The sequence below is a fragment of the Klebsiella ornithinolytica genome, assembly GCF_030505655.1.
GTDB lineage: Bacteria > Pseudomonadota > Gammaproteobacteria > Enterobacterales > Enterobacteriaceae > Klebsiella > Klebsiella ornithinolytica.
On record NZ_CP130153.1, the window covers coordinates 457883 to 512568 of the forward strand.

67 protein-coding genes, 1 tRNA gene and 4 rRNA genes (2 of these 72 running past the window's edge) are annotated in these 54686 nt (G+C 53.3%); 52 read left to right on the forward strand and 20 right to left on the reverse strand.

Translation table 11 applies throughout. The features are described 5' to 3' along the window. Positions 1–220, forward strand: the final stretch of a protein-coding gene (bfr, locus tag Q1L34_RS02075) for a bacterioferritin (protein WP_015585627.1). It extends 257 nt beyond the left edge of the window; 220 of the gene's 477 nt are visible here — the last part of the coding sequence; its start codon lies off the left edge, out of view; it ends in the stop codon at positions 218–220. On the opposite strand, the gene Q1L34_RS02080 is transcribed toward bfr, so the two are convergent. After that, on the reverse strand, positions 204–671 hold the full coding sequence (locus tag Q1L34_RS02080; protein ID WP_327204345.1) for a prepilin peptidase: 468 nt from the start codon (positions 669–671) through the stop codon (positions 204–206). The two genes, bfr and Q1L34_RS02080, sit on opposite strands and share 17 nt — an antisense overlap. A 379-nt stretch (positions 672–1050) precedes the next feature. On the opposite strand from Q1L34_RS02080, the gene rpsJ reads away from it, so the two are divergent. From rpsJ to Q1L34_RS02235, 31 genes are all read left to right on the forward strand, one after another. Further along, on the forward strand, positions 1051–1362 hold the full coding sequence (gene rpsJ / locus Q1L34_RS02085; RefSeq protein ID WP_001181005.1) for a 30S ribosomal protein S10: 312 nt from the start codon (positions 1051–1053) through the stop codon (positions 1360–1362). Between the two features lie 32 nt (positions 1363–1394). Continuing rightward, entirely contained in the window at positions 1395–2024 is a 630-nt protein-coding gene (rplC, locus tag Q1L34_RS02090) for a 50S ribosomal protein L3 (protein ID WP_004868374.1), read from the forward strand. Positions 2025–2034: 10 nt separating this feature from the next. After that, positions 2035–2640, forward strand: coding sequence for a 50S ribosomal protein L4 (gene rplD, locus Q1L34_RS02095; protein WP_000424395.1), 606 nt, complete (start codon positions 2035–2037; stop codon positions 2638–2640). Beyond that, positions 2637–2939 (forward strand): 50S ribosomal protein L23, encoded by a 303-nt coding sequence (gene rplW, locus Q1L34_RS02100; protein WP_004868363.1) that lies wholly within the window; start codon positions 2637–2639, stop codon positions 2937–2939. The genes rplD and rplW overlap by 4 nt, the downstream gene beginning before the upstream one ends. A gap of 17 nt (positions 2940–2956) precedes the next feature. Next, complete coding sequence (gene rplB, locus Q1L34_RS02105) at positions 2957–3778, forward strand: 50S ribosomal protein L2 (RefSeq protein ID WP_002919786.1); 822 nt, start codon at positions 2957–2959, stop codon at positions 3776–3778. Positions 3779–3794: 16 nt separating this feature from the next. Further along, positions 3795–4073 carry a 30S ribosomal protein S19 gene (rpsS, locus tag Q1L34_RS02110; protein ID WP_001138115.1) on the forward strand — a complete coding sequence of 93 codons (279 nt, stop codon included), beginning with the start codon at positions 3795–3797 and terminating at the stop codon, positions 4071–4073. 14 nt (positions 4074–4087) lie between these two features. Further along, positions 4088–4420 (forward strand): 50S ribosomal protein L22, encoded by a 333-nt coding sequence (rplV, locus tag Q1L34_RS02115; protein ID WP_002919773.1) that lies wholly within the window; start codon positions 4088–4090, stop codon positions 4418–4420. Positions 4421–4437: 17 nt separating this feature from the next. Then, positions 4438–5136 (forward strand): 30S ribosomal protein S3, encoded by a 699-nt coding sequence (gene rpsC / locus Q1L34_RS02120; protein WP_002919766.1) that lies wholly within the window; start codon positions 4438–4440, stop codon positions 5134–5136. 12 nt (positions 5137–5148) lie between these two features. Further along, on the forward strand, positions 5149–5559 hold the full coding sequence (gene rplP, locus Q1L34_RS02125) for a 50S ribosomal protein L16 (protein WP_002919759.1): 411 nt from the start codon (positions 5149–5151) through the stop codon (positions 5557–5559). Further along, positions 5559–5750: a 50S ribosomal protein L29 gene (gene rpmC, locus Q1L34_RS02130; protein ID WP_004868359.1), complete on the forward strand. Its 192-nt coding sequence runs from the start codon at positions 5559–5561 to the stop codon at positions 5748–5750. The genes rplP and rpmC overlap by 1 nt, the downstream gene beginning before the upstream one ends. Then, complete coding sequence (gene rpsQ, locus Q1L34_RS02135) at positions 5750–6004, forward strand: 30S ribosomal protein S17 (protein ID WP_004868357.1); 255 nt, start codon at positions 5750–5752, stop codon at positions 6002–6004. Before rpmC ends, rpsQ begins: the two co-directional genes overlap by 1 nt. Before the next feature lie 161 nt (positions 6005–6165). Next, positions 6166–6537 (forward strand): 50S ribosomal protein L14, encoded by a 372-nt coding sequence (gene rplN, locus Q1L34_RS02140; RefSeq protein WP_002919748.1) that lies wholly within the window; start codon positions 6166–6168, stop codon positions 6535–6537. Positions 6538–6547: 10 nt separating this feature from the next. Next, a complete protein-coding gene (gene rplX / locus Q1L34_RS02145) occupies positions 6548–6862 on the forward strand; it encodes a 50S ribosomal protein L24 (protein WP_004106345.1) in 315 nt (104 codons plus the stop codon). A gap of 14 nt (positions 6863–6876) precedes the next feature. Further along, a complete protein-coding gene (gene rplE, locus Q1L34_RS02150; RefSeq protein ID WP_001096206.1) occupies positions 6877–7416 on the forward strand; it encodes a 50S ribosomal protein L5 in 540 nt (179 codons plus the stop codon). A 14-nt stretch (positions 7417–7430) separates the two neighbouring features. Then, on the forward strand, positions 7431–7736 hold the full coding sequence (gene rpsN / locus Q1L34_RS02155) for a 30S ribosomal protein S14 (RefSeq protein WP_002919667.1): 306 nt from the start codon (positions 7431–7433) through the stop codon (positions 7734–7736). A 33-nt stretch (positions 7737–7769) separates the two neighbouring features. Further along, positions 7770–8162, forward strand: a complete 393-nt coding sequence (gene rpsH / locus Q1L34_RS02160) for a 30S ribosomal protein S8 (protein ID WP_004106343.1) — start codon at positions 7770–7772, stop codon at positions 8160–8162. A gap of 12 nt (positions 8163–8174) precedes the next feature. Continuing rightward, positions 8175–8708 (forward strand): 50S ribosomal protein L6, encoded by a 534-nt coding sequence (gene rplF / locus Q1L34_RS02165; protein ID WP_004868354.1) that lies wholly within the window; start codon positions 8175–8177, stop codon positions 8706–8708. Positions 8709–8717: 9 nt separating this feature from the next. Then, positions 8718–9071, forward strand: coding sequence for a 50S ribosomal protein L18 (gene rplR / locus Q1L34_RS02170; RefSeq protein WP_000358960.1), 354 nt, complete (start codon positions 8718–8720; stop codon positions 9069–9071). Between the two features lie 14 nt (positions 9072–9085). Beyond that, the gene (gene rpsE / locus Q1L34_RS02175) at positions 9086–9589 is read left to right on the forward strand and encodes a 30S ribosomal protein S5 (protein WP_004106339.1); all 504 of its coding nucleotides are present in this window, start codon (positions 9086–9088) and stop codon (positions 9587–9589) included. A 3-nt stretch (positions 9590–9592) separates the two neighbouring features. Next, positions 9593–9772 carry a 50S ribosomal protein L30 gene (gene rpmD / locus Q1L34_RS02180; RefSeq protein WP_001140434.1) on the forward strand — a complete coding sequence of 60 codons (180 nt, stop codon included), beginning with the start codon at positions 9593–9595 and terminating at the stop codon, positions 9770–9772. Positions 9773–9775: 3 nt separating this feature from the next. Further along, complete coding sequence (rplO, locus tag Q1L34_RS02185) at positions 9776–10210, forward strand: 50S ribosomal protein L15 (protein ID WP_004868352.1); 435 nt, start codon at positions 9776–9778, stop codon at positions 10208–10210. 7 nt (positions 10211–10217) lie between these two features. Next, complete coding sequence (secY, locus tag Q1L34_RS02190; RefSeq protein ID WP_004868351.1) at positions 10218–11549, forward strand: preprotein translocase subunit SecY; 1332 nt, start codon at positions 10218–10220, stop codon at positions 11547–11549. Positions 11550–11580: 31 nt separating this feature from the next. Then, positions 11581–11697 carry a 50S ribosomal protein L36 gene (gene rpmJ, locus Q1L34_RS02195; RefSeq protein WP_000868187.1) on the forward strand — a complete coding sequence of 39 codons (117 nt, stop codon included), beginning with the start codon at positions 11581–11583 and terminating at the stop codon, positions 11695–11697. 146 nt (positions 11698–11843) lie between these two features. After that, a complete protein-coding gene (gene rpsM, locus Q1L34_RS02200; protein ID WP_004868349.1) occupies positions 11844–12200 on the forward strand; it encodes a 30S ribosomal protein S13 in 357 nt (118 codons plus the stop codon). Between the two features lie 16 nt (positions 12201–12216). Then, the gene (gene rpsK, locus Q1L34_RS02205) at positions 12217–12606 is read left to right on the forward strand and encodes a 30S ribosomal protein S11 (protein WP_004138423.1); all 390 of its coding nucleotides are present in this window, start codon (positions 12217–12219) and stop codon (positions 12604–12606) included. 33 nt (positions 12607–12639) lie between these two features. Next, positions 12640–13260 carry a 30S ribosomal protein S4 gene (gene rpsD, locus Q1L34_RS02210; RefSeq protein ID WP_004868345.1) on the forward strand — a complete coding sequence of 207 codons (621 nt, stop codon included), beginning with the start codon at positions 12640–12642 and terminating at the stop codon, positions 13258–13260. Between the two features lie 25 nt (positions 13261–13285). Then, positions 13286–14275, forward strand: coding sequence for a DNA-directed RNA polymerase subunit alpha (locus tag Q1L34_RS02215; RefSeq protein ID WP_002919219.1), 990 nt, complete (start codon positions 13286–13288; stop codon positions 14273–14275). Between the two features lie 40 nt (positions 14276–14315). Continuing rightward, the gene (rplQ, locus tag Q1L34_RS02220; protein ID WP_004868344.1) at positions 14316–14702 is read left to right on the forward strand and encodes a 50S ribosomal protein L17; all 387 of its coding nucleotides are present in this window, start codon (positions 14316–14318) and stop codon (positions 14700–14702) included. Between the two features lie 107 nt (positions 14703–14809). After that, entirely contained in the window at positions 14810–15178 is a 369-nt protein-coding gene (locus tag Q1L34_RS02225; RefSeq protein WP_004868343.1) for a DnaJ family domain-containing protein, read from the forward strand. A 2-nt stretch (positions 15179–15180) separates the two neighbouring features. After that, positions 15181–15606: a Zn(2+)-responsive transcriptional regulator gene (gene zntR, locus Q1L34_RS02230; protein ID WP_015585629.1), complete on the forward strand. Its 426-nt coding sequence runs from the start codon at positions 15181–15183 to the stop codon at positions 15604–15606. A 57-nt stretch (positions 15607–15663) separates the two neighbouring features. Further along, a complete protein-coding gene (locus Q1L34_RS02235; protein WP_004868338.1) occupies positions 15664–15879 on the forward strand; it encodes an alternative ribosome-rescue factor A in 216 nt (71 codons plus the stop codon). Here the strand turns inward: Q1L34_RS02235 and mscL are convergent, their stop codons facing one another. From mscL to def, 5 genes are all read right to left on the reverse strand, one after another. Further along, entirely contained in the window at positions 15880–16293 is a 414-nt protein-coding gene (gene mscL / locus Q1L34_RS02240; RefSeq protein WP_004868336.1) for a large-conductance mechanosensitive channel protein MscL, read from the reverse strand. It abuts the gene before it with no gap. Between the two features lie 143 nt (positions 16294–16436). Then, positions 16437–17813 (reverse strand): Trk system potassium transporter TrkA, encoded by a 1377-nt coding sequence (gene trkA, locus Q1L34_RS02245; protein WP_004868333.1) that lies wholly within the window; start codon positions 17811–17813, stop codon positions 16437–16439. Between the two features lie 13 nt (positions 17814–17826). After that, entirely contained in the window at positions 17827–19122 is a 1296-nt protein-coding gene (gene rsmB / locus Q1L34_RS02250; protein ID WP_071359804.1) for a 16S rRNA (cytosine(967)-C(5))-methyltransferase RsmB, read from the reverse strand. Positions 19123–19173: 51 nt separating this feature from the next. Next, positions 19174–20121, reverse strand: a complete 948-nt coding sequence (gene fmt, locus Q1L34_RS02255; RefSeq protein ID WP_015585632.1) for a methionyl-tRNA formyltransferase — start codon at positions 20119–20121, stop codon at positions 19174–19176. 14 nt (positions 20122–20135) lie between these two features. After that, positions 20136–20645 carry a peptide deformylase gene (gene def / locus Q1L34_RS02260; RefSeq protein ID WP_004868326.1) on the reverse strand — a complete coding sequence of 170 codons (510 nt, stop codon included), beginning with the start codon at positions 20643–20645 and terminating at the stop codon, positions 20136–20138. 128 nt (positions 20646–20773) lie between these two features. On the opposite strand from def, the gene dprA reads away from it, so the two are divergent. The 6 genes from dprA to Q1L34_RS02290 are packed head-to-tail and all read left to right on the forward strand — an operon-like array spanning position 20774 to position 24565. Beyond that, positions 20774–21898: a DNA-protecting protein DprA gene (gene dprA / locus Q1L34_RS02265; RefSeq protein WP_100663428.1), complete on the forward strand. Its 1125-nt coding sequence runs from the start codon at positions 20774–20776 to the stop codon at positions 21896–21898. Continuing rightward, positions 21870–22343, forward strand: coding sequence for a DUF494 family protein Smg (gene smg / locus Q1L34_RS02270; protein WP_004868322.1), 474 nt, complete (start codon positions 21870–21872; stop codon positions 22341–22343). The genes dprA and smg overlap by 29 nt, the downstream gene beginning before the upstream one ends. 26 nt (positions 22344–22369) lie before the next feature. Further along, entirely contained in the window at positions 22370–22924 is a 555-nt protein-coding gene (locus Q1L34_RS02275; protein WP_004868321.1) for a DNA topoisomerase family protein, read from the forward strand. Next, the gene (gene tsaC, locus Q1L34_RS02280) at positions 22917–23489 is read left to right on the forward strand and encodes an L-threonylcarbamoyladenylate synthase type 1 TsaC (RefSeq protein ID WP_004868318.1); all 573 of its coding nucleotides are present in this window, start codon (positions 22917–22919) and stop codon (positions 23487–23489) included. The genes Q1L34_RS02275 and tsaC overlap by 8 nt, the downstream gene beginning before the upstream one ends. 3 nt (positions 23490–23492) lie before the next feature. Next, a complete protein-coding gene (aroE, locus tag Q1L34_RS02285; protein WP_004868316.1) occupies positions 23493–24311 on the forward strand; it encodes a shikimate dehydrogenase in 819 nt (272 codons plus the stop codon). Then, positions 24308–24565, forward strand: a complete 258-nt coding sequence (locus Q1L34_RS02290) for a DUF1488 family protein (protein ID WP_004868313.1) — start codon at positions 24308–24310, stop codon at positions 24563–24565. The genes aroE and Q1L34_RS02290 overlap by 4 nt, the downstream gene beginning before the upstream one ends. Here the strand turns inward: Q1L34_RS02290 and Q1L34_RS02295 are convergent. Further along, entirely contained in the window at positions 24541–25095 is a 555-nt protein-coding gene (locus Q1L34_RS02295; RefSeq protein ID WP_004868312.1) for a gamma carbonic anhydrase family protein, read from the reverse strand. The two genes, Q1L34_RS02290 and Q1L34_RS02295, sit on opposite strands and share 25 nt — an antisense overlap. Positions 25096–25562: 467 nt before the next feature. Between Q1L34_RS02295 and Q1L34_RS02300 the strand changes: the two genes are divergently transcribed. From Q1L34_RS02300 to rrf (Q1L34_RS02320), 5 genes are all read left to right on the forward strand, one after another. After that, positions 25563–27102, forward strand: a 16S ribosomal RNA gene (locus tag Q1L34_RS02300). A gap of 233 nt (positions 27103–27335) precedes the next feature. Then, a 23S ribosomal RNA gene (locus Q1L34_RS02305) occupies positions 27336–30241 on the forward strand. 91 nt (positions 30242–30332) lie between these two features. Next, positions 30333–30448 (forward strand): 5S ribosomal RNA (gene rrf, locus Q1L34_RS02310). 14 nt (positions 30449–30462) lie between these two features. Then, positions 30463–30538, forward strand: a tRNA-Thr gene (locus tag Q1L34_RS02315). 37 nt (positions 30539–30575) lie between these two features. Beyond that, positions 30576–30691, forward strand: a 5S ribosomal RNA gene (gene rrf, locus Q1L34_RS02320). Together the 16S, 23S and 5S rRNA genes with 1 tRNA gene alongside form the textbook arrangement of a ribosomal RNA operon. Positions 30692–30921: 230 nt before the next feature. Here the strand turns inward: rrf (Q1L34_RS02320) and Q1L34_RS02325 are convergent. Then, positions 30922–31143 (reverse strand): lipoprotein, encoded by a 222-nt coding sequence (locus tag Q1L34_RS02325; RefSeq protein ID WP_004868310.1) that lies wholly within the window; start codon positions 31141–31143, stop codon positions 30922–30924. Between the two features lie 834 nt (positions 31144–31977). On the opposite strand from Q1L34_RS02325, the gene Q1L34_RS02330 reads away from it, so the two are divergent. Beyond that, a complete protein-coding gene (locus Q1L34_RS02330; protein ID WP_195874119.1) occupies positions 31978–32163 on the forward strand; it encodes a hypothetical protein in 186 nt (61 codons plus the stop codon). A gap of 21 nt (positions 32164–32184) precedes the next feature. Here the strand turns inward: Q1L34_RS02330 and fis are convergent, their stop codons facing one another. The 11 genes from fis to acuI all read right to left on the reverse strand — a co-directional run bounded on the left by fis (position 32185) and on the right by acuI (position 41705). After that, positions 32185–32481, reverse strand: coding sequence for a DNA-binding transcriptional regulator Fis (gene fis / locus Q1L34_RS02335; RefSeq protein WP_000462905.1), 297 nt, complete (start codon positions 32479–32481; stop codon positions 32185–32187). A 25-nt stretch (positions 32482–32506) separates the two neighbouring features. Next, positions 32507–33472, reverse strand: coding sequence for a tRNA dihydrouridine synthase DusB (gene dusB / locus Q1L34_RS02340; RefSeq protein ID WP_004868308.1), 966 nt, complete (start codon positions 33470–33472; stop codon positions 32507–32509). A 359-nt stretch (positions 33473–33831) separates the two neighbouring features. Continuing rightward, the gene (gene prmA / locus Q1L34_RS02345; protein WP_004868307.1) at positions 33832–34713 is read right to left on the reverse strand and encodes a 50S ribosomal protein L11 methyltransferase; all 882 of its coding nucleotides are present in this window, start codon (positions 34711–34713) and stop codon (positions 33832–33834) included. 11 nt (positions 34714–34724) lie between these two features. Beyond that, entirely contained in the window at positions 34725–36176 is a 1452-nt protein-coding gene (panF, locus tag Q1L34_RS02350) for a sodium/pantothenate symporter (RefSeq protein ID WP_327204566.1), read from the reverse strand. Beyond that, positions 36166–36408: a YhdT family protein gene (locus Q1L34_RS02355; protein ID WP_004868304.1), complete on the reverse strand. Its 243-nt coding sequence runs from the start codon at positions 36406–36408 to the stop codon at positions 36166–36168. Before Q1L34_RS02355 ends, panF begins: the two co-directional genes overlap by 11 nt. 108 nt (positions 36409–36516) lie before the next feature. Then, a complete protein-coding gene (accC, locus tag Q1L34_RS02360; RefSeq protein ID WP_004868303.1) occupies positions 36517–37866 on the reverse strand; it encodes an acetyl-CoA carboxylase biotin carboxylase subunit in 1350 nt (449 codons plus the stop codon). A gap of 10 nt (positions 37867–37876) precedes the next feature. After that, positions 37877–38344, reverse strand: coding sequence for an acetyl-CoA carboxylase biotin carboxyl carrier protein (accB, locus tag Q1L34_RS02365; protein ID WP_004868302.1), 468 nt, complete (start codon positions 38342–38344; stop codon positions 37877–37879). Positions 38345–38366: 22 nt separating this feature from the next. After that, positions 38367–38819 (reverse strand): type II 3-dehydroquinate dehydratase, encoded by a 453-nt coding sequence (gene aroQ / locus Q1L34_RS02370; RefSeq protein ID WP_004868300.1) that lies wholly within the window; start codon positions 38817–38819, stop codon positions 38367–38369. A gap of 233 nt (positions 38820–39052) precedes the next feature. Further along, positions 39053–39652 (reverse strand): protein-methionine-sulfoxide reductase heme-binding subunit MsrQ, encoded by a 600-nt coding sequence (gene msrQ, locus Q1L34_RS02375; protein WP_099144003.1) that lies wholly within the window; start codon positions 39650–39652, stop codon positions 39053–39055. Then, complete coding sequence (gene msrP / locus Q1L34_RS02380; RefSeq protein ID WP_004868291.1) at positions 39652–40653, reverse strand: protein-methionine-sulfoxide reductase catalytic subunit MsrP; 1002 nt, start codon at positions 40651–40653, stop codon at positions 39652–39654. The genes msrQ and msrP overlap by 1 nt, the downstream gene beginning before the upstream one ends. A gap of 77 nt (positions 40654–40730) precedes the next feature. Next, a complete protein-coding gene (gene acuI, locus Q1L34_RS02385) occupies positions 40731–41705 on the reverse strand; it encodes an acrylyl-CoA reductase (NADPH) (RefSeq protein WP_004868287.1) in 975 nt (324 codons plus the stop codon). Positions 41706–41924: 219 nt separating this feature from the next. On the opposite strand from acuI, the gene csrD reads away from it, so the two are divergent. The 8 genes from csrD to tldD all read left to right on the forward strand — a co-directional run bounded on the left by csrD (position 41925) and on the right by tldD (position 54287). Next, positions 41925–43865, forward strand: coding sequence for an RNase E specificity factor CsrD (gene csrD, locus Q1L34_RS02390; RefSeq protein ID WP_015585638.1), 1941 nt, complete (start codon positions 41925–41927; stop codon positions 43863–43865). A gap of 304 nt (positions 43866–44169) precedes the next feature. Further along, on the forward strand, positions 44170–45213 hold the full coding sequence (mreB, locus tag Q1L34_RS02395) for a rod shape-determining protein MreB (RefSeq protein ID WP_002918653.1): 1044 nt from the start codon (positions 44170–44172) through the stop codon (positions 45211–45213). A gap of 70 nt (positions 45214–45283) precedes the next feature. Next, complete coding sequence (mreC, locus tag Q1L34_RS02400) at positions 45284–46276, forward strand: rod shape-determining protein MreC (RefSeq protein WP_004868280.1); 993 nt, start codon at positions 45284–45286, stop codon at positions 46274–46276. Beyond that, positions 46276–46764 (forward strand): rod shape-determining protein MreD, encoded by a 489-nt coding sequence (gene mreD, locus Q1L34_RS02405; protein WP_004868276.1) that lies wholly within the window; start codon positions 46276–46278, stop codon positions 46762–46764. Before mreC ends, mreD begins: the two co-directional genes overlap by 1 nt. Before the next feature lie 7 nt (positions 46765–46771). Continuing rightward, the gene (locus Q1L34_RS02410; RefSeq protein ID WP_004868273.1) at positions 46772–47353 is read left to right on the forward strand and encodes a Maf family protein; all 582 of its coding nucleotides are present in this window, start codon (positions 46772–46774) and stop codon (positions 47351–47353) included. A gap of 2 nt (positions 47354–47355) precedes the next feature. After that, complete coding sequence (gene rng, locus Q1L34_RS02415; RefSeq protein ID WP_004868271.1) at positions 47356–48825, forward strand: ribonuclease G; 1470 nt, start codon at positions 47356–47358, stop codon at positions 48823–48825. A gap of 127 nt (positions 48826–48952) precedes the next feature. After that, positions 48953–52753: an AsmA2 domain-containing protein YhdP gene (yhdP, locus tag Q1L34_RS02420; RefSeq protein WP_004868270.1), complete on the forward strand. Its 3801-nt coding sequence runs from the start codon at positions 48953–48955 to the stop codon at positions 52751–52753. An 88-nt stretch (positions 52754–52841) separates the two neighbouring features. Continuing rightward, entirely contained in the window at positions 52842–54287 is a 1446-nt protein-coding gene (gene tldD, locus Q1L34_RS02425) for a metalloprotease TldD (protein WP_032690544.1), read from the forward strand. 74 nt (positions 54288–54361) lie between these two features. Here tldD and aaeR read toward each other — a convergent pair whose 3' ends face one another. Next, on the reverse strand, positions 54362–54686 hold the end of the coding sequence (aaeR, locus tag Q1L34_RS02430) for an HTH-type transcriptional activator AaeR (RefSeq protein WP_004868263.1). It continues 605 nt past the right edge of the window; 325 of the gene's 930 nt are visible here — the last part of the coding sequence; its start codon lies off the right edge, out of view; the stop codon is at positions 54362–54364.

Below are 54686 nucleotides of genomic sequence, written 5' to 3' on the forward strand. Positions count from 1 at the left end.
GCTGCAATCTGATTTACGACTGGAACTCGAAGGCGCAAAAGATCTACGTGAGGCGATCGCTTATGCCGACAGCGTCCATGACTATGTCAGTCGCGACATGCTTATTGAAATCCTGACAGACGAAGAAGGCCATATTGACTGGCTGGAAACGGAGCTGGATCTGATTGATAAATTAGGACTGCAAAACTATCTCCAGTCACAAATCAAAGTGGCTGACTGACTAGCGTTTGCCACCCGCACCAAAAACCCGCTGCAGCCAAAAAAGGGCCAAAAGGCAGCGGGTTGTTCAATGAGCGCTGTACTTTCCCGAGAATCATCAATAGCAGCATGACTCCACCGGCGAAGACCGTCGCCATAAAAACCAGCTGCGGCAGCATTTGCCAACCGTGCCACGCGCCAAGTGCGGCCAGAAATTTGACATCGCCACAGCCAAGCCCTTCATAACCGCGAATCCCCCGATAGAGCCAATAGAGGCACGTGAAAGCCAGATAGCCGCCGATGGCGCCGCCAACGGCATACTCCAGCTGTAGCGGAGCGTAGTAAAGATAATAGAACAGCCCGCTCCAGAGCAGGGGGCAGGTCAGGCGATCGGGAAGCAGGCCGTAGTGCAGATCGTACCAGCAGAGGGCGAGCGACAGACCGCTATAGAGAAGTAATAAGAGGGGCATCATCGATAAGGTTCCCTGGCGATGGGGATATGCGCGGAGTCTGGTCGAAAAAGAGAGGGATAGCAAAGGCCCGTATTCATTATCGCGAGGCGCCATCCGCGGTATTAACTCAGTTTTCACTACTTTCTATGCCCGCTCGCCGCGGCACGCAAAAATGATTGCTGATTTTGTATGCAGCACTTGCGTCGAGCCCGAATTTGCGTATAATGCGCGGGCCTGTCAAAATTGGCAGGCTGGTTCGATATGAACCCTGATAGAGCTTTTAGCTATCAAACAATGTTCCCAATTGGGGAACTATGTAAGAACGGTTACACTCTCCCATCAATCGTAATGGGTATGAGGAGTAACCATTTCGTCTATAAATAATTGGAGCTCTGGTCTCATGCAGAACCAAAGAATCCGTATCCGTCTTAAAGCGTTTGATCATCGTCTGATCGATCAATCAACCGCGGAAATCGTCGAGACTGCCAAGCGCACTGGTGCGCAGGTCCGTGGTCCGATCCCGCTGCCGACCCGCAAAGAGCGCTTTACCGTTCTGATTTCTCCGCACGTCAACAAAGATGCGCGCGATCAGTACGAAATCCGCACTCACAAGCGTCTGGTTGACATCGTTGAGCCAACTGAGAAAACCGTTGATGCTCTGATGCGTCTGGATCTGGCTGCCGGTGTAGACGTGCAGATCAGCCTGGGTTAATCAGGTCATCGAGCGATTGAGAGGTTGAAACAATGATTGGTTTAGTCGGTAAAAAAGTGGGCATGACCCGCATCTTCACTGAAGATGGCGTATCTATCCCAGTAACCGTAATCGAAGTTGAAGCAAACCGTGTTGCTCAGGTCAAAGACCTGGCTAACGATGGTTACCGCGCAATTCAGGTTACCACCGGTGCTAAAAAAGCTAACCGTGTAACCAAGCCGGAAGCTGGTCACTTCGCTAAAGCTGGCGTAGAAGCTGGCCGTGGTCTGTGGGAATTCCGTCTTGCTGACGGCGAAGAATTCACCGTAGGTCAGAGCATTAGCGTTGAACTGTTTGCTGACGTTAAAAAAGTTGACGTAACCGGTACCTCTAAAGGTAAAGGTTTTGCTGGTACCGTTAAGCGCTGGAACTTCCGTACCCAGGACGCTACTCACGGTAACTCCTTGTCCCACCGCGTTCCGGGTTCTATCGGTCAGAACCAGACTCCGGGCAAAGTGTTCAAAGGCAAGAAAATGGCAGGTCAGCTGGGTAATGAGCGTGTCACCGTTCAGAGCCTGGACGTAGTACGTGTTGACGCTGAGCGCAACCTGCTGCTGGTTAAAGGTGCGGTCCCGGGTGCAACCGGTAGCGACCTGATCGTTAAACCAGCTGTGAAGGCGTAAGGGGATAGCAATGGAATTAGTATTGAAAGACGCGCAGAGCGCGCTGACTGTTTCCGAAACTACCTTCGGTCGTGATTTCAACGAAGCGCTGGTTCACCAGGTTGTAGTTGCTTATGCAGCTGGTGCTCGTCAGGGTACTCGTGCTCAGAAGACTCGTGCTGAAGTAACTGGTTCAGGCAAAAAGCCGTGGCGCCAGAAAGGTACCGGCCGTGCGCGTTCAGGTTCTATCAAGAGCCCGATCTGGCGTTCCGGTGGCGTAACCTTCGCTGCTCGTCCGCAGGACCACAGTCAAAAAGTTAACAAAAAGATGTACCGCGGCGCGCTGAAAAGCATTCTGTCCGAACTGGTACGTCAGGATCGTCTGATCGTTGTCGAGAAGTTCTCTGTTGAAGCGCCTAAAACTAAGCTGCTGGCACAGAAACTGAAAGACATGGCTCTGGAAGATGTGCTGATCATCACCGGTGAGCTGGACGAGAACCTGTTCCTGGCTGCGCGCAACCTGCACAAGGTTGACGTACGCGATGCAACTGGTATCGACCCGGTTAGCCTGATCGCCTTCGACAAAGTCGTAATGACTGCTGATGCTGTTAAGCAAGTTGAGGAGATGCTGGCATGATTCGTGAAGAACGTCTGCTGAAGGTGCTGCGTGCACCGCACGTTTCTGAAAAAGCGTCTGCTGCGATGGAAAAAACAAACACCATCGTTCTCAAAGTTGCTAAAGACGCGACCAAAGCAGAAATCAAAGCTGCTGTGCAGAAACTGTTTGAAGTCGAAGTCGAAGTCGTTAACACCCTGGTAGTTAAAGGGAAAGTTAAACGTCACGGACAGCGTATCGGTCGTCGTAGCGACTGGAAAAAAGCTTACGTCACCCTGAAAGAAGGCCAGAATCTGGACTTCGTTGGCGGCGCTGAGTAAGTCGGAGGAGTAATACAATGGCAGTTGTTAAATGTAAACCGACATCTCCGGGTCGTCGCCACGTTGTTAAAGTGGTTAACCCTGAGCTGCACAAGGGCAAACCTTTTGCTCCGTTGCTGGAAAAAAACAGCAAATCCGGTGGTCGTAACAACAATGGCCGTATCACCACTCGTCATATCGGTGGTGGCCACAAGCAGGCTTACCGTATTGTTGACTTCAAACGCAACAAAGATGGTATCCCGGCAGTTGTTGAGCGTCTTGAGTACGATCCGAACCGTTCCGCGAACATCGCGCTGGTTCTGTACAAAGATGGCGAACGCCGTTACATCCTGGCCCCTAAAGGCCTGAAAGCTGGCGACCAGATTCAGTCTGGCGTTGATGCTGCAATCAAAGCAGGCAACACCCTGCCGATGCGCAATATCCCGGTTGGTTCTACCGTTCATAACGTAGAAATGAAACCAGGTAAAGGCGGTCAGCTGGCTCGTTCCGCTGGTACTTACGTTCAGATCGTTGCTCGCGACGGTGCTTATGTCACCCTGCGTCTGCGTTCTGGTGAAATGCGTAAAGTCGAAGCAGACTGCCGCGCTACTCTGGGCGAAGTTGGCAATGCTGAGCATATGCTGCGCGTACTGGGTAAAGCAGGTGCTGCACGCTGGCGTGGTGTTCGTCCTACCGTTCGCGGTACTGCGATGAACCCAGTCGACCACCCACATGGTGGTGGTGAAGGTCGTAACTTTGGTAAGCACCCGGTATCCCCGTGGGGCCTGCAGACCAAAGGTAAGAAGACCCGCAGCAACAAGCGTACTGATAAATTCATCGTACGTCGCCGTAGCAAATAATTTTAGAGGATAAGCCATGCCACGTTCTCTCAAGAAAGGTCCTTTTATTGACCTGCACTTGCTGAAGAAGGTAGAGAAAGCGGTGGAAAGCGGAGACAAGAAGCCCCTGCGCACTTGGTCCCGTCGTTCAACGATCTTTCCTAACATGATCGGTTTGACCATCGCTGTCCATAATGGTCGTCAGCACGTTCCAGTTTTTGTTTCCGACGAAATGGTTGGTCACAAACTGGGTGAATTCGCACCGACTCGTACTTATCGCGGCCACGCTGCTGATAAAAAAGCGAAGAAGAAATAAGGTAGGAGGAAGAGATGGAAACTTTAGCTCAACATCGCCATGCTCGTTCTTCTGCTCAGAAGGTTCGCCTTGTAGCTGACCTGATTCGCGGTAAGAAAGTGTCGCAGGCCCTGGATATTCTGACCTACACCAACAAGAAAGCTGCTGTACTGGTCAAGAAGGTACTGGAATCTGCCATTGCTAACGCTGAACACAACGATGGCGCTGACATTGACGATCTGAAAGTTGCGAAAATTTTCGTAGACGAAGGCCCGAGCATGAAGCGCATTATGCCGCGTGCGAAAGGTCGTGCAGATCGCATCCTGAAGCGCACCAGCCACATCACTGTGGTTGTGTCCGATCGCTGAGACTCTGGAGACTAGCAATGGGTCAGAAAGTACATCCTAATGGTATTCGCCTGGGTATTGTCAAACCATGGAACTCTACCTGGTTCGCGAACACCAAAGAATTCGCTGACAACCTGGACAGCGATTTTAAAGTACGTCAGTTCCTGACTAAAGAACTGGCTAAAGCGTCCGTATCTCGTATCGTTATCGAGCGTCCGGCTAAGAGCATCCGTGTGACTATTCACACTGCTCGCCCGGGCATCGTGATCGGTAAGAAAGGCGAAGACGTAGAAAAACTGCGCAAGGTCGTAGCGGATATCGCTGGCGTTCCTGCACAGATCAATATCGCCGAAGTTCGTAAGCCAGAACTGGACGCTAAATTGGTTGCTGACAGCATCACTTCTCAGCTGGAACGTCGCGTTATGTTCCGTCGTGCGATGAAGCGTGCTGTACAGAACGCAATGCGTCTGGGCGCTAAAGGTATCAAAGTTGAAGTTAGCGGCCGTCTGGGCGGCGCGGAAATCGCACGTACCGAATGGTACCGTGAAGGTCGCGTACCGCTGCACACTCTGCGTGCTGACATCGACTACAACACCTCTGAAGCGCACACCACTTACGGTGTAATCGGCGTTAAGGTATGGATCTTCAAAGGCGAGATCCTGGGTGGTATGGCTGCTGTTGAACAACCGGAACCGGCTGCTCAACCTAAAAAGCAGCAGCGTAAAGGCCGTAAATAAGGAGCGTCGCTGATGTTACAACCAAAGCGTACAAAATTCCGTAAAGTGCACAAAGGCCGCAACCGTGGTCTGGCGCAGGGTACGGATGTTAGCTTCGGCACTTTCGGTCTGAAAGCTGTTGGCCGTGGTCGTCTGACTGCACGTCAGATCGAAGCAGCACGTCGTGCTATGACCCGTGCAGTTAAGCGTCAAGGTAAGATCTGGATCCGTGTATTCCCGGACAAACCGATCACCGAGAAGCCGCTGGAAGTTCGTATGGGTAAAGGTAAAGGTAACGTGGAGTACTGGGTTGCCTTGATTCAGCCGGGTAAAGTCCTTTATGAAATGGACGGCGTACCGGAAGAGCTGGCCCGTGAAGCCTTCGGCCTGGCAGCAGCGAAACTGCCTATCAAAACCACCTTTGTAACTAAGACGGTGATGTAATGAAAGCAAAAGAGCTGCGTGAAAAAAGCGTTGAAGAGCTGAACGCTGAGCTGCTGAACCTGCTGCGTGAGCAGTTCAACCTGCGTATGCAGGCTGCAAGTGGCCAGCTGCAACAGACTCATCTGCTGAAGCAAGTGCGTCGTGATGTTGCACGCGTTAAGACTTTACTGACTGAGAAGGCGGGTGCGTAATGACCGATAAAATCCGTACTCTGCAAGGTCGCGTAGTTAGCAATAAAATGGAGAAATCCATCGTTGTTGCTATCGAACGTTTTGTGAAACACCCGATCTACGGTAAATTCATCAAGCGTACGACCAAACTGCACGTACATGACGAGAACAACGAATGCGGTATCGGCGACGTGGTCGAAATCCACGAATGCCGTCCGCTGTCCAAGACTAAGTCCTGGACGCTGGTTCGCGTTGTAGAGAAAGCAGTTCTGTAATAGAGCCTGCATTCTCAACGGATAAACGGCTCAGCGATGAGCCGTTTATTTTTTCTACCCATATCCGATTTCCGGTGTTATAATGCCGCGCCCTCGATATGGGGATTTTTAACGGCCCGACTTTGGGTCTCAGTAGTAGTTGACATTAGCGGAGCACTAAAATGATCCAAGAACAGACTATGCTGAACGTCGCCGACAACTCCGGTGCACGTCGCGTAATGTGTATCAAGGTTCTGGGTGGCTCGCACCGTCGCTACGCAGGCGTAGGCGACATCATCAAGATCACCATCAAGGAAGCAATTCCGCGTGGTAAGGTCAAGAAAGGTGATGTGCTGAAGGCGGTAGTGGTGCGCACCAAGAAGGGTGTTCGTCGCCCGGACGGTTCTGTCATTCGCTTCGATGGTAATGCATGCGTTATTCTGAACAATAACAGCGAGCAGCCCATCGGTACGCGTATTTTTGGGCCGGTAACTCGTGAGCTTCGTACCGAGAAGTTCATGAAAATTATCTCTCTGGCACCAGAAGTACTCTAAGGAGCGAATCATGGCAGCGAAAATCCGTCGTGATGACGAAGTTATCGTGTTAACCGGTAAAGATAAAGGTAAACGCGGTAAAGTTAAGAATGTCTTGTCTTCCGGCAAGCTCATTGTTGAAGGTATCAACCTGGTTAAGAAACACCAGAAGCCGGTTCCGGCTCTGAACCAACCAGGCGGCATCGTTGAAAAAGAAGCTGCTATTCAGGTTTCTAACGTTGCAATCTTCAATGCGGCAACCGGCAAGGCTGACCGTGTAGGCTTTAGATTCGAAGACGGCAAAAAAGTCCGTTTCTTCAAGTCTAACAGCGAAACTATCAAGTAATTTGGAGTAGTACGATGGCGAAACTGCATGATTACTACAAAGACGAAGTAGTTAATAAACTCATGACTGAGTTTAACTACAATTCTGTCATGCAAGTCCCTCGGGTCGAGAAGATCACCCTGAACATGGGTGTTGGTGAAGCGATCGCTGACAAGAAACTGCTGGATAACGCAGCAGCTGATCTGACAGCAATCTCCGGTCAAAAGCCGTTGATCACCAAAGCACGCAAATCAGTTGCAGGCTTCAAAATCCGTCAGGGCTATCCGATCGGCTGTAAAGTAACTCTGCGTGGCGAACGCATGTGGGAGTTCTTTGAGCGCCTGATCACTATTGCTGTACCGCGTATCCGTGACTTCCGTGGCTTGTCCGCTAAGTCTTTCGACGGTCGTGGTAACTACAGCATGGGTGTCCGTGAGCAGATCATCTTCCCAGAAATCGACTACGATAAAGTCGACCGCGTTCGTGGTTTGGATATTACCATTACCACTACTGCGAAATCTGATGAAGAAGGCCGCGCTCTGCTGGCTGCCTTTGACTTCCCGTTCCGCAAGTAAGGTAGGGTTACTTAATGGCTAAGCAATCAATGAAAGCACGCGAAGTAAAGCGCGTGGCTTTAGCTGATAAATTCTTCGCTAAACGCGCTGAACTGAAAGCTATCATCTCTGATGTGAACGCAACCGACGAAGATCGTTGGAATGCCGTTCTCAAGCTGCAGACTCTGCCGCGTGATTCCAGCCCGTCTCGTCAGCGTAACCGCTGCCGTCAAACAGGTCGTCCGCATGGTTTCCTGCGGAAGTTCGGGTTGAGCCGTATCAAGGTCCGTGAAGCCGCAATGCGCGGTGAAATCCCGGGTCTGAAAAAGGCTAGCTGGTAATTGTCACCAATTGAATCACGGGAGTAAAGACAGATGAGCATGCAAGATCCGATCGCGGATATGCTGACCCGTATCCGTAACGGTCAGGCCGCGAATAAAGCTGCGGTCACCATGCCTTCCTCCAAGCTGAAAGTGGCAATTGCCAACGTGCTGAAGGAAGAAGGCTTTATTGAAGATTTTAAAGTTGAAGGCGACATCAAGCCGGAACTGGAACTGACTCTTAAGTATTTCCAGGGTAAAGCTGTTGTAGAAAGCATTCAGCGTGTCAGCCGCCCAGGTCTGCGCATCTATAAGCGTAAAGATGAGCTGCCAAAAGTTATGGCGGGTCTGGGTATCGCAGTTATTTCTACCTCTAAAGGTGTTATGACTGATCGTGCAGCGCGCCAAGCTGGTCTTGGTGGCGAAATTATCTGCTACGTAGCCTAATCGGAGGAAAAAATGTCTCGTGTTGCTAAAGCACCGGTCGTTATTCCTGCCGGCGTTGACGTAAAAATCAACGGTCAGGTTATTACGATCAAAGGTAAGAATGGCGAGCTGACTCGTACTCTCAACGATGCTGTTGAAGTTAAACATGCAGATAATGCACTGACCTTCGGTCCGCGTGATGGTTTCGCAGACGGTTGGGCTCAGGCTGGTACCGCGCGTGCCCTGCTTAACTCAGTAGTTATCGGTGTTACCGAAGGCTTCACTAAAAAGCTTCAGCTGGTTGGTGTAGGTTATCGTGCAGCGGTTAAAGGGGATGTAGTAAACCTGGCTTTAGGTTTCTCTCATCCTGTTGAACACAAACTGCCGGCCGGTATCACTGCAGAATGCCCGACTCAAACTGAAATCGTGCTGAAAGGCGCTGATAAGCAGGTGATCGGTCAGGTTGCAGCAGATCTGCGCGCCTACCGTCGTCCTGAGCCTTATAAAGGCAAGGGTGTTCGTTACGCCGACGAAGTCGTGCGTACCAAAGAGGCTAAGAAGAAGTAAGGTAACACTATGGATAAGAAATCTGCTCGTATCCGTCGTGCGACCCGCGCACGCCGCAAGCTCCAGGAGCTGGGTGCAACTCGCCTGGTGGTACATCGTACCCCGCGTCATATTTACGCACAGGTAATTGCACCGAACGGTTCTGAAGTTCTGGTAGCTGCTTCTACTGTAGAAAAAGCTATCGCTGAACAACTGAAGTACACCGGTAACAAAGACGCGGCTGCAGCTGTGGGTAAAGCTGTTGCTGAACGCGCTCTGGAAAAAGGCATCAAAGATGTTTCCTTTGACCGTTCCGGGTTCCAATATCATGGTCGTGTCCAGGCACTGGCAGATGCTGCCCGTGAAGCTGGCCTTCAGTTCTAAGGTAGAGGTGTAAGATGGCTCACATCGAAAAACAAGCTGGCGAACTGCAGGAAAAGCTGATCGCGGTTAACCGCGTATCTAAAACCGTTAAAGGTGGTCGTATTTTCTCCTTCACAGCTCTGACTGTAGTTGGTGATGGTAATGGCCGCGTAGGTTTTGGTTACGGTAAAGCGCGTGAAGTTCCAGCAGCGATCCAGAAAGCGATGGAAAAAGCCCGTCGCAATATGATTAACGTCGCGCTGAACCACGGCACCCTGCAACACCCGGTTAAAGGTGTTCACACGGGTTCTCGTGTATTCATGCAGCCAGCTTCCGAAGGTACCGGTATCATCGCCGGTGGTGCAATGCGCGCCGTTCTGGAAGTTGCTGGAGTTCATAACGTTCTGGCTAAAGCATATGGTTCCACCAACCCGATCAACGTGGTTCGTGCAACTATTGATGGCCTGGAAAATATGAATTCTCCAGAAATGGTCGCTGCCAAGCGTGGTAAATCCGTTGAAGAAATTCTGGGGAAATAAACCATGGCAAAGACTATTAAAATTACTCAAACCCGCAGTGCAATCGGTCGTCTGCCGAAACACAAGGCAACGCTGCTTGGCCTGGGTCTGCGTCGTATTGGTCACACCGTAGAACGCGAGGATACTCCTGCTGTTCGTGGTATGGTCAACGCGGTTTCCTTTATGGTTAAAGTTGAGGAGTAAGAGATGCGTTTAAATACTCTGTCTCCGGCCGAAGGCTCCAAAAAGGCGGGTAAACGCCTTGGTCGTGGTATCGGTTCTGGCCTCGGTAAAACCGGTGGTCGTGGTCACAAAGGTCAGAACTCTCGTTCTGGCGGTGGCGTACGTCGCGGTTTCGAGGGTGGTCAGATGCCTCTGTACCGTCGTCTGCCGAAATTCGGCTTCACTTCTCGTAAAGCGATGATCACTGCAGAAGTTCGTCTGTCTGATCTGGCTCACGTAGAAGGCGATGTAGTCGACCTGAACACGCTGAAAGCAGCTAACATTATCGGTATTCAGATTGAGTTCGCGAAAGTGATCCTGTCTGGTGAGGTAGCTCGTCCGGTAACTGTTCGTGGCCTGCGTGTGACTAAAGGTGCTCGTGCTGCTATCGAAGCTGCTGGCGGTAAAATTGAGGAATAAGTAGCAGATGGCTAAGCAACCGGGATTAGATTTTCAAAGTGCCAAAGGTGGACTTGGCGAACTGAAACGCAGACTTTTGTTTGTTATCGGTGCGCTGATTGTGTTCCGTATTGGTTCTTTTATTCCGATCCCTGGTATTGATGCCGCTGTACTTGCCAAACTGCTTGAGCAACAGCGAGGCACCATCATTGAAATGTTCAACATGTTCTCTGGTGGTGCTCTCAGCCGTGCTTCTATCTTTGCTTTGGGTATCATGCCGTATATTTCGGCATCGATTATTGTCCAACTGTTGACGGTTGTTTATCAGCCGCTGGCAGAAATAAAGAAAGAAGGGGAGTCTGGTCGTCGTAAGATCAGCCAGTACACCCGCTACGGTACTCTGGTGCTGGCGATATTCCAGTCGATCGGTATTGCTACCGGTCTGCCGAATATGCCTGGTATGCAGGGCCTGGTGATGAATCCAGGCTTTGCATTCTATTTCACCGCTGTTGTAAGTCTGGTCACAGGGACGATGTTCCTGATGTGGCTCGGCGAACAGATTACTGAACGTGGTATCGGTAACGGTATTTCGATCATTATCTTCGCTGGTATTGTTGCGGGTCTCCCGCCAGCCATCGCCCATACTATCGAGCAAGCGCGTCAAGGCGACCTGCACTTCCTCCTGTTGCTGTTGGTTGCAGTATTAGTATTTGCCGTGACCTTCTTTGTTGTATTCGTAGAACGTGGTCAACGCCGCATTGTGGTGAACTACGCGAAGCGTCAACAAGGTCGTCGTGTCTATGCTGCACAGAGCACACATTTACCGCTGAAAGTGAATATGGCAGGGGTTATCCCGGCAATCTTCGCTTCCAGTATTATTCTGTTCCCTGCGACCATCGCGTCATGGTTCGGGGGCGGAACCGGTTGGAACTGGCTGACAACAATTTCGCTGTATTTGCAGCCTGGGCAACCGCTTTATGTGTTACTCTATGCGTCTGCAATCATATTCTTCTGTTTCTTCTACACGGCGTTGGTTTTCAACCCGCGTGAAACAGCAGATAACCTGAAGAAGTCCGGTGCATTTGTACCAGGAATTCGTCCGGGAGAGCAAACGGCGAAGTATATTGATAAAGTGATGACTCGCCTGACCCTGGTTGGTGCGTTATACATTACCTTTATCTGCCTGATCCCGGAGTTCATGCGTGATGCAATGAAAGTGCCGTTCTACTTCGGTGGAACCTCGCTGCTTATTGTTGTCGTTGTGATTATGGACTTTATGGCTCAAGTGCAAACTCTGATGATGTCAAGTCAGTACGAGTCTGCATTGAAGAAGGCGAACCTGAAAGGCTACGGCCGCTAACAGGGCGCCCGAGAAGTTACGGAGAGTAAAAATGAAAGTTCGTGCTTCCGTCAAGAAATTATGCCGTAACTGCAAAATCGTTAAGCGTGATGGCGTCATCCGCGTGATTTGCAGTGCCGAGCCAAAGCATAAACAGCGCCAAGGCTGATTTTTTCGCATATTTTTCTTGCAAAGTTGGATTGAGCTGGCTAGATTAGCCAGCCAATCTTTTGTATGTCTGTGCGTTTCCATTTGAGTATCCTGAAAACGGGCTTTTCAGCATGGTGCGTACATATTAAATAGTAGGAGTGCATAGTGGCCCGTATAGCAGGCATTAACATTCCTGATCAGAAACATACCGTAATCGCATTAACTGCTATTTTCGGTATCGGCAAGACCCGCTCTAAAGCCATCTGTGCTGACACGGGTATCGCTGAAAATGTTAAGATCAGTGAGCTGTCTGAAGAACAAATTGAATCCCTGCGTGAAGCAGTAGGTAAATTTGTCGTTGAAGGTGATCTGCGCCGTGAAATCACCCTGAGCATCAAGCGTCTGATGGACCTTGGTTGCTATCGTGGTTTACGCCATCGTCGTGGTCTTCCGGTTCGCGGTCAGCGTACTAAGACCAACGCACGTACCCGTAAGGGTCCGCGTAAACCGATCAAGAAATAATCGGGGTGATTGAATAATGGCAAAGGCACCAGTTCGTGCACGTAAGCGTGTAAGAAAACAAGTCTCTGATGGCGTGGCTCATGTCCATGCTTCTTTTAACAACACCATCGTTACCATTACCGATCGTCAGGGTAACGCACTGGGTTGGGCAACAGCCGGTGGTTCCGGTTTCCGTGGTTCTCGCAAATCCACTCCGTTTGCAGCTCAGGTTGCAGCAGAGCGTTGCGCTGAAGCCGTAAAAGAATACGGCATCAAGAATCTGGAAGTTATGGTCAAAGGTCCGGGTCCGGGTCGCGAATCTACCATTCGTGCACTGAACGCCGCTGGTTTCCGCATCACTAATATTACTGATGTGACTCCGATCCCTCATAACGGTTGTCGTCCGCCGAAAAAACGTCGCGTATAACGCGCTCGTTTCTAGGATTGTTGGAGAAAGAAAATGGCAAGATATTTGGGTCCTAAGCTCAAGCTGAGCCGTCGTGAGGGCACCGACTTATTCCTTAAGTCTGGCGTTCGCGCGATCGATACCAAGTGTAAAATTGAACAAGCTCCTGGCCAGCACGGTGCGCGTAAGCCGCGTCTGTCTGACTATGGTGTGCAGTTGCGTGAAAAGCAAAAAGTTCGCCGTATGTACGGTGTGCTGGAGCGTCAGTTCCGTAACTACTATAAAGAAGCAGCACGTCTGAAAGGCAACACCGGTGAAAACCTGTTAGCTCTGCTGGAAGGTCGTCTGGACAACGTTGTATACCGTATGGGCTTCGGCGCGACTCGTGCTGAATCACGTCAGCTGGTTAGCCACAAAGCTATCATGGTAAACGGTCGTGTTGTTAACATTGCTTCTTATCAGGTTAAAGCGAACGACGTTGTTAGCATTCGTGAGAAAGCGAAAAAGCAATCTCGCGTGAAAGCCGCTCTGGAGCTGGCTGAGCAGCGTGAAAAGCCAACCTGGCTGGAAGTTGATGCTGGCAAGATGGAAGGTACGTTCAAGCGTCAGCCGGAACGTTCTGATCTGTCTGCGGACATTAACGAACACCTGATCGTCGAGCTTTACTCCAAGTAAAGCTTAGTACCAAAGAGAGGACACAATGCAGGGTTCTGTGACAGAGTTTCTAAAACCGCGCCTGGTCGATATCGAGCAAGTGAGTTCGACGCACGCCAAGGTGACCCTTGAGCCTTTAGAGCGTGGCTTTGGCCATACTCTGGGTAACGCACTGCGCCGTATTCTGCTCTCATCGATGCCGGGTTGCGCGGTGACCGAGGTTGAGATTGATGGTGTACTGCACGAGTACAGCACCAAAGAAGGCGTTCAGGAAGATATCCTTGAAATCCTGCTCAACCTGAAAGGGCTTGCGGTGAGAGTTCAGGGTAAAGATGAAGTCATCCTTACTTTGAATAAATCTGGCATTGGCCCTGTGACCGCAGCCGACATTACCCATGACGGTGATGTCGAAATCGTCAAGCCGCAACATGTGATCTGCCACCTGACCGATGAGAACGCTGCTATTAGCATGCGTATCAAAGTTCAGCGCGGTCGCGGTTATGTGCCGGCTTCTGCCCGAATTCATTCGGAAGAAGATGAGCGCCCAATCGGCCGTCTGCTGGTCGACGCATGCTACAGCCCGGTAGAGCGTATTGCCTACAATGTTGAAGCAGCGCGTGTAGAACAGCGTACCGACCTGGACAAGCTGGTCATCGAAATGGAAACCAACGGCACAATCGATCCTGAAGAGGCGATTCGTCGTGCGGCAACCATCCTGGCAGAACAACTGGAAGCTTTCGTTGACTTACGTGATGTACGTCAGCCGGAAGTGAAAGAAGAGAAACCAGAATTCGATCCGATCCTGCTGCGCCCTGTTGACGATCTCGAATTGACTGTCCGCTCTGCTAACTGCCTCAAGGCAGAAGCTATCCACTATATCGGTGATCTGGTACAGCGTACCGAGGTTGAGTTGCTGAAAACGCCGAACCTGGGTAAAAAATCTCTTACCGAGATTAAAGACGTGCTGGCTTCACGTGGTCTGTCTCTGGGCATGCGCCTGGAAAACTGGCCACCGGCAAGCATTGCTGACGAGTAACCGGATCACAGGTTAAGGTTTTACTGAGAAGGATAAGGTCATGCGCCATCGTAAGAGTGGTCGTCAACTGAACCGCAACAGCAGCCATCGCCAGGCTATGTTCCGTAACATGGCTGGTTCGCTGGTTCGTCATGAAATCATCAAGACGACCCTGCCGAAAGCGAAAGAACTGCGTCGCGTAGTTGAGCCGCTGATTACTCTTGCCAAGACTGATAGCGTTGCTAATCGTCGTCTGGCATTCGCCCGTACTCGTGATAACGAGATCGTGGCAAAACTGTTTAACGAGCTGGGCCCGCGTTTCGCGAGCCGCGCCGGTGGTTACACTCGCATTCTGAAGTGTGGCTTCCGTGCAGGCGACAACGCGCCGATGGCATACATCGAGCTGGTTGATCGTGCTGAGCTGAAAGCAGAAGCTGCTGCAGAGTAATCTGTAGTAACGTAAAAAAACCCGCCTCGGCGGGTTTTTTTATATCCTCGCTACGGCTGCTTCACTACAATATCTGTATTCTTTTTGTTCATCCCCGGAGCCGAATGATGTGGTTGCTGGATCAGTGGGCAGAACGCCATATCCTTGACGCACAAACCAAAGGCGAGTTTGATGATCTTCCTGGTCGTGGAGAGCCACTGACTTTGGACGATGACCTGCATGTGCCACCTGAACTACGCGCGGGCTACCGCTTACTCAAAAATGCCGGCTGTCTGCCTCCTGAACTTGAGCAACGACGAGAAGCCGTTGCGCTGGTCGATTTATTAAAAGCGGCCCGTCCGGACGATCCGCACTATGCAGAGCTCAGCCGCCGACTTGCGTTACTGGAACTGAAGTTACGCCAGGCAGGATTGAATACTGATTTTTTACGCGGTGAATATGCTGACAGGCTTCAGAATAAAATTGATGAGGAGTAGGTATGTACCGTATTGGTGAACTCGCAAAGCTGGCTGATGTCACACCCGATACCATTCGCTACTATGAAAAACAGCAGATGATGGCTCACGATGTACGTACAGAAGGTGGATTTCGCCTCTATACCGAGAACGACCTTCAGCGCCTGCGTTTCATCCGCTATGCCCGTCAGCTCGGGTTTACCCTTGAAGCGATCCGCGAATTATTGTCGATCCGTGTCGATCCGGAGCATCATACCTGTCAGGAGTCAAAAGGCATTGTTCAGGCACGCCTGAGCGAAGTCGACGCACGAATTAAAGAGCTACAAACAATGCGCCGTTCATTGCAACGACTCAATGAGGCCTGCTGCGGCACAGCTCATAGCAGCGTGTATTGTTCTATTCTCGAGGCCCTTGAGCAAGGAGCCAGTAGTGCTACGGTGGAACGTTGATTTTTTCATCGCGCGGATCTACACTCGCGCCGATCTCATTCACATTCAGGAGCTATTATGAGCCGCTATCAACATACGAAAGGGCAAATAAAAGACAATGCCATTGAGGCGTTGCTACATGACCCGTTATTCAGACAGAGAGTAGAGAAAAACCGGAAGGGGAAAGGTAGCTACCAACGTAAAGATAAACATGTGGGGCGGAATGACCGGGAGGCCAGTGGCAAAAGAGTGAATCACTTTTTTACCACTGGCCTTCTGCTTTCTGTTGCCTGATTACGAACGGTTATTCTGTTCTTTCAGCAGATCGCGAATCTCACTCAACAAGACTTCTTCTTTCGTTGGTGCCGGTGGCGCAGCAGGAGCTTCTGCCTTTTTGCGATTCAGGTTATTCATCAGCTTGATTGCCATAAAAATGGCAAAGGCCACGATCACGAAATCAAACACGTTCTGGATAAACACCCCATAATGCATTACAACAGCCGGGACATCGCCCTGTGCATCGCGTAACGTGACGGCGAACGATTTAAAATCAATTCCACCAATCAGCAGGCCAAGTGGCGGCATAATAATATCGGCAACCAGTGACGATACAATTTTACCAAATGCCGCACCAATGATGACACCCACTGCTAAATCAACAACATTCCCGCGCATCGCGAAGTCGCGAAACTCTTTTAAAATACTCATTTTATTCTCCATAAACCCGCTAACAGAAGTAAGTTTATCAAATGTATTTCCATTTGCCATTGCTGTTGAATAATTGCTAAAAAATATTATCCCCTGATATATAAAGGATAATCAAAAAGGGCGCCATACAGGCGCCCGTGCAATTAGAGGAAGAAAGGACTGGGTTGGAAAAGACGCTCGACGTCAGATATAAATTTTTTGTCGGTCAGAAACATAATGACGTGATCGCCCTGTTCAATACGCAGGTTATTATTCGCGATCATTACGTCATTGCCACGGACGACAGCACCGATGATCGTGCCCGGCGGTAGCTTGATCTCATCGATCGCGCGACCTACTACACGGGAGGTACTTTCATCGCCGTGAGCCACAGCTTCAATGGCCTCCGCGACACCGCGGCGCAGTGAGGAGACGCCAACAATATCGGCCTTACGGACATGGCTCAGCAGGGCGGAGATCGTGGCTTGCTGCGGCGATATAGCAATATCGATCACGCTACCCTGCACCAGATCGACGTAGGCTTTCCGCTGGATCAACACCATGACTTTTTTAGCGCCCATCCGTTTGGCCAGCATTGCGGACATGATATTAGCTTCATCGTCGTTGGTGACGGCAATAAAGAGATCCACTTGATCGATGTGTTCTTCCGCCAGCAGCTCCTGATCCGAGGCATCGCCATAGAAGACGATCGTATTCTGTAGTTTCTCCGCAAGCTCGGCGGCGCGTTGCTGATCGCGTTCGATCAGCTTAACGCTGTAATCTTTCTCAAGACGACGAGCAAGACCTGCGCCGATATTCCCTCCGCCAACCAGCATGATGCGCTTATAGGGTTTTTCCAGGCGCTGTAGCTCACTCATGACGGCACGAATATGCTGCGATGCGGCAATGAAGAATACTTCATCGCCGGCTTCAACGATTGTCGAACCCTGCGGGCGAATGGGCCTGTCGTGGCGGAAAATGGCCGCTACGCGAGTATCGATATGCGGCATATGTTCGCGCATTGTCGAGAGCGCATTCCCCACCAGTGGACCGCCGTAGTAGGCTTTTACCACCGCGAGGCTGACTTTACCTTCGGCAAAGTTTACGACCTGCAGTGCTCCCGGGTATTCAATAAGTCGGTAGATGTTGTCGATAACTAACTGTTCAGGGGCGATCAGATGATCGATAGGCACCGCTTCCGAGTGGAACAGTTTTTCGGCATCCCGTACATAATCCGGAGAACGGATACGCGCAATACGATTAGGCGTATTGAACAGTGAATAGGCAACCTGGCAGGCGACCATATTGGTTTCATCTGAACTGGTTACGGCAACCAGCATGTCGGCATCATCGGCGCCTGCTTCACGCAGCACGCGTGGATGGGAACCGTGCCCCTGAACAACGCGAAGGTCGAATTTATCCTGCAGGCTGCGCAGGCGGTCACCATTGGTGTCGACCAGGGTGATATCGTTGTTCTCTCCCACGAGGTTTTCCGCGAGAGTTCCGCCTACCTGACCGGCGCCCAGAATAATAATCTTCATCAGCAGTGATCCATTATTTCCGATGTTTGATCAGCTTAGCGTAAAAGAACCCGTCACCCTCTTCTGTGCCGGGCAAATTTTGCACGCCCGGCTGCTCAGGCGTGCCGGTGAGGCTGAGCTCTGCATCTGGCGTACGCTTCAGGAATGCAGCAATTTGCTGGCTATTCTCTTCCGGAAGAATTGAGCAGGTCGCGTAGACCAGTGTTCCGCCAGGTTTCAGGTGAGGCCAGATGGCGTCAAGAATCTCCGCCTGCAGCTGGGCCAGCTCGGCAATGTCGCGATCGCGGCGTAGCCATTTAATATCCGGATGACGACGAATGACGCCGGTTGCTGAACAGGGGGCATCGAGCAGAATGCGATCGAACTGTTCGTCTTCGCACCACTGAGCGGGATAGCGGCCATCACCCTGCTTCACCTGCGCTTTCATGCCGAGTCGCTTCAGGTTGTCATAGACACGCGACAGGCGCTGCTCATCAATATCAACCGCCAGGACGCTGGCCTGCGGCGCAACTTCCAGAATATGCGTCGTTTTACCGCCGGGGGCAGCACACAGGTCGAGGATTCTCTCGCCGTTTTCCGGGGTCAGGTAGCGCATACAGCCCTGGGCTGAAGCATCCTGGACGGTAACCCAGCCCTGGTCGAATCCTGGTAATGCCTGAACGGGGGCCGGCGTGGCCAGACGCACCGCATCCGGATAATCAGGGTGGGTAAACCCGTGCAGTCCGGCCTCTTCCAGCAGCGCAAGCCACTCATCGCGTGAATGATGACTGCGGTTTACGCGCAGCCACATGGGCGGGCGTTGGTTATTTGCATCGACAATAGCCTGCCATTGCTGCGGCCATGATTTTTGCAGACGCTTGAGCAGCCATGCCGGATGAAGAAAACGACTCTCACTTTGGGCAAATTCGGCCAACAAAGCTTCCTGCTGGCGCTGAAACTGGCGTAAAACGCCGTTGATAAGTCCCTTCAACTGCGGGCGTTTGATAGCTACCGCGCCTTCCACCGTTTCTGCCAGCGCAGCATGGGCCGGAATGCGGGTATAGAGCAGCTGATAAAACCCCACCATAATTAAATAGTGAACGGTTCGCTGTTTGCCCGTCATCGGGCGAGCCATCAGTTTGTTAACCAGCCAGTCCAGCTGGCTGAGGGTACGCAGGACACCAAAGCACAGCTCTTGCAGCAGCGCTTTGTCCTTTTCCCCGACCTTTTGCTGTAATGGCGGCAGAACGTTACTTAATGACTGACCTTGCTCGACAACCTGCTCAACGGCTTTCGCCGCCAGACTGCGTAAATTTAGATTTTTTTTCATAACCGCAAAATAAAAATGCCCGGTAAACCCGGGCCTTAGAAATGACTACCGTCAGGAGAGACGGTTACCGGGGATAAACCATTCCCGGCGAGAATTTAGCAAGTCCTGGGCGCTCATTGCTTTTTTACCTGCCGGCTGCAATGACTCGAGGTTCAGGATGCCATTGCCGGTTGCCACCTGAATGCCTTGCTTGCCAGCGGCCACGATCGTACCAGGTTCAGCACCGCTGGTTTCAGCAATGACGGATGCCTGCCACACTTTCACCGGTTGCTCATCAATTTCCAGCCAGCTCATGGGCCACGGGTTGAAGGCGCGAATACAACGTTCGAGCTGCGCAGCGGAAAGAGACCAGTCAATGCGCGCTTCTTCTTTACTGAGCTTCTCAGCGTAGGTCACCAATGCCTCATCCTGGACTTCCGGCTGAGTCGAGCCGTCTGCGAGCTGAGTTAACGTTTCCAGTAACCCTTGTGGGCCGAGCTCTGCCAGCTTGTCATACAGACTGGCGCTGGTATCTTGCGCAGCGATCGGGCAGGAGAGTTTATGCAGCATGTCTCCTGTATCCAGACCGACATCCATCTGCATGATGGTCACACCGGTTTCGGCATCACCCGCCCAGAGTGAGCGCTGTATAGGCGCCGCTCCGCGCCAGCGCGGCAGAAGAGAACCGTGGACGTTAATACAGCCAAGGCGCGGCATATCCAGAACCGCTTTTGGCAGAATCAGTCCATACGCGACGACGACCATGACATCGGCATTAAGCGAGGAGACCAGCTGCTGGTTTTCCTGTGGACGCAGGGATGCCGGCTGGAATACCGGCAAATTGTTAGCTTCAGCCAGCACTTTTACCGGGCTCGGCATGAGCTTTTTACCGCGGCCAGCGGGGCGATCGGGCTGGGTAAATACGCCAACGATCTGGTGCCCAGACGACAGCAGCGCATCGAGATGACGCGCTGCAAAATCGGGGGTTCCCGCAAAGATAATACGTAGTGATTGTGACACGTTAGTCCTTGTCCTCAGGCACGCGTACGCAAACGGTCCAGTTTTTCAACTTTCTGGCGAATACGCTGTTGTTTTAGCGGCGACAGATAATCGATAAACAGTTTGCCTACCAGGTGATCCATTTCATGCTGGATACAGATAGCCAGCAGGCCGTCAGCATTCAGTTCAAACGGCTTGCCTTCGCGATCCAATGCACGAATCTTCACGGTTTCGGCACGTGGCACCAGTGCGCGCTGTTCCGGGATAGACAAGCAACCTTCTTCGATGCCCGTTTCACCGTCTTTTTCCAACAGCTCCGGGTTGATTAACACCAGCTGCTCTTCACGGTTTTCTGAGACATCGATAACGATAATGCGCTGATGAATATCCACCTGGGTAGCGGCCAGACCAATACCTTCTTCCGCGTACATCGTCTCGAACATATCATCGACGATACGTTGAATTTCCGCATTAACTTCTTTTACCGGTTCAGCGACTTTGCGAAGGCGCTCGTCCGGGATATGTAACACTTGCAAAACTGCCATAAAGATCCAGAGTCGTATTCAGGAGTTGATAAGATTATTAGCTCTATTCTAGACAAAACCCCCTGTAATTGACAGTCTCACTGCCCAATCGCAAAGATTGTTAAAGCCACTTATGGCAGGGGACAGGGATGACACCTACGGAGATCTGGCTGCGTCTGATGAAGGTGAACGGCCTTTATGGTGACGGGATGGTGATGGCTGCCAGAATACTGCATGCAGCCCCGGTGCCAGATAGCGAAGTATTGTACGTCTGCGGTCTGAGCGCAGCGCAAGCGAAGCAATTTCTATCCGTTAGCCAACGAGAGCTTGAGTCTACCCTATTGTGGCTGGAGCAACCCGGGCGCCACCTGCTGCTGGCCGATAGTCCTTATTATCCACCCCGACTGCGCGCCATCGCTGACTATCCCGGCGCGCTTTTCGTTTGTGGGGATTTAGCCGTGTTAAGCAGTTTACAGCTGGCCGTTGTCGGCAGCCGCTCCCACTCCTGGTACGGTGCCCGGTGGGGGAAACAGTTCAGTGAAGACCTGGCGCATCTTGGTATCACCATTACCAGCGGCCTGGCGATCGGCATTGACGGCGTCGCTCACCGCGGCGCACTTGAGGCGCGCGGGAAGACAATCGGCGTACTTGGCAATGGGTTAGGCGCAATCTACCCACGCCGTCATCATGCATTAGCCGGAAAGATAGTGGAAAGCGGAGGGGCATTGCTGTCTGAGTTTCCCCTTTCAACCTCCCCGTGGCCGGGAAATTTCCCTCGTCGGAATCGAATTATCAGCGGACTCAGTATTGGCGTGCTGGTGATTGAGGCCGCTCTGAAAAGCGGCTCGCTGGTGACGGTTCGCTGTGCGCTGGAACAAGGAAGAGAGGTTTTTGCATTACCCGGTCCGGTAGGTAATCCGGGTTCCGAAGGCCCACACTGGCTGATTAAACAAGGCGCCATCCCCGTGACATCAGCGCAAGATATCATCGACCATTGCCAGCAGGAGCTGCGATGGCTCCAGGATGTACCTGACAAGATAAATAATTGCATGGATCCGCCTCCCGTAGCATTGCCATTTCCAGAGCTCCTGGCTAACGTAGGAGATGAGGTAACACCTGTTGACGTTGTCGCTGAACGTGCCGGCCAATCTGTGCCAGTGACCGTAGCTCAGCTACTTGAACTGGAGTTAGCAGGCTGGATCGCAGCTGTACCCGGCGGCTATGTCCGATTAAGGAGGGCAAGCCATGTTCGACGTACTCATGTATTTGTTTGAGACTTACATCCAAAACGAAGCAGAAATGCGCGTGGACCAGGATAAACTGACCCGGGATCTCACCGATGCAGGATTCGATCGGGAAGATATCTACAACGCGTTGATGTGGCTCGAGAAACTGGCTGACTATCAGGAGGGGCTCGTTGCTCCCATGCAGCTTGCTTCTGACCCGCTCTCTTTGCGGATTTATACCGAAGAAGAGTGTCTGCGTCTGGATGCCAGTTGCCGGGGATTTTTATTATTCCTCGAGCAGATTCAGGTGTTGAACCTCGAAACGCGGGAAATGGTGATAGAGCGTGTGCTGGCTCTGGATACAGCAGAATTTGATCTGGAAGACCTGAAATGGGTGATCCTGATGGTACTGTTTAATATTCCGGGCTGCGAAAATGCCTATCAACAAATGGAAGAATTACTCTTCGAAGTAAATGAAGGTATGCTGCACTAATCTTATTGCGGCAACATCGAGTTGTTATGACCAAATCAGCACTGTTTTCGGTGCGTAAAAATGAGCCCTGCCCACAGTGCGGGGCTGAACTGGTAATCCGCTCCGGGAAACACGGGCCGTTTCTCGGCTGCTCGCACTATCCGGACTGTGACTATGTCCGTCCGCTGAAAAATCAGGCGGACGGACATATCGTAAAGGTACTGGAGGGGCAGGAGTGTCCGTCTTGCGGTGCCGTTATGGTGTTGCGCCAGGGGCGCTTCGGTATGTTTATTGGTTGCAGCCGTTATCCGGAATGTGAGCATACTGAAACTATTGATAAGCCTGACGAAACAGCAATTTCCTGCCCGCAGTGTGGGCAAGGGCAGCTGGTTCAGCGCCGTTCTCGTTTCGGCAAAACCTTTCATTCCTGCGATCGTTACCCCGATTGCCAGTTCGTTATCAACTTCAAACCGGTAGCGGGTGAATGCCCTGAATGCCACTATCCGCTATTAATCGAAAAGAAAACGGCGCAGGGCGTCAGACGCTTTTGTGCCAGTAAACAATGTGGAAAGCCGATCCCGGCGGAACAAATCAGTGAATAAGAACCTGCACTCAGAAACCGTCGCCCATGCCGTGACGGTACTGCATAACGAACATGTCATCGCCTATCCAACAGAAGCCGTTTTTGGCGTAGGTTGCGATCCTGACAGCGAAGCGGCGGTCATGCGCCTGCTGGCGCTTAAACAACGCCCCGTTGAGAAGGGGCTCATCCTGATCGCGGCCAGCTACGAACAGCTGATACCTTATATTGATGATTCGCAGCTTAATGATACACAGCGAGCGGCGATCTTCTCCTGCTGGCCGGGGCCGGTCACTTTTGTCTTTCCGGCTCGTGCCACAACGCCACGCTGGCTGACCGGGCGCTTCGATTCCCTGGCGGTACGCGTCAGCGATCATCCGCTGGTGGTCGAATTGTGTGAGGCCTATGGCAAACCGCTGGTTTCAACTAGCGCGAATTTATCTGGTCAGCCGCCTTGCCGCACCACGGCTGAAGTTCTGGCTCAGTTTGGCGCCAGTTTCCCGGTTGTCGATGGTGCAACGGGGGGGCGTCAGAATCCGTCTGAAATTCGCGATGCCCTGACGGGCGAACTCTTTCGCCAGGGGTAATTTATGCAAACCTACGCTGTCTTCGGAAATCCGATCGCCCACAGTAAGTCCCCCTCTATTCACCAGCGCTTTGCGCAACAGCTGCAGATTGCACATCCGTATGGGCGGGTTCTGGCGCCGCTGGACGATTTTATCCATACCCTGGATACCTTCTTCGCCGAAGGGGGAAAGGGCGCTAACGTTACCGTTCCATTCAAGGAAGAAGCGTTTGCCCGAGCGGATGAACTGACTGAGCGCGCGGCTCTGGCGGGGGCGGTGAATACCCTAAAGAGGCTGGATGATGGGCGTTTGTTGGGGGACAACACCGACGGGATTGGACTGCTGAGCGATCTGGAGCGGCTGGAGTTCATTAAACCGGGCTATCGGGTATTGCTTATTGGGGCCGGCGGCGCATCGCGGGGTGTCTTGTTACCCCTGCTATCACTGGATTGCGCTGTCACTATCGTCAACCGGACTTATTCCCGCGCGCAGGAGCTGGCGACGCTCTTTGCGCATACCGGTAGTGTATGCGCGCTTGAGATGGAATCGCTGGCTGGGCATGAGTTCGATCTCATTATTAATGCAACTTCCAGCGGTATCAGCGGTGATGTGCCGGCAGTTCCCGCGTCCTTAATCGATACGCACGTCTATTGTTATGACATGTTTTATCAGAAGGGCTGCACACCGTTTTTACACTGGTGCCAGAGTCATGGTGCGAAAATGTGTGCCGATGGGCTGGGTATGCTGGTGGCGCAGGCCGCCCACGCATTTCTGCTCTGGCATGGAGTCCTGCCAGAGATTACGCCGGTTATTCAGGCTTTGCATAAGGAACTGAATACGTGAATCAGGCGATTCAGTTTCCTGACAGAGAAGAGTGGGAGACCGACCGGCAGTGTGTCACCTTTCCCGCGCTGGTTAATGGTATGCAGCTCACCTGTGCAATCAGAGGCGCAACGTTACAGCAGCGCTTCGGCGGTGATACTCCTGAGCAGTGGCTGGCCGCGTTTTGTCTCCATCGCTGGGATCTGGAAGAAGAAGCTGAAGCATTGATCCGCGACCAGCAGGAAGATGATCAGGGCTGGGTGTGGGTCTCCTGATCCAGATAATCGTTTTTCCATTTCACATAGTTGTTTGCTGAATAGAGCAGACCTGCCCGCTCCGCCTCCGTCAGGGGGCGGATTTGTTTCACCGGGTTGCCAAAATAGAGATAGCCGCTTTCCAGCCGTTTGTTTTGCGGGACCAGGCTACCGGCGCCAATCATCACATCGTCTTCTACCACAACGCCATCCAGTAAAATCGAACCCATGCCAACCAGCACCCGATTGCCAATAGTACAACCGTGCAGCATGACCTTGTGACCGACGGTGACCTCTTCGCCAATGATCAGCGGATTCCCCTCAGGGTTAGAGGAGGATTTGTGGGTGACATGCAGCACGCTACCGTCCTGAATGTTAGTGCGGGCACCGATTGCCACGTAGTTAACATCTCCGCGAATAGCGACCAGCGGCCAGATGCTGACATCATCGGCCATTCGGACATCGCCGATCGCTACGCTGGTGGCATCGATCATCACTCGCTGGCCGGTTTGTGGGAATAAATCTTTATAAGGACGTAAATTAGCGGACATGGTTACCTCAATAAACCTGGGTTGTACGAAGACTTTGGTGGCTTTTGCTGCCACCTGCAACCCCTTATTGTGGTGAAAATTGAGCAATCTGAACAATAACGCCGCGAAAAGGGCGAAAAAACATCACTTGGAAAAAAAGATCGATAAAAGACTTGTGCAATAAAATGGGATCCCTATAATGCGCTCCCACTGACACGGCACATGTGAACGAGTTCACAGAGTAAGCCGGGTCGGCAGAGAAAAAATTCTGAAATTCAGGGTTGACTCTGAAAGAGGAAAGCGTAATATACGCCACCTCGCGACAGAGCGCTCAGCGCCGTCGCACTGCTCTTTAACAATTTATCAGACAATCTGTGTGGGCACTCAAAGTGACATGGATTCTTAACGTCCTCGGACGAAAAATGAATACCAAGTCTCTGAGTGAACACGTAATTCATTACGAAGTTTAATTCACGAGCATCAAACTTAAATTGAAGAGTTTGATCATGGCTCAGATTGAACGCTGGCGGCAGGCCTAACACATGCAAGTCGAGCGGTAGCACAGAGAGCTTGCTCTCGGGTGACGAGCGGCGGACGGGTGAGTAATGTCTGGGAAACTGCCTGATGGAGGGGGATAACTACTGGAAACGGTAGCTAATACCGCATAACGTCGCAAGACCAAAGTGGGGGACCTTCGGGCCTCATGCCATCAGATGTGCCCAGATGGGATTAGCTAGTAGGTGGGGTAATGGCTCACCTAGGCGACGATCCCTAGCTGGTCTGAGAGGATGACCAGCCACACTGGAACTGAGACACGGTCCAGACTCCTACGGGAGGCAGCAGTGGGGAATATTGCACAATGGGCGCAAGCCTGATGCAGCCATGCCGCGTGTATGAAGAAGGCCTTCGGGTTGTAAAGTACTTTCAGCGAGGAGGAAGGCGTTAAGGTTAATAACCTTGGCGATTGACGTTACTCGCAGAAGAAGCACCGGCTAACTCCGTGCCAGCAGCCGCGGTAATACGGAGGGTGCAAGCGTTAATCGGAATTACTGGGCGTAAAGCGCACGCAGGCGGTCTGTTAAGTCAGATGTGAAATCCCCGGGCTCAACCTGGGAACTGCATTTGAAACTGGCAGGCTTGAGTCTTGTAGAGGGGGGTAGAATTCCAGGTGTAGCGGTGAAATGCGTAGAGATCTGGAGGAATACCGGTGGCGAAGGCGGCCCCCTGGACAAAGACTGACGCTCAGGTGCGAAAGCGTGGGGAGCAAACAGGATTAGATACCCTGGTAGTCCACGCTGTAAACGATGTCGACTTGGAGGTTGTTCCCTTGAGGAGTGGCTTCCGGAGCTAACGCGTTAAGTCGACCGCCTGGGGAGTACGGCCGCAAGGTTAAAACTCAAATGAATTGACGGGGGCCCGCACAAGCGGTGGAGCATGTGGTTTAATTCGATGCAACGCGAAGAACCTTACCTACTCTTGACATCCAGAGAACTTAGCAGAGATGCTTTGGTGCCTTCGGGAACTCTGAGACAGGTGCTGCATGGCTGTCGTCAGCTCGTGTTGTGAAATGTTGGGTTAAGTCCCGCAACGAGCGCAACCCTTATCCTTTGTTGCCAGCGGTTCGGCCGGGAACTCAAAGGAGACTGCCAGTGATAAACTGGAGGAAGGTGGGGATGACGTCAAGTCATCATGGCCCTTACGAGTAGGGCTACACACGTGCTACAATGGCATATACAAAGAGAAGCGACCTCGCGAGAGCAAGCGGACCTCATAAAGTATGTCGTAGTCCGGATTGGAGTCTGCAACTCGACTCCATGAAGTCGGAATCGCTAGTAATCGTAGATCAGAATGCTACGGTGAATACGTTCCCGGGCCTTGTACACACCGCCCGTCACACCATGGGAGTGGGTTGCAAAAGAAGTAGGTAGCTTAACCTTCGGGAGGGCGCTTACCACTTTGTGATTCATGACTGGGGTGAAGTCGTAACAAGGTAACCGTAGGGGAACCTGCGGTTGGATCACCTCCTTACCTTAAAAAACCTGCCTTTGTAGTGTCCACACAGATTGTCTGATGAATGATAAATTTCAAAATGTACTGAGAAGTGCATTGTGAAATTTTGCTCTTTAAAAATCTGGATCAAGCTGAAAATTGAAACGACACACTGTTTCCTTTCTCCGTAATAAGAGAGGAAAAAGCGGTGTGTTCGAGTCTCTCAAATTTTCGCAACGCGGACTGTTTTACGAAACAGCTTCGGGTTGTGAGGTTAAGCGACTAAGCGTACACGGTGGATGCCCTGGCAGTCAGAGGCGATGAAGGACGTGCTAATCTGCGATAAGCGTCGGTAAGGTGATATGAACCGTTATAACCGGCGATTTCCGAATGGGGAAACCCAGTGTGATTCGTCACACTATCGTTAAGTGAATACATAGCTTAACGAAGCGAACCGGGGGAACTGAAACATCTAAGTACCCCGAGGAAAAGAAATCAACCGAGATTCCCCCAGTAGCGGCGAGCGAACGGGGAGGAGCCCAGAGTCTGAATCAGCGCGTGTGTTAGTGGAACGGTCTGGAAAGTCCGGCGGTACAGGGTGATAGCCCCGTACACTAAAATGCACACGTTGTGAACTCGAAGAGTAGGGCGGGACACGTGGTATCCTGTCTGAATATGGGGGGACCATCCTCCAAGGCTAAATACTCCTGACTGACCGATAGTGAACCAGTACCGTGAGGGAAAGGCGAAAAGAACCCCGGCGAGGGGAGTGAAAAAGAACCTGAAACCGTGTACGTACAAGCAGTGGGAGCCTACTTGTTAGGTGACTGCGTACCTTTTGTATAATGGGTCAGCGACTTATATTCTGTAGCAAGGTTAACCGTATAGGGGAGCCGCAGGGAAACCGAGTCTTAACTGGGCGTTAAGTTGCAGGGTATAGACCCGAAACCCGGTGATCTAGCCATGGGCAGGTTGAAGGTTGGGTAACACTAACTGGAGGACCGAACCGACTAATGTTGAAAAATTAGCGGATGACTTGTGGCTGGGGGTGAAAGGCCAATCAAACCGGGAGATAGCTGGTTCTCCCCGAAAGCTATTTAGGTAGCGCCTCGTGAACTCATCTTCGGGGGTAGAGCACTGTTTCGGCTAGGGGGTCATCCCGACTTACCAACCCGATGCAAACTACGAATACCGAAGAATGTTATCACGGGAGACACACGGCGGGTGCTAACGTCCGTCGTGAAGAGGGAAACAACCCAGACCGCCAGCTAAGGTCCCAAAGTCATGGTTAAGTGGGAAACGATGTGGGAAGGCACAGACAGCCAGGATGTTGGCTTAGAAGCAGCCATCATTTAAAGAAAGCGTAATAGCTCACTGGTCGAGTCGGCCTGCGCGGAAGATGTAACGGGGCTAAACCATGCACCGAAGCTGCGGCAGCGACACTATGTGTTGTTGGGTAGGGGAGCGTTCTGTAAGCCGTTGAAGGTGGCCTGTGAGGGTTGCTGGAGGTATCAGAAGTGCGAATGCTGACATAAGTAACGATAAAGCGGGTGAAAAGCCCGCTCGCCGGAAGACCAAGGGTTCCTGTCCAACGTTAATCGGGGCAGGGTGAGTCGACCCCTAAGGCGAGGCCGAAAGGCGTAGTCGATGGGAAACAGGTTAATATTCCTGTACTCGGTGTTACTGCGAAGGGGGGACGGAGAAGGCTATGTTAGCCGGGCGACGGTTGTCCCGGTTTAAGCATGTAGGCGGGAAGTTTAGGTAAATCCGGACTTCTGTTAACGCTGAGGTGTGATGACGAGGCACTACGGTGCTGAAGTAACAAATGCCCTGCTTCCAGGAAAAGCCTCTAAGCATCAGGTAACAACGAATCGTACCCCAAACCGACACAGGTGGTCAGGTAGAGAATACCAAGGCGCTTGAGAGAACTCGGGTGAAGGAACTAGGCAAAATGGTGCCGTAACTTCGGGAGAAGGCACGCTGATGGTAGGTGAAGCGACTTGCTCGTGGAGCTGAAATCAGTCGAAGATACCAGCTGGCTGCAACTGTTTATTAAAAACACAGCACTGTGCAAACACGAAAGTGGACGTATACGGTGTGACGCCTGCCCGGTGCCGGAAGGTTAATTGATGGGGTTATCCGTAAGGAGAAGCTCTTGATCGAAGCCCCGGTAAACGGCGGCCGTAACTATAACGGTCCTAAGGTAGCGAAATTCCTTGTCGGGTAAGTTCCGACCTGCACGAATGGCGTAATGATGGCCAGGCTGTCTCCACCCGAGACTCAGTGAAATTGAACTCGCTGTGAAGATGCAGTGTACCCGCGGCAAGACGGAAAGACCCCGTGAACCTTTACTATAGCTTGACACTGAACATTGAGCCTTGATGTGTAGGATAGGTGGGAGGCTTTGAAGCGTGGACGCCAGTCTGCGTGGAGCCAACCTTGAAATACCACCCTTTAATGTTTGATGTTCTAACGTAGACCCGTGATCCGGGTTGCGGACAGTGTCTGGTGGGTAGTTTGACTGGGGCGGTCTCCTCCCAAAGAGTAACGGAGGAGCACGAAGGTTAGCTAATCCTGGTCGGACATCAGGAGGTTAGTGCAATGGCATAAGCTAGCTTGACTGCGAGCGTGACGGCGCGAGCAGGTGCGAAAGCAGGTCATAGTGATCCGGTGGTTCTGAATGGAAGGGCCATCGCTCAACGGATAAAAGGTACTCCGGGGATAACAGGCTGATACCGCCCAAGAGTTCATATCGACGGCGGTGTTTGGCACCTCGATGTCGGCTCATCACATCCTGGGGCTGAAGTAGGTCCCAAGGGTATGGCTGTTCGCCATTTAAAGTGGTACGCGAGCTGGGTTTAGAACGTCGTGAGACAGTTCGGTCCCTATCTGCCGTGGGCGCTGGAGAATTGAGGGGGGCTGCTCCTAGTACGAGAGGACCGGAGTGGACGCATCACTGGTGTTCGGGTTGTCATGCCAATGGCATTGCCCGGTAGCTAAATGCGGAAAAGATAAGTGCTGAAAGCATCTAAGCACGAAACTTGCCCCGAGATGAGTTCTCCCTGACTCCTTGAGAGTCCTGAAGGAACGTTGAAGACGACGACGTTGATAGGTCGGGTGTGTAAGCGTAGCGATACGTTGAGCTAACCGATACTAATGAACCGTGAGGCTTAACCTTACAACGCCGAAGCTGTTTTGGCGAAGAGACGAATGTTCAGCTTGATTACAGATTCATCATCACGCAGGAATGCGGGGTGAAACAGAATTTGCCTGGCGGCGATAGCGCGGTGGTCCCACCTGACCCCATGCCGAACTCAGAAGTGAAACGCCGTAGCGCCGATGGTAGTGTGGGGTCTCCCCATGTGAGAGTAGGGAACTGCCAGGCATCAAATTTAGCGTGCTGATATGGCTCAGTTGGTAGAGCGCACCCTTGGTAAGGGTGAGGTCCCCAGTTCGACTCTGGGTATCAGCACCAGTTATTAGGTTAAAGTTTGGCACTTAGAAAGAATTTGCCTGGCGACGAGAGCGCGGTGGTCCCACCTGACCCCATGCCGAACTCAGAAGTGAAACGCCGTAGCGCCGATGGTAGTGTGGGGTCTCCCCATGTGAGAGTAGGGAATTGCCAGGCATCAAATAAAGCAAAAGGCTCAGTCGAAAGACTGGGCCTTTTTGCTTTTCTGATTTTCAGCACCGTGCGTACACCCTGTAAAGCAGCCGGATATCTCCCGGCCAGGCCCGTATGGTCGCCACAAATATTCAGATAAACGAACGATTATTAAACTAGAAAGGGCCCAGTCTTCGACTGGGCCCTTTGTTTTAGCTGCCGTTTATTGTGCAGCATACTGCTAAGATGAAAATTTAGCGGGTCAGGGCCACAATACCCAGCGTCAGGCCTGCAACGGCTGCAGCACCGCCTGCAATGGCGCCTGCTGTCTCCCAGTTATCCTGAGTGGTCCCTTTCATACAGGTATTAGTATGGACTAATCGCCCCTGAGAATCATAGACCGGTACGCAGGGAGAGTCATGGGCACAGCCGGCGAGCAGTGTCGTCAGCAGCGTCACTAAAATAAATTTTTTCATGGTAGGCCTCTGAATAATCCGTCGGGTTGTACCGGTGTCGATATATGACGGAATAGCCTATTTTACCATCGGCAATATCAAGGCCAGCGGCCGAAATAATATCAATTTATGTTCAGCGTAAATATCGTGGAGATCGCGATGGAATGATGAGGAAAATATGCAGAATAAAATAACGAAAGAGAAGTGAGAGCCATATTATTCATCGGCCGAGAATATAACAAATTGATTTTTAACATATCCATCTATTTGCCGCCTGGCGAAAAAAGTGTGAAGCGACCGCTGCGCGTGAACGGAGTGCTTACTTATGCTGGCGATATTTTCTACCCCGCTTGCTGGCCGTGACTTAACATCAGGGCCAAATGCCGCCCCCCTGGAATACAGCCACAGAAGCCACCACAACAGGATGCCAGAACCAACCTGAATCTCCTTTAACGGCAGGCCATCAGCGCGCTCCTGGTGCATCAGAGAGGGTTTTGTCGCAACCTGAGGAGCCAGTCTGTTCCAGGTGCATATCGCACCGGAGATGCGACGTGCCCTCAAGCCCGTTTGGTGGTATGCGTACTGGCGGGTCCGGATATTGATACCGGGACGTGGATTGTCGGCACGGTGTCAGTGCGCGATGAGTCGGGTTACCCGATCTATAGGCGCAAAGTTAAAACTGGTAGCCCTGGCGGGTTCAATAATGATCAGCAGGCAGGAACAGGAGTCTTATTCCCCCGGCTGATATATTGAGTTGTGATAGCGCTTAATGCTCAACAGGCGAGAGATGTGCAGCGGCTTCTGCTTTCGCTTCATCGACTATTATGTTCGGGTATACGGTCTGGCAGGTGTGATTTGATAAAACGGCTGCCCGGATTTGATATCACGCTCTTCGACAAAGTGGCATTGCAGCGTCAGGCTGCTGATCAGTGGTCTGCACTTCAGCGATGCGAAATACCGATGTCCGCCTGGCGGCCGGAGAAATTCAATACGTCAGATAATAAAAAGGCGCTTCCCCATGCCGAAGAGCGCCTTTTATAACAAGCAATTAACTGATTAGTATCAGTTCATGCCGTATTTTTTCAGTTTCTTACGCAGAGTACCGCGGTTGATGCCCATCATCAGGGCCGCACGGGTCTGGTTACCACGGGTGTATTGCATCACCATGTCCAACAGGGGCTGTTCAACTTCAGCCAGTACTAGCTCATACAGGTCATTCACATCCTGACCATTCAGTTGAGCAAAATAGTTCTTCAGTGCCTGTTTAACCGAGTCACGCAGGGGTTTTTGAGTTACCTGATCCTGAGAGTTAACGGTAGAAACGGTCAGTACGTCAGAATTTACGCGTTGTTCGAACATAGTTCTGTCAGCTCTTTATTTCTGTTTACGCAAAATTTTCGAAGTATGCCTCCAACGCCTCCAGCTGATCGCTGGCATCCTCTATGGCGTTGAATGTGCGCCGAAACTGGTCATTTGGGGCGTGCTCCTGTAGATACCAGGAGACGTGTTTACGTGCAATTCGGTACCCTTTTGCCTGGCCATAAAAGTCATGCAATTCCCGAACATGCGCGCAAAGCAAACGCTTAACCTCTGCCAATGGCAGCGGGGGCAGCAGCTCCCCAGTGTCCAGATAATGCTGGATTTCCCGAAAGATCCAGGGTCTTCCCTGAGCTGCGCGGCCTATCATAAGGGCATCAGCCCCCGTATAGTCGAGCACAGCTCTGGCTTTAAGCGGGTCAGTAATGTCACCATTCGCGATAATCGGAATGGAAACTTTCTGCTTAACTGCCCGAATACTGTCGTATTCAGCGTCTCCGTTAAACAAACAGGCGCGGGTGCGTCCGTGAATAGTCAGAGCCTGAATGCCACACTCTTCAGCCAGTTGGGCAATTTCTACACAGTTACGGTGTTCCGGCTCCCAACCGGTGCGAATCTTGAGTGTCACGGGAACGTCCACTGCCTTGACGACCGCCGTCAGGATTAACTTCACCTGATCGGGATACTGCAAGAGGGCTGAACCTGCGAGCTTGCGATTCACCTTTTTCGCCGGGCACCCCATATTAATATCAATAATCTGGGCACCGCTTTCCACGTTAATACGGGCGGCTGCGGCCATCTCTTCCGGTACGCTACCGGCGATTTGCACGGTACGAATACCGGGCTCATCCACGTGCACCATCCGTAAACGGGATTTGTCGCTCTCCCAAACCTGCGGGTTGGAGGACATCATCTCGGAAACGGTTAAACCTGCTCCCATCTCGTAGCACAGCGTCCTGAATGGTCTGTCAGTAATGCCAGCCATAGGCGCTGCGATCAGGCGATTTCTGAGCTGATAGTGTCCGATGCGCATGAGTTAAGAAATGACCATACTGTGACTGCAAGGCGGCGTATATTACGCATTTTTTGCACGAGATGAAAGGCCAAACTTTGAGCAATCCTCTGTCACAGATCAATGAATCCCACATCGGGAGAAAAGAGATGGATAAATTATCCTATTAATCATCATCTTAATCGATAGTGGATAATTTGTGTCCATTTATAAAATCGCAAAACTTCTCGATTTTTCTTAGAAAAATGGGACTGTTAACGGCATAAAACGCTGTTTTTGTAGTCAAAAAAGCGCATCGTAATGCGATCTGGCTCCCATTTCTTGACGTCATTCAGCGGTTACTGGAAACAAAAAAGCGGCCCGCAGGCCGCTTTCCAGAGTTACTTTCTGCGGCCGGTGATCCGGCACCACTCTTCTTTCTCCACCACCGGGTCGAGGGCAAAGCGTTCGGTATAGGCTTCGCAGACGCTTTCCGCCTGGCTGGCGAGAATACCAGAAAGGCCCAGCAAACCGCCTGAAACGGGCAGCACGCTGATTAACGGGGCCAGCTCACGTAATGGCCCTGCCAGGATGTTGGCGACCACCACATCGGCGCTGAGCGCTTCTGGCTGATCCTGCGGTAAATAGAGCTCCAGACGATCGGAGACACCGTTACGCTCGGCGTTATCACGGCTGGCCTGAATTGCCTGTGGGTCGATATCAATACCGATCGCTTTTGCGGCACCCAGCTTCAGCGCCGCAATCGCCAGAATGCCCGAACCACAGCCAAAATCGATAATCGTTTTGCCCGTCAGATCCAGTCCGTCCAGCCATTGCAGGCAGAGCGAGGTGGTCGGGTGCGTGCCGGTACCAAACGCCAGGCCCGGGTCGAGCATCACGTTGACCGCGTTTGCATCCGGTACTTCACGCCAGCTTGGGCAAATCCACAGCCGCTCGCCGAAACGCATTGGGTGGAAATTATCCATCCATTCACGTTCCCAGTCTTTATCTTCCAGCTGCTCGATTTTATGTGTGAAACCGGCGCCCAGCAGCGGATGCTGCTCGAGGATAGCCACCACGTCATGCATATCGCTTTCAGCGTCGAACAGGCCGATAACGTCGGTGTCTCCCCACAGGCGAGTTTCACCCGGCAGCGGCTCGAATACCGGCGTATCGTGGGTATCCTGGAAGGTGATGGAGACCGCACCGGCCTCCATTAGCGCGTCGCTGAGGTCTTCAGCATGTGCGCCGGTGGTATTCAGTTTCAGTTGGATCCATGGCATAGCAAAACTCTTTATTTGTCAGTAGTCATAACAGGGGCGGGTGGAACGGGCTGACCAAAACGGTTGCCCACCACAAAAGCCAGCAAACTTAGCAGTAGCGAGGGCACGATAGGATGAAAGCCCAGGTACTGAATTTTCAGGGTGGCGAGCACGGCATACAGCACGCCGCCGACGATCATCGCGCTCAGGGCTCCTGCCGCGTTGGCACGCTCCCAGTACAGGCCCAGAACCAGTGGCCACAGGAAGACCGCTTCCAGCCCGCCAAACGCGAGCAGGTTCAGCCAGATGATCATCTCAGGCGGACGCCATGCGGCCAGCAACAGCAGCGCGCCGAGGATCAGCGTGATCATCGCCGACATCCGCTTCAGGCGTTTCTCGTTATTCAGCTGTTCCGGGTGCAGGTTCAGGTATAAATCCTTAATGATCGTAGCGGAACTCTGCAATAACTGCGCGTTGATTGTCGACATGATCGCCGCCATTGGCGCGGCAAGGAAGATCCCGGCGGCAAACGGCGGCAGTACTTTCACCATCAACGTAGGGATGACCAGATCCGGGATGGTCAGATCCGGGATCACCGCGCGACCCAGCGCACCGGCGAGATGCATGCCAAACATCAGGATAGCGACCACGATGGTGCCGAGAATAATCCCGCGGTGCACCGCCTTGCTGTCTTTATAGGAGATACAGCGCACCGCCGTGTGCGGCAGGCCGATAACACCAAAGCAGACCAGAACCCAGAAAGAGGTCATAAACGTCGGTGACAGAATATCGTCCGTTCCCTGGGGAGACACCAGCTTTGGATCGATATGTTCCAGGGTCTGCACTGCCATGCTCAGACCACCCGCAGCATGAACGATACCGACGAGCAGTACGATGGTGCCTATCAGCATCACCAGCCCCTGCATCGCATCATTCAATACGCTGGCACGGAAGCCGCCGAAAGCGGTGTAGAGCGCGATACTGATACCGAAAATCAGCAAACCGGTTTCGTAAGGGATGCCTGCGGCGGTTTCCAGCAGTCGTGCGCCGCCGATAAACTGCACGGTCATCGCACCGATAAACGCAACCAACAGACTGAGGCTCGCCAGCCATACCAGCAGACGGCTCTGATAGCGGGCGAACAGCATATCGTTGAGCGTTACCGCGTTATACCTGCGGGCCAGAATAGCGAATTTTTTCCCCAGTACCCCGAGCGACAGCCACACGGCAGGCAGCTGGATCATCGCCAGCAGCACCCATCCGAGCCCGTATTTATATGCCGCGCCCGGGCCGCCAATGAACGAACTGGCGCTGATATAGGTGGCCGTCAGGGTCATGGCCAGCACGAAGCCGCCCATCGAACGGCTGCCGAGAAAATACTCGTTGAGGAATGCCCCGGTCGAACGCTTGCGCATCGCATAAATCGACAGGCCAAACACCACCAGCAGGTAGGCAATAAGCGGCAGGATCACTTCAGGCTGCATCATCATCCTCCAGCGGAATATCGCGGTAGATAAACTTCACCATCGCCCAGCACAGCAGAATGAAAATCAGGGGGATCAGCAGACAAGCCATTTCAAACCAGCGCGGCAGGCCGGTAAAGCCCTGCTGAGAACCTGGAATGTAAGCACTTGCTAACCATGCTGCAAGATAGAGGAGGGTAAGCCACAACGCCCAGCGGGCTTCTTTGTGGGCCTGAACAAAACGCGCGTCCATAAGGCTCCCGGGGTCAATTTAAAGCGGGGATTGTACCTTAAGGGGCTGGCAAGAGGAGAGAAAAAGAAAAAAGGCCGGATAATCCGGCCTTTTGCTGCGAATACAGGATTATTTTTCCTGTAAGCCGAGTTTTTTCTCCAGATAGTGGATGTTGGTTCCACCATGCTGGAAATGCTCGTCATTCATAATGCGGATCTGCAGATCGACGTTGGTTTTGATGCCGTCGATGATCAGCTCCTGCAGCGCATTTTTCATGCGTGAAATCGCGACATCACGGTTTTCGCCGTAACAAATCAGCTTACCAATCATTGAGTCATAGTACGGAGGTACGGTGTAGCCTGCGTAGATATGAGACTCCCAACGTACGCCGAAACCGCCTGGCGCGTGGAAGCGGGTAATTTTACCTGGGCTCGGCAGGAAGGTGTTCGGGTCTTCGGCGTTGATACGGCATTCCACCGCATGGCCACGAACCTGGACTTCTTCTTGCTTGATGGACAGCGGCTGGCCAGCCGCGATACGCAGCTGTTCTTTGATCAGGTCAACGCCGGTAATCATTTCGGTGACCGGATGTTCAACCTGAATACGGGTGTTCATTTCAATGAAGTAGAACTCACCGTTTTCAAACAGGAACTCAAAGGTGCCTGCGCCGCGATAGCCGATGTCGACACACGCTTTAGAGCAGCGTTCGCCGATGTAGCGACGCAGTTCCGGGGTAATGCCCGGCGCCGGCGCTTCTTCGACCACTTTCTGGTGACGACGCTGCATGGAGCAGTCGCGTTCCGCCAGATAGATAGCGTTGCCCTGGCCGTCAGCCAGTACCTGGATCTCGATGTGACGCGGATTTTCCAGGTATTTTTCCATATATACCATGTCGTTGCTGAATGCAGCTTTTGCTTCAGCTTTGGTCATGGAGATGGACTGGGCCAGTTCAGCATCGCTGCGTACAACGCGCATACCGCGTCCGCCGCCGCCGCCGGAGGCTTTGATGATAACCGGATAGCCGATGCGTTTTGCATGAGCGCGGTTCGCATCCATATCGTCGCCCAGCGGGCCGTCAGACCCCGGAACGGTCGGTACGCCCGCTTTCTTCATCGCGGTGATCGCAGACACTTTATCGCCCATCAGACGAATGGTGTCGGCTTTCGGGCCGATGAAGATGAAGCCTGAACGTTCAACCTGCTCAGCAAAGTTGGCGTTTTCGGACAGGAAGCCATAACCCGGATGGATGGCCACCGCGCCGGTAATTTCCGCTGCGCTGATGATTGCCGGGATATTCAGATAGCTTTTTACGGACGGAGCCGGGCCAATACAGACCGTCTCATCCGCTAACAGTACGTGTTTTAGATCGCGATCCGCAGTGGAGTGCACAGCGACGGTCTTGATGCCCAGTTCTTTACAGGCACGCAGGATACGCAGTGCAATCTCGCCTCGGTTAGCGATAACAATTTTATCCAGCATGTTCGCCTCGTTACTCGATGACTACCAGCGGCTCATCAAATTCTACCGGTTGGCCGCTTTCGATCAGAATGGCTTTCACCACGCCGGATTTATCGGCTTCGATCTGGTTCATCATTTTCATCGCTTCTACGATGCACAGGGTGTCGCCCACGTTAACTTTCTGACCGACTTCCACGAACGCTTTTGCGTCCGGGCTCGGGGTGCGGTAGAAAGTACCGACCATCGGGGAACGTACGATGTGACCGCTGATTTCTGCTTTCGCCGGCGCGTCTGCCTGAGCGGCGGCGGCCGGTGCTGCTGCAACCGGTGCCTGAGCCTGCATCATCGGCGCGGCATAAGCCTGCTGCATGACCGGGTAGCCCGCATTTGGCGCGGCACGGCTGATGCGTACAGACTCTTCGCCTTCAGAAATTTCCAGTTCGGAGATGCCTGATTCTTCAACCAGCTCGATCAGCTTTTTAATCTTACGAATATCCATGAGTGGGTTCCGTACTCTTTGTTTAGTGTGATTGTGACAGGCGTTTTACCGCCGTCTGTAAAGCGTATGAATAGCCGTCCGCACCGAGTCCGCAGATGACGCCCGAGGCGATATCCGACAGATAGGAGTGGTGACGGAACGGTTCGCGTGCATGTACGTTGCTCAGGTGAATCTCGATAAACGGGATACTGACCGCAAGCAATGCATCGCGGATAGCCACGCTGGTGTGCGTAAACGCGGCCGGATTAATCAGGATATAGTCCACGGTGTCTTTAGCCTGATGAATTCGGTCGATTAGCGCGAACTCCGCATTGGACTGCAGGTGATCCAGCGCCACGTTCAGAGCCGAAGCTTCTGATTCCAGACGGTTAACAATCTCAGAAAGCTTAAGGGTGCCATACTTCTCAGGCTCACGGGTGCCGAGCATGTTAAGGTTGGGTCCGTTTAAAAGCAAAATGCGAAACTTGTCAGCCATTGTGTGGCTATCTCCTGCCATTCTCGGGTAAAAAACAAAATATACCTTCGAAGCGCGCTTGTCACCTTTTCAGGGCTCGAAAACCCCGTCAGGAAAACCAAAGTCGCACATTATAACGATTTCGTAGCATTTGGCAGCTAAATACTGGTCTTATCAGGGAAGATTATCAACCGCTATCGTTCAAAGCATCGCGGTTGATAAAAGATCTGCGGGAAACTGCACATATCCGATGATTATCGCCACCACTGACGGAACTTCTTGTAACGCCATGCTAAAAGCAACGCGGCCAGCACGGCATAAATCACCGGCTGCGGGGATAAAATCTTCACCGACCACAGGTAGTGAATGGGAGCAAGGATTGCCACCAGATAGACGAAGTTGTGCAAAGTTTGCCATCGGCGACCCAGTTTTCTCTGCAGCGCTTGTGCTGAAGTGGCGGCCAGCGCCAGCAAAATCAACCAGCTGATAAAACCCAAAGTCAGGTAAGGTCTGCTGACTAACTCCGAACCCAGCAGCGCCAGATTGTTGATACCTAACTCCAGCAGCGTGTAGCTGGTGAGATGCAGCGTTGCCCAGGCAAAGCACCACAACCCGAGTAAACGCCGGGTACGAATCAACAAAGGTTGTTTAGCGTAGCGCGCGAGCGGTGAGACGAGCAAGGTCGCAAGCAAAAATTTAAGAGCCATCCTACCGGTAAAATGCTGGATATCTTTTGCCGGATCGGCGCTAAAGTAGCCCTGTTGTCCGGCCCAGAAGAGCCAGATAAAGGGCAAGAGGCCGGCCAGATGGAGGGCCACCTTCAGCCAGGTAATCTGTTTTACGCTCAGACGCACTAGTAATACTCCCGCAGATTCAGTCCCCGATAGAGCGATGCCACCTCGTCAGCATAGCCGTTAAATAACAGCGTCGGCTGGCGCTTAACATCAAGTACGCCGCCAGAGCCGATAACACGCTCTGTAGCCTGCGACCAGCGCGGATGATCGACGTGCGGATTGACGTTAGCGTAGAAGCCATATTCTTGCGGCCCGGCGAGATTCCAGGTGGTGGGGGGCTGCTCGCGCGTCAGCTCGATACTGACGATGGATTTAATACCTTTAAAACCGTATTTCCATGGGACGGTCAGCCGGACAGGGGCGCCATTTTGCGGCGGCAGCGCTTTACCGTAAACGCCGACGCTCAGCAGTGTCAGAGGGTGCATGGCTTCATCCAGCCGCAGACCTTCTACATAAGGATAAGCCAGTCCCCCGCCGATAAAGCGATCTTTTTGCCCCGGCATTTGATCCGGTGCATAGAGGGTTTTAAATGCGACAAAACGGGCGTTGCTGGTGGGTTCAACCAACGCCAGCAGTTTATGTAGCGGGAAGCCGACCCAGGGCACCACCATTGACCAGGCTTCCACGCAGCGCATCCGGTAAATACGCTCTTCTAGCGGAAAGCGCCGGGTCAGATCGTCATGATCAAGCGTCAGCGGTTTGGCCACCTCTCCGCCAATCGTGAGGGTCCAGGGATCGGTACGCAGGCTGCCGGCATTGGCCGCGGGGTCTGCTTTATCAAGACCAAATTCATAGAAGTTGTTATAGCCGGTGACTTTATCTTCCGGCGTCAGCGTGAGCGAGCTTTGCCACTCCGCGGGTTTATTGAACGTCAGGGCTTTACCTGCCGGGGCCGGCGGGCGGTCGTGACCTTTAAACCAGTCCAGGAGATCGGCCCGCGCCGTGGGGGAAAGAGAAAGGGCCGTTGCGGTGATCCCGAGTGACTTCAGCACCTGGCGGCGCTGCAGCATAAATACGGATTCTGCCGTGACATCGGCTTCCGTGAGTTTTTTAGGTTTCATGACATCCTCCGACATGCTTTTTTCTAAGCATGACGGAGGCGGCGATTTATCGCGAATATGTCACGAAAAATTGCAGATTAGGCGATCTTCACCAGCGTCCGCCCCTGGATCTGATTGTTCATGATCTTAGCGGCAAATGCCGGGGCCTCTGCGAGGGTAATTTCCGTGGCGCTCGCTGAATAGAAGGATTCCGGCAGGTCACGCACCAGACGTTGCCAGGCTTCAGCGCGACGCGCGGGCGGCGTCATGACGGAATCGACGCCCTGCAGGCGAACATTGCGCAGAATAAACGGCATTACCGTCGTCGGCAGCGCAAAGCCTCCGGCCAGACCACAGGCGGCGACGCAGCCGCCATAGTTCATCTGCGCCAGCACTTTCGCCAGCACCTTGTCCCCGACGGTATCGATCGCGCCAGCCCACAGCTGTTTTTCCAGCGGACGGGTTTCGGCAAACTCTTCGCGACCGAGAATGCGCTGCGCGCCGAGGCTTTTCAGATATTCATGGGTGCTTTCGCGGCCAGAGACTGCGACGACCGAATAGCCGAGCTGATGCAGCAGCGCAATGGCGGTACTGCCGACGCCGCCGCTGGCGCCGGTGACAATGATTTCACCATCCTGCGGACGGATACCGGCATCTTCCAACGCCATGACGCACAGCATTGCGGTGAAGCCGGCGGTACCGATCGCCATCGCTTTACGGCCATCAAGACCTTCCGGCATTGCGACCAGCCAGTCGCCTTTCACGCGCGCACGCTCGGCCAGACCACCCCAGTGGTTTTCACCGACGCCCCAGCCGGTCAGCAGCACTTTCTGGCCGCTGTGGAAACGCGGATCTTCGCTTGAGTGAACGCTACCGGCGAAATCGATGCCAGGAATCATCGGAAAGTTGCGGATGATTTTTCCCTTGCCGGTGATCGCCAGCGCATCTTTATAGTTAAGGCTCGACCAGTGAATATCGACGGTGACATCGCCCGGCGGCAGCTGGTCGGCGTCGATGGTTTGCACCGAAGAGATTGTTTTACCATCCTGCTGTTCTAATATTAAAGCCTGCATATGCGGGTCCTTATTTGTACAAAGATTGGAAAAATTTTTCTGCAGACTATACTCGCTATCGACATTATTACGCCGATATAACGCAATAAATTGCCAGAAACGCCAGCTTTGATAGTATGCCTCGCGCTTTAGAAAGTTAGTGCTTACTTTAGGTAAAGCGCCAGTACACGAGCCTGAAAATCTATCGGGCGGTCATTCACTCGCGGAGTTAACACAGGGATGCGATTAACGACGAAGTTCTCAGCATTTGTCACGCTGCTTACCAGCCTGACCATCTTTGTCACGCTCATCGGTGCTTCGCTGAGTTTTTATAACGGTATCCAGCTGAAGATGGAGAATCGCGTCCAGGCCGTGGCGACGATGCTGGATAACCGCCTGATCTCATCCTCGTTCGATAAGCTCGAACCGCAAATGGATGAGCTGATGACGCCGGTGGAGATTGTGCAGGTCGATTTTCTGCTTAACGGCAAGCCGGTGTACGGTCACTCGCGTAGCGACAGCTATCGTCCGCCGGGGAGTAAGAATCAGTATCGTGAAATAACGGTACCGTCGTTAAAACATCCCGGTATGACGATTCACGTGGTCTACCTCGACCCGATGGTGAATTATTTCCGCTCGCTGCACATCACCGGGCCCTTATCGATAGCTATCGGTCTGATGGTTCTGGTTATCTTTTTCTCCGTACGCTGGATTCGCCGTCAGCTTGCAGGCCAGGAGCTGCTGGAGGTGCGCGCTGCGCGAATCCTCAGTGGCGAACGCGGGCCGCAGGTTCGAGGGTCGGTACATGAGTGGCCGGCCAGCACCAGCAGCGCGCTGGATATGCTGCTTTCCGAACTGCAGTTTGCCAGCGATCAGCGTAGTCGTATGGATACGCTGATTCGTTCTTATGCTGCACAAGACTCGAAAACCGGGCTGAATAATCGTCTGTTCTTTGATAATCAGCTGGCAACTCTGCTGGAAGATCAGGAAAAAGTGGGTTCGCACGGTATCGTGATGATGATTCGCCTGCCGGAGTTCGATCTGCTACGTGATAACTGGGGACGAGCCGCTGCCGAAGAACACTACTTCACGCTCATCAACCTGCTGTCGACTTTTATTATGCGCTATCCCGGGGCGCTGCTGGCGCGCTACCACCGCAGTGATTTTGCCGTACTCCTTCCTCACCGTACCTTAAAAGAGGCCGATAGCATCGCCGGGTTGCTGTTAAAAGCGGTGGATGCGCTGCCGCCGACGCGGATTCTTGACCGCGATGACATGATGCACATCGGTCTTTGCGCTTTCCGCAGCGGGCAGACAACGGCCCAGGTGATGGAACGCGCCGAGGCCGCGACGCGCAATGCGGTGCTACAGGGCAGCAATAGCTGGGCCGTCTACGATGACTCGTTACCGGAGAAAGGGCGCGGTAACGTCCGCTGGCGTACGCTGATTGAACAAATGCTCAGTCGCGGCGGGCCGCGGCTGTACCAGAAGCCGGCCGTTACCCGCGATGGACGCGTCCATCATCGTGAACTGATGTCGCGGCTGTATGACGGAAAGGAAGAGGTGATCGCGGCAGAATATATGCCAATGGTGCAACAATTTGGTCTGGCGGAAGAGTACGACCGCCTGCAGATCACGCGGTTACTGCCATTTTTAAGTTTTTGGCCGGAGGAAAACCTCGCGCTGCAGGTGACGGTAGAGTCATTGATCCGGCCGAGATTTCAGCGCTGGCTGCGTGATACCTTGATGCAGAGTGAAAAATCGCAACGTCGACGGATTATTTTTGAACTTGCAGAGGCAGATGTTTGTCAATATATCGGCCGCTTACAACCGGTAATGCGCCTGGTCAATGCTCTGGGTATTCGTGTCGCCGTCGTGCAGGCCGGATTAACGCTGGTTGGAACTAGTTGGATCAAGCAGTTGGATGTCGAAGTGATTAAGCTGCACCAGGGGCTGTCGCGCAATATCGAAAAGCGCAGTGAGAACCAGCTGCTGGTTCAGAGCCTGGTGGAGGCCTGTAAGGGCATGCCGGTCCAGGTTTTTGCAACCGGCGTTCGCAGTCGCAGTGAGTGGCAGGTGCTGTCTCAGTGCGGTGTCACGGGTGGTCAGGGGGAATTTTTTGCCGCCTCACAGCCACTTGACACAAATGTGAAAAAATATTCGCAAAGATACTCGGTTTGATCTGCCGTTTAGCGTGATTTCACGTAGAATAACGCGCGCCATAGTGAAGGGGGTGTGCTTGTCTACCTGCCGGATTATCGCAATGTAAATGCCAGTAAATGACCTTTGACGGGTTACAGATTCAGGCGCGGAGCGCTGTTGATGATTTCGCCACTGAATGGACCCGGTAAATTTGTAACGAAGGAAATGCGCTGCACTAATTTTCACCGTAGCAGATGATTTTTGCGCCTTGTCGCTGCTGCGTGTGGTTGGTAAAGTAAGCGGATTTTGTTTTCCGCCCCAGCTTTCAGGATTATCCCTTAGTATGTTAAAAAAATTTCGTGGCATGTTTTCCAATGACCTGTCCATTGACCTGGGTACTGCGAATACCCTGATTTATGTAAAAGGACAAGGCATCGTATTGAATGAGCCTTCCGTTGTGGCCATTCGTCAGGATCGTGCCGGCTCGCCGAAAAGCGTCGCTGCAGTTGGTCATGAAGCGAAGCAGATGCTCGGGCGTACACCGGGCAACATCGCGGCGATTCGCCCGATGAAAGACGGCGTTATCGCCGACTTCTTCGTCACCGAAAAAATGCTCCAACACTTTATCAAACAGGTGCATAGCAATAGCTTCATGCGTCCAAGCCCGCGTGTTCTGGTGTGCGTACCGGTCGGTGCAACCCAGGTTGAGCGTCGTGCGATTCGTGAATCTGCTCAGGGCGCTGGCGCTCGTGAAGTCTTCCTGATTGAAGAGCCGATGGCGGCTGCGATTGGCGCGGGCTTACCGGTTTCTGAAGCGACCGGTTCTATGGTGGTGGATATTGGTGGCGGTACCACAGAAGTGGCGGTTATCTCCCTGAACGGCGTGGTTTACTCCTCTTCCGTTCGTATCGGTGGTGACCGTTTCGATGAAGCCGTGATTAATTATGTGCGTCGTAACTACGGATCTCTGATCGGTGAAGCGACGGCTGAACGTATCAAGCATGAAATCGGTTCGGCGTATCCGGGCGATGAAGTGCGTGAAATCGAAGTTCGCGGCCGTAACCTGGCAGAAGGCGTGCCGCGCGGCTTTACCCTGAACTCGAACGAAATTCTCGAAGCGCTGCAGGAACCGCTGACCGGTATCGTCAGCGCGGTCATGGTCGCGCTGGAACAGTGTCCGCCGGAGCTGGCTTCCGATATCTCCGAGCGTGGTATGGTTCTGACTGGCGGTGGCGCCCTGCTGCGCAACCTCGACCGTCTGTTGATGGAAGAGACAGGTATTCCTGTCGTAGTTGCAGAAGATCCACTGACTTGCGTCGCACGTGGCGGCGGTAAAGCGCTGGAAATGATCGACATGCACGGCGGCGACTTGTTCAGCGAAGAGTAGTCAGCCGAAGGTCCAGGGTAGCCTCAAAAGCTACCCTTGGTCTTAACTGACACGAGAATACGCATAGCCTATGAAGCCAATTTTTAGCCGTGGCCCGTCGCTACAGATTCGCCTTATCCTGGCGGTTTTGGTGGCGCTTGGCGTGATTATCGCCGACAGCCGCCTGGGTACGTTCAGTCAGATTAGAACGTACATGGACACTGCCGTCAGCCCTTTCTACTTTATCTCAAATGGTCCCCGGGAATTGTTGGATAGCGTATCGCAAACGCTGGCAACCCGCGATCAGCTCGAACTGGAAAACCGCGCGCTGCGTCAGGAACTGCTGCTGAAGAACAGCGATTTGCTGATGCTGGGTCAGTACAAACAGGAGAACGCGCGTCTGCGCGAGCTGCTGGGCTCGCCGCTGCGCCAGGATGAGCAAAAAATGGTGACTCAGGTCATCTCTACGGTTAACGATCCTTATAGCGATCAGGTTGTCATCGATAAGGGCAGCGTTAACGGCGTTTACGAAGGCCAGCCGGTGATCAGCGACAAAGGCGTTGTGGGTCAGGTCGTCGCGGTGGCGAAGTTAACCAGCCGCGTGCTGCTCATCTGCGACGCGACGCATGCGTTGCCGATTCAGGTTCTGCGCAATGATATTCGCGTGATTGCGGCGGGTAACGGATGCACTGACGATTTGCAGCTGGAGCACCTGCCGGCGAACACCGATATTCGCGTCGGCGATGTGCTGGTGACCTCCGGTCTCGGTGGCCGCTTCCCTGAGGGCTATCCGGTTGGCGTGGTCTCCTCGGTGAAGCTCGACACGCAGCGTGCGTATACGGTCATTCAGGCGCGCCCAACGGCGGGTCTGCAGCGTCTGCGCTATCTCCTGCTGCTGTGGGGAGCCGATCGTAACGGGGCCAACCCGATGACGCCGGAAGAGGTGCACCGCGTCGCCAATGAGCGTCTGATGCAGATGATGCCGCAGGTTCTGCCGGCACCGGATGCCATGGGGCCGCAAATGCCTGCGCCGGCAACCGGCATAACGCCGCCTTCGCAACCTCTGCCTGCAGGGGGACAATAGTGGCAAGTTATCGAAGCCAGGGACGCTGGGTTATCTGGCTCTCGTTTCTTATCGCACTATTGCTGCAGGTCATGCCCTGGCCGGCGGATTTGACCGTCTTCCGGCCAAACTGGGTGTTCCTGATCCTGCTTTACTGGATCCTCGCCTTACCGCATCGGGTGAACGTAGGCACCGGTTTCGTCATGGGGGCTATCCTCGATCTTATCAGTGGGTCGACACTGGGCGTTCGCGCGCTATCGTTAAGTATCATCGCTTATCTGGTGGCGCTGAAATATCAGCTGTTTCGCAACCTGGCGCTCTGGCAGCAGGCGCTGGTGGTGATGATGCTATCCCTTGCTGTGGATATCGTTGTTTTCTGGGCAGAGTTTTTAGTGATCAACGTCTCTTTCCGTCCGGAAGTGTTCTGGAGTAGTGTAGTAAACGGCGTGCTCTGGCCATGGTTATTCCTGCTGATGCGGAAAGTCCGTCAGCAATTTGCGGTGCAATAAGGTTGATATGACGACTCTGTATCTCGCTTCAGGCTCTCCGCGTCGGCAGGAACTGCTGACGCAGCTGGGGCTATCTTTTGAACGTCTGGTTCCCGGTATTGAAGAACGACGCTTGCCGCAGGAGAGCGCCGGGCACTACGTTGCGCGTCTGGCGCGTGAAAAAGCGCAGGCGGGGGTCGCACTGGCGTCGCGCGATCTGCCGGTGCTGGGGGCGGATACCATTGTTATCCTGAACGGCGAAGTGCTGGAAAAACCGCGCGATGCCGCTCACGCCGCCGAGATGCTGCGCATGCTCTCCGGTAAGACGCATCAGGTCATGACGGCCGTGGCGCTGGCGGATAAGCAGCTGACGCTGGATTGCCTGGTGGTGACGGAAGTCACCTTCCGCCTGCTTTCAGAACAGGATATTGCCAGCTATGTGGCCAGCGGAGAACCTCTGGACAAAGCAGGTGCATACGGTATTCAAGGGTTGGGTGGCTGTTTCGTCAGGAAGATTAATGGCAGCTATCACGCCGTGGTCGGCTTACCGCTGGTAGAAACGTATGAGTTGCTGAGTAACTTTAACTCACTGCGTGAAGAAAAGGGATAAAGATGACGGCAGAATTATTAGTTAACGTAACGCCATCGGAGACGCGCGTTGCGTACATTGATGGCGGTATTCTTCAGGAAATTCATATTGAGCGTGAAGCGCGGCGCGGAATCGTAGGCAATATCTACAAAGGTCGTGTCAGTCGTGTACTGCCGGGGATGCAGGCGGCTTTTGTAGATATTGGTCTGGACAAGGCCGCATTTCTGCATGCGTCAGATATTATGCCGCATACCGAATGCGTCGCCGGGGAAGAACAAAAGCAGTTTACGGTGCGCGATATTTCCGAACTGGTTCGTCAGGGCCAGGACCTGATGGTTCAGGTGGTGAAAGATCCGCTCGGCACGAAAGGCGCCCGCCTGACGACGGACATTACGCTGCCTTCCCGCTATCTGGTCTTTATGCCGGGAGCTTCTCACGTCGGCGTGTCACAGCGTATCGAGAGTGAAGCTGAACGCGAGCGGTTAAAGAAGGTGGTGGCCGAGTACTGCGATGAGCAGGGCGGTTTTATCATCCGTACCGCCGCGGAAGGGGTGCATGAACAGGAGTTAGCCGCCGATGCGGCTTACCTCAAGCGCGTATGGACTAAGGTCATGGAGCGCAAAAAACGGCAGCAGACCCGTTATCAGCTGTACGGTGAACTGGCGCTGGCTCAGCGCGTGCTGCGCGATTTTGCCGATGAGCATCTGGACCGTATTCGCGTCGACTCCCGCCTGACGTATGAATCGCTGGTGGAGTTTACCGCCGAATATATGCCGGAAATGACCAGCAAGCTGGAGCATTACAGCGGCCGTCAGCCGATTTTCGATCTCTTTGACGTGGAGAACGAAATTCAGCGCGCGCTGGAGCGTAAGGTGGAGCTGAAATCCGGCGGCTATCTGGTTATCGATCAAACCGAAGCGATGACCACCGTGGATATCAATACCGGGGCATTTGTCGGTCATCGCAATCTCGACGATACCATTTTTAATACCAATATTGAGGCGACTCAGGCGATTGCCCGCCAGCTGCGTCTGCGCAATTTGGGGGGGATTATCATTATTGATTTCATTGATATGAATAATGAAGATCACCGCCGCCGGGTGTTGCATTCACTGGAACAGGCGTTGAGTAAAGACCGGGTCAAAACCAGTATTAACGGCTTCTCCCAGCTTGGTCTGGTAGAAATGACCCGTAAGCGGACTCGTGAAAGCGTTGAGCACGTGCTGTGTAAGGATTGCCCTACCTGCCACGGACGCGGTACGGTGAAATCGGTGGAAACGGTGTGCTATGAAATCATGCGTGAGATTGTGCGTGTGCATCATGCCTACGATTCCGATCGTTTCCTGGTCTATGCTTCTCCTGCGGTTGCGGAAACCCTGAAAGGGGAAGAGTCGCACGCGCTGGCGGAAGTCGAAATCTTTGTCGGCAAACAGGTCAAAGTACAAATTGAACCGCTCTATAATCAAGAGCAGTTCGATGTCGTTATGATGTAATCATCTGGTTTGCCTCTGTTCTGGCGCCCGGGAGCATGGCTAAACGACGCCTTATCCCGGAAGTCAACGCCGCCGACGCGGAGGCAAAGAGACAGATGACGTGTAAAAGTCTGACAAGGAGAGAGGCGTGAGGCGACTGCCCGGGATATTATTGCTCACCGCGGCAACATTGACAGTTGTCGTCGCACTGCTGGTGAGCGGCCTGCGTCTCGTTCTACCGCAGCTGGACGCATGGCGCCCGCAGCTGCTGGAGAAAATCTCTGCGATTTCAGGCTCGCCGGTCAATGCTTCACAGCTCACGGCCCGCTGGGAAAATTTTGGTCCGACGCTTGACGTGCGCGATGTCTCCGCGGGTCTGAAAGACGGCGGTCAGCTCTCTGTTAAACGGGTCACTCTGGCGCTGGATGTCTGGCAAAGTCTGCTGCACATGCGCTGGCAGTTCCGCGACCTCACCTTCTGGCAGTTGAAAATCCATACCAATTCGCCCATCCAGACCAATGATGGCGGCGATAGCCTGAAAACCGACCATATCGGCGATCTTTTCCTGCGCCAGTTCGACCACTTTATTCTCCGCGATAGCCATTTGAGTTTCGTGACCATTTCCGGGCAACGCGCGGAATTAGCTGTTCCGCAGCTCACCTGGCTGAACACCAATAACCGCCATCGTGCAGAAGGGCAACTGAGTCTCTCCAGTCTGAACGGCCAGCATGGGGTGATGCAGGTACGCATGGATCTGCGTGATGAAAATGGCCTGCTGAATAAAGGGCGCGTATGGCTGCAGGCGGACGATATTGACGTGAAGCCGTGGCTGGGGCGCTGGATGCAGGACAATATTGCATTGCAAAATGCGCGCTTTAGCCTCGAAGGCTGGATGACCATCGACAAAGGCGATATCGCCAGCGGCGACGTCTGGTTGAAGAAGGGCGGTGCCAGCTGGCAGGGGGACGGTCAGCCTCATCGATTGACGGTGGATAATCTGACGGCCCATATCTTCCGCGAGAAGCAGGGCTGGGGCTTCGACATCCCGGATACCCGTATCTCGATCGATGGCAAAGCCTGGCCGCGCGGAGCGCTGGCGATGGCGTGGATCCCGGCCCAGGATGTTGGCGGCGATAACCACGCGCGCAGCGATGAGCTGCGTGTCCGCGCCAGTAATCTCGATCTCACTGGCCTGACCGGGCTGCAACCGATCGCCGATAAGCTGGCTCCTGAGCTGGGCGAGGTCTGGCGCACCACGCAACCTGCCGGCAAAATCGATCTGCTGGCGCTGGATATCCCGCTGCAGGCGGCGGAGAAGTCCCGTTTTCAGGCAAGCTGGAGCGACCTCTCCTGGAAGCAGTGGAAGCTGCTGCCAGGGGCCGAGCATTTCTCCGGTAGCGTTGCCGGAAGCGTGGAAAACGGCTCGCTGCACGCCAGTATGAGCGAGGCTAAAATGCCTTATGCCACGGTCTTCCGCGCCCCGCTGGAAATCGCCAAAGGCGATGCCACCCTTAGCTGGGTGAAGAATGACAAAGGATTTATGCTCGACGGACGCAACATTGACGTGCAGGCGACCGGTGTACGTGCGCGGGGAGGATTCCGCTATTTACAGCCGCAGGATGATGAGCCGTGGCTGGGAATTCTGGCGGGGATCAGCACCAATGACGGCGGTCAGGCATGGCGCTATTTCCCGGAAAACCTGATGGGCAAAGAGCTGGTGGATTATCTCAGCGGCGCGATAAAAGGCGGGCAGTCAACCAACGCGACCCTGGTTTACGGCGGTAATCCGCACCTGTTCCCCTATCTGCATAACGAAGGCCAGTTCCAGGTTTCTGTGCCATTAACCAACGCCACTTTTGCCTTTCAACCGGACTGGCCGGCATTAACCGGGCTGGATATCAACCTCGACTTTATCAATAACGGTTTGTGGATGAAGGCTGATAAGGTCATGCTGGGTAACGTCACCGCCAGCAACCTTGATGCGGTTATCCCTGATTATTCGCGGGAAAAACTGCTTATTGATGCCGATATCAACGGTCCGGGGAAAGATGTCGGCCCCTATTTTAAAGAGACGCCGCTGAAAGAGACGCTGGGTTCGGCACTGGATGAGCTCCAGCTGGATGGGAATGTGAGCGCTCGCTTACATCTTGATATTCCGCTGGATGGCGAGCTGACCACCGCCAAAGGCGATGTCAATCTGGTGAATAACAGCCTGTTTATCAAACCGATTGATACGACGCTGAAGGATCTGACCGGTAAGTTCAGCTTTACAAATGGCGATCTGAAAAGCGAGACCCTGAAAGCCAGCTGGTTTAATCAGCCGCTGAATCTCGATTTTTCCACCACCGAGGGAGCTAAGGCCTTCCTGGTCAACGTTGGAATGAACGCCAGCTGGCAGCCGTCGCATACCGGTCTGCTGCCAAAAGCAGTCAATGATGCCGTGAGCGGTAGCGTGCCGTGGGACGGTAAGGTGGCCATTGAGCTGCCGTACCATGGGAATGCGAGCTATAAGGTTGATATCAACGGCGATCTGAAAAACGTAAGCAGTGACTTACCTTCTCCGGTCGATAAAAAAGCGGGTGAGCCGCTGCCGGTGAAAATTAATGTTGCTGGCGGGTTAAACAGCTTCGAGCTGACCGGCGCGATTGGTGCGAAAAATCATTTCAACAGCCGCTGGTTGCTGAGCCGTAAGCTGACGCTGGATCGGGCGATTTTAACCTCTGATAGCAAAGCCATTTCTCCACTGCCGGATCAGGCCGGCGTTGAGCTGAATATGCCGCCGATGGATGGCGCGGAGTGGCTGGCGCTTTTCCAGGGCGGCGCAGTCAATGAGGTCAGCAGCAATGTTCTCTTCCCGGAACGTATAACGTTGCGTACGCCGTCGCTGACATTTGCTGGCCAAAGCTGGAACAACGTGAGCCTGGTGAGCCAACCGGAAGCCGGTGGCTCGAAGGTTGAAGCCCAGGGGCGCGAAATTAACGCCTCTTTGACAATGCGGCAAAATGCTCCCTGGCAGGCCGCTATTCGCTACCTGTATTACAACCCGGCCGCCGCTCAGAAGAGCGGTGAGACGTCCGACGGGGCGAGCCCGCTTGCCAGTAAGCGCCTTGATTTTCGCGGCTGGCCGGATCTTCAGCTGCGCTGCGCAGAGTGCTGGCTATGGGGGCAAAAATACGGGCGCATCGACGGTGATTTCTCAATTAAAGGCGATACCCTGACGCTGGCTAACGGGCTGGTGGATACCGGTTTTGGCCGTCTGACTTCCGACGGCGTATGGGTCAACGCCCCGGGCGGCGTGCGGACGTCGCTGAAAGGCAAACTCCATGGGAATAAAACGGATGCCTTTGCCAGCTTCTTCGGTATTTCAACGCCGGTGAAAGGGTCGTCGTTCGATGTCGATTACGATTTGCACTGGCGCGCACCGCCGTGGCAGCCGGATGTGGCATCGCTCAATGGGGTGCTGAAAAGCCATCTCGGGAAAGGCGAATTTACCGACATCAGCACCGGTCATGCCGGGCAGCTGTTGCGTCTGCTGAGCGTCGATGCGCTGTTGCGGAAGCTGCGTTTCGACTTTAGCGATACCTTCAGCGAAGGCTTCTATTTTGATTCGATCAACAGCACGGCATGGATTAAAGATGGTGTGCTGAATACGGATGATACGCTGGTGGATGGCCTCGAGGCGGATATCGCTATGAAAGGCTCGGTCGATCTGGTACGCCGCCGACTGGATATGCAGGCCGTCGTGGCCCCGGAAATTTCGGCCACCGTCGGTGTTGCGACAGCGTTTGTGATTAACCCGATAGTCGGCGCCGCGGTATTTGCCGCCAGTAAAGTGCTGGGGCCGCTGTGGAACAAAGTATCTATCCTGCGCTATCGCATCACTGGCCCTATCGATCAGCCGCAGATCAATGAAGTTCTGCGCCAGGCGCGCAGCGACAAAAAGCAATGATTTGACGATTGCGGGGAATTACCGCACTCTCAATGGATAGCGTTTTTTATTTCCGCCTGACCGGCGGCAACAAACGAGTAGCATAACGATGAGTCTGAACCTGGTAAGTGAACAATTACTGTCAGCAAATGGCCTGAATCATCAGGATCTTTTTGCCATTCTTGGCCAGTTGGCCGAGCGCCGTCTGGATTACGGCGATCTCTATTTTCAGTCGAGCTATCACGAATCCTGGGTTCTGGAAGACAGCATCATTAAAGATGGTTCGTATAACATTGACCAGGGCGTCGGCGTTCGTGCGGTCAGCGGTGAGAAAACGGGTTTTGCTTATGCCGATCAAATCAGCCGGCTGGCGCTGGAACAGAGCGCGCAGGCGGCGCGTACCATCGTGCGCGACAGCGGCGACGGCAAAGTGCGTACCCTGGGGGCGGTAGAATACAGCGCGCTGTATACCAGTATCGATCCGCTGCAAAGTATGAGCCGCGAAGAGAAACTGGATATCCTGCGCCGCGTCGATAAAGCGGCTCGCGCCGCTGATAAACGCGTGCAGGAAGTGTCCGCCAGCCTGAGCGGCGTATATGAATTGATTCTGGTCGCGGCGACCGATGGGACCTTAGCGGCGGACGTTCGTCCGCTGGTGCGTCTGTCGGTCAGCGTACTGGTGGAAGACGACGGTAAACGTGAACGCGGCTCCAGCGGCGGCGGCGGTCGTTTTGGCTATGACTATTTCCTGGCTGCCGAAGACGGTGAAGTTCGTGCCGATGCCTGGGCGAAAGAAGCGGTGCGGATGGCGCTGGTGAATTTATCTGCCGTTGCCGCCCCGGCGGGCATGCTGCCGGTGGTGCTGGGTGCCGGCTGGCCTGGCGTGTTGCTGCATGAAGCGGTAGGACACGGTCTGGAAGGCGATTTCAATCGTCGCGGTACTTCGGTGTTCAGCGGCCATATGGGTGAACTGGTGGCTTCCGAACTGTGCACCGTGGTGGATGATGGTACCATTGCCAATCGCCGCGGCTCGTTGGCCGTTGATGACGAAGGGACGCCGGGCCAATACAACGTGCTGATTGAGAACGGTATCCTGAAAGGCTATATGCAGGACAAACTCAACGCGCGTTTGATGGGCGTTGCGCCGACCGGTAACGGCCGCCGCGAGTCATACGCCCATCTGCCCATGCCGCGGATGACCAACACCTACATGCTGGCAGGTAAATCGACGCCGCAGGAAATTATTGAATCGGTTGATTACGGTATCTATGCCCCGAACTTTGGCGGCGGTCAGGTCGATATCACCTCAGGTAAGTTTGTGTTCTCCACTTCAGAAGCCTACCTGATCGAAAAAGGGAAGGTCACGAAAGCAGTGAAGGGGGCGACCCTGATTGGTTCCGGGATTGAAGCGATGCAGCAGATTTCCATGGTCGGTAACGATCTGAAGCTGGATAGCGGTGTCGGCGTGTGCGGTAAAGAGGGCCAGAGCGTGCCGGTAGGCGTGGGTCAACCGACGCTGAAAGTCGATAATCTTACCGTTGGCGGAACCGCCTGAGTATTCTGAATGCGCTTCCGCATCTTGCGGAGGCGCACCTTGCACCGGCCATCGTTGCTGTGTGTGTCGTGTCGCTAGCGAGCAATTCCCCGGCCGTGCATCCCCTGGTAAATTTTTGCCACCTCGACGAAATACTCCGTCAGTGAATTAATACAGACCTGAACCTTCAGCGGTAGCTTGTCTTTCTCGGTATACACCGCATACACCGGACGAGGATCGGACTGGTAGCTTGGCAGCAGGATCTCCAGCTCTCCGCGGTTGATCTCTTCGATCGCCCACATCAGCGGAACGTAAGCCACGCCGACGCCTGCGGTCAACCAGCGTACCAGCGTCATGGGGTCGTTGGTGACAAAGCGGCCCTGCGGAATCAGTTTGGTTGAGATCCCTTCCGGGGCGATA

Bases quoted from the DNA above. Each gene is read 5' to 3' on its own strand.
- Q1L34_RS02080 (WP_327204345.1), bottom strand. From the start codon at position 671: ATGATGCCCCTCTTATTACTTCTCTATAGCGGTCTGTCGCTCGCCCTC.
- rpsJ (WP_001181005.1), top strand. From the start codon at position 1,051: ATGCAGAACCAAAGAATCCGTATCCGTCTTAAAGCGTTTGATCATCGT.
- rplC (WP_004868374.1), top strand. From the start codon at position 1,395: ATGATTGGTTTAGTCGGTAAAAAAGTGGGCATGACCCGCATCTTCACT.
- rplD (WP_000424395.1), top strand. From the start codon at position 2,035: ATGGAATTAGTATTGAAAGACGCGCAGAGCGCGCTGACTGTTTCCGAA.
- rplW (WP_004868363.1), top strand. From the start codon at position 2,637: ATGATTCGTGAAGAACGTCTGCTGAAGGTGCTGCGTGCACCGCACGTT.
- rplB (WP_002919786.1), top strand. From the start codon at position 2,957: ATGGCAGTTGTTAAATGTAAACCGACATCTCCGGGTCGTCGCCACGTT.
- rpsS (WP_001138115.1), top strand. From the start codon at position 3,795: ATGCCACGTTCTCTCAAGAAAGGTCCTTTTATTGACCTGCACTTGCTG.
- rplV (WP_002919773.1), top strand. From the start codon at position 4,088: ATGGAAACTTTAGCTCAACATCGCCATGCTCGTTCTTCTGCTCAGAAG.
- rpsC (WP_002919766.1), top strand. From the start codon at position 4,438: ATGGGTCAGAAAGTACATCCTAATGGTATTCGCCTGGGTATTGTCAAA.
- rplP (WP_002919759.1), top strand. From the start codon at position 5,149: ATGTTACAACCAAAGCGTACAAAATTCCGTAAAGTGCACAAAGGCCGC.
- rpmC (WP_004868359.1), top strand. From the start codon at position 5,559: ATGAAAGCAAAAGAGCTGCGTGAAAAAAGCGTTGAAGAGCTGAACGCT.
- rpsQ (WP_004868357.1), top strand. From the start codon at position 5,750: ATGACCGATAAAATCCGTACTCTGCAAGGTCGCGTAGTTAGCAATAAA.
- rplN (WP_002919748.1), top strand. From the start codon at position 6,166: ATGATCCAAGAACAGACTATGCTGAACGTCGCCGACAACTCCGGTGCA.
- rplX (WP_004106345.1), top strand. From the start codon at position 6,548: ATGGCAGCGAAAATCCGTCGTGATGACGAAGTTATCGTGTTAACCGGT.
- rplE (WP_001096206.1), top strand. From the start codon at position 6,877: ATGGCGAAACTGCATGATTACTACAAAGACGAAGTAGTTAATAAACTC.
- rpsN (WP_002919667.1), top strand. From the start codon at position 7,431: ATGGCTAAGCAATCAATGAAAGCACGCGAAGTAAAGCGCGTGGCTTTA.
- rpsH (WP_004106343.1), top strand. From the start codon at position 7,770: ATGAGCATGCAAGATCCGATCGCGGATATGCTGACCCGTATCCGTAAC.
- rplF (WP_004868354.1), top strand. From the start codon at position 8,175: ATGTCTCGTGTTGCTAAAGCACCGGTCGTTATTCCTGCCGGCGTTGAC.
- rplR (WP_000358960.1), top strand. From the start codon at position 8,718: ATGGATAAGAAATCTGCTCGTATCCGTCGTGCGACCCGCGCACGCCGC.
- rpsE (WP_004106339.1), top strand. From the start codon at position 9,086: ATGGCTCACATCGAAAAACAAGCTGGCGAACTGCAGGAAAAGCTGATC.
- rpmD (WP_001140434.1), top strand. From the start codon at position 9,593: ATGGCAAAGACTATTAAAATTACTCAAACCCGCAGTGCAATCGGTCGT.
- rplO (WP_004868352.1), top strand. From the start codon at position 9,776: ATGCGTTTAAATACTCTGTCTCCGGCCGAAGGCTCCAAAAAGGCGGGT.
- secY (WP_004868351.1), top strand. From the start codon at position 10,218: ATGGCTAAGCAACCGGGATTAGATTTTCAAAGTGCCAAAGGTGGACTT.
- rpmJ (WP_000868187.1), top strand. From the start codon at position 11,581: ATGAAAGTTCGTGCTTCCGTCAAGAAATTATGCCGTAACTGCAAAATC.
- rpsK (WP_004138423.1), top strand. From the start codon at position 12,217: ATGGCAAAGGCACCAGTTCGTGCACGTAAGCGTGTAAGAAAACAAGTC.
- rpsD (WP_004868345.1), top strand. From the start codon at position 12,640: ATGGCAAGATATTTGGGTCCTAAGCTCAAGCTGAGCCGTCGTGAGGGC.
- Q1L34_RS02215 (WP_002919219.1), top strand. From the start codon at position 13,286: ATGCAGGGTTCTGTGACAGAGTTTCTAAAACCGCGCCTGGTCGATATC.
- rplQ (WP_004868344.1), top strand. From the start codon at position 14,316: ATGCGCCATCGTAAGAGTGGTCGTCAACTGAACCGCAACAGCAGCCAT.
- Q1L34_RS02225 (WP_004868343.1), top strand. From the start codon at position 14,810: ATGTGGTTGCTGGATCAGTGGGCAGAACGCCATATCCTTGACGCACAA.
- zntR (WP_015585629.1), top strand. From the start codon at position 15,181: ATGTACCGTATTGGTGAACTCGCAAAGCTGGCTGATGTCACACCCGAT.
- Q1L34_RS02235 (WP_004868338.1), top strand. From the start codon at position 15,664: ATGAGCCGCTATCAACATACGAAAGGGCAAATAAAAGACAATGCCATT.
- mscL (WP_004868336.1), bottom strand. From the start codon at position 16,293: ATGAGTATTTTAAAAGAGTTTCGCGACTTCGCGATGCGCGGGAATGTT.
- trkA (WP_004868333.1), bottom strand. From the start codon at position 17,813: ATGAAGATTATTATTCTGGGCGCCGGTCAGGTAGGCGGAACTCTCGCG.
- rsmB (WP_071359804.1), bottom strand. From the start codon at position 19,122: ATGAAAAAAAATCTAAATTTACGCAGTCTGGCGGCGAAAGCCGTTGAG.
- def (WP_004868326.1), bottom strand. From the start codon at position 20,645: ATGGCAGTTTTGCAAGTGTTACATATCCCGGACGAGCGCCTTCGCAAA.
- dprA (WP_100663428.1), top strand. From the start codon at position 20,774: ATGACACCTACGGAGATCTGGCTGCGTCTGATGAAGGTGAACGGCCTT.
- smg (WP_004868322.1), top strand. From the start codon at position 21,870: ATGTTCGACGTACTCATGTATTTGTTTGAGACTTACATCCAAAACGAA.
- Q1L34_RS02275 (WP_004868321.1), top strand. From the start codon at position 22,370: ATGACCAAATCAGCACTGTTTTCGGTGCGTAAAAATGAGCCCTGCCCA.
- aroE (WP_004868316.1), top strand. From the start codon at position 23,493: ATGCAAACCTACGCTGTCTTCGGAAATCCGATCGCCCACAGTAAGTCC.
- Q1L34_RS02295 (WP_004868312.1), bottom strand. From the start codon at position 25,095: ATGTCCGCTAATTTACGTCCTTATAAAGATTTATTCCCACAAACCGGC.
- Q1L34_RS02325 (WP_004868310.1), bottom strand. From the start codon at position 31,143: ATGAAAAAATTTATTTTAGTGACGCTGCTGACGACACTGCTCGCCGGC.
- fis (WP_000462905.1), bottom strand. From the start codon at position 32,481: ATGTTCGAACAACGCGTAAATTCTGACGTACTGACCGTTTCTACCGTT.
- dusB (WP_004868308.1), bottom strand. From the start codon at position 33,472: ATGCGCATCGGACACTATCAGCTCAGAAATCGCCTGATCGCAGCGCCT.
- prmA (WP_004868307.1), bottom strand. From the start codon at position 34,713: ATGCCATGGATCCAACTGAAACTGAATACCACCGGCGCACATGCTGAA.
- panF (WP_327204566.1), bottom strand. From the start codon at position 36,176: ATGCAGCCTGAAGTGATCCTGCCGCTTATTGCCTACCTGCTGGTGGTG.
- Q1L34_RS02355 (WP_004868304.1), bottom strand. From the start codon at position 36,408: ATGGACGCGCGTTTTGTTCAGGCCCACAAAGAAGCCCGCTGGGCGTTG.
- accC (WP_004868303.1), bottom strand. From the start codon at position 37,866: ATGCTGGATAAAATTGTTATCGCTAACCGAGGCGAGATTGCACTGCGT.
- accB (WP_004868302.1), bottom strand. From the start codon at position 38,344: ATGGATATTCGTAAGATTAAAAAGCTGATCGAGCTGGTTGAAGAATCA.
- aroQ (WP_004868300.1), bottom strand. From the start codon at position 38,819: ATGGCTGACAAGTTTCGCATTTTGCTTTTAAACGGACCCAACCTTAAC.
- msrP (WP_004868291.1), bottom strand. From the start codon at position 40,653: ATGAAACCTAAAAAACTCACGGAAGCCGATGTCACGGCAGAATCCGTA.
- acuI (WP_004868287.1), bottom strand. From the start codon at position 41,705: ATGCAGGCTTTAATATTAGAACAGCAGGATGGTAAAACAATCTCTTCG.
- csrD (WP_015585638.1), top strand. From the start codon at position 41,925: ATGCGATTAACGACGAAGTTCTCAGCATTTGTCACGCTGCTTACCAGC.
- mreB (WP_002918653.1), top strand. From the start codon at position 44,170: ATGTTAAAAAAATTTCGTGGCATGTTTTCCAATGACCTGTCCATTGAC.
- mreC (WP_004868280.1), top strand. From the start codon at position 45,284: ATGAAGCCAATTTTTAGCCGTGGCCCGTCGCTACAGATTCGCCTTATC.
- Q1L34_RS02410 (WP_004868273.1), top strand. From the start codon at position 46,772: ATGACGACTCTGTATCTCGCTTCAGGCTCTCCGCGTCGGCAGGAACTG.
- rng (WP_004868271.1), top strand. From the start codon at position 47,356: ATGACGGCAGAATTATTAGTTAACGTAACGCCATCGGAGACGCGCGTT.
- tldD (WP_032690544.1), top strand. From the start codon at position 52,842: ATGAGTCTGAACCTGGTAAGTGAACAATTACTGTCAGCAAATGGCCTG.